The following is a 56,213-nucleotide window of genomic DNA, read 5'->3' as shown; positions in this document are numbered from 1 at the left end:
GGCCGAGGTACGCCGCGAGGATCTCGGGGCTGTTGCTGACCAGGGCGACGCGCGGCCGGCGGCCGGCGCTCGCGCGCAGCTCCTGCACCAGCGTCGGCAGGAGCCACTCGTTCTCGCGGCCGACGATGCTCGGCGGCACCTCGTCGATGACCGCGCGGGCGGTGCTGCGCCACAGCTCGTCGCGCAGGTCCCCGCCGTCCGGCTGGCGCAGCGCCCCCGGCTCGGCGACCGGCTCGGCGGCCAGCTCGGGCAGCTGGCGCAGCAGGGCGTCGAGCGACGCACGGGTGACGCCGAGGTAGTCCGGGGCGGCCGCGTCGGCGCACAGGGCGCGCACCCACGGCAGCTCGCTGGCCTGCAGGTCGCTCGGCCGCCCCTGCGCCGCGTCGCGGGTCGCGTCGACGAGGTGGGCGAACTCCCCCGCCCGCAGCGGCGCCGCAGCACCGACCGCACGGGTGACGCGCAGGGCGAGGTCCTTGAACGACGTGCCCGTGGGAGCGGCACGGCGTACGCGCCCGAGCCGGATCCCCGTGCCCATCGGCGCGCTGGCGGTGACGAACAGGCGGTCCACGAGCTCCTGGAGCGCGGTGCCACCGGCGCCGACGGCGATGACCATCGGGTCCCAGCCGGGGCAGGTCTCCCCGGTGAGGGCCGTGTGGCGGAGCGTTCGCTGGGCCTGCGCCATGCGGTCCTCGCGCTCCCGCTCGCCGCCGGGGGCGACGGTCGCGGGGAGCACGGACTCGACGACCACGACGTCGGGGCGCAGCTGCTCGAGCGAGGTGATGTCGCAGAGCTCGACGTCAGGGGCGTCGAGCAGCTCCGGGCAGCGGGTGACGAGGTCGCAGTCGCTGTCGAGGTACCACGTGCCCGTGCGCCCCTCCCCGGCCAGCACCGCGCGCAGGGGGAGCAGCACGTCGGGGCTGGAGCCCGACCAGGCGATGCTCGCGCCGGCCTCGAAGGCCGCGAACAGGCTGGTGGCGTGCGCGACCAGCAGCTCGACCGGGGCGTCGACCCACTGCTCAGTGCCGTACTCGGCGACCTGGTCGCTCGGCAGGCGGGCACCCTCGACGGAGACCGCGGCGCGGGCGGCGCTCTCGGTCAGGCGGGCGATGCGCCCGGCCCGGCTGCGCAGGCTGAAGTGCTCGAGCTCGACGTCGCCCAGGCCCCAGTGGGGCTGCTGGCCGTGGAGGTCGGCGGTCTGCACCCGGGTGAGGAACTGCTGCCAGCTGTTGTGCACCGCGGCGCCGGCGTGCATGGCGGTCGGCGCGAGGGTGTGGTCGCAGTGGTAGCCGCGGACGGGCAGCGGGAGCAGCCGGGTCTTCTCGCGGCGGTGGAGGTCCAGGCGCAGCTGGAGGTTCCCGTCGACGTGCCAGCCGTTGAGCATGGCCTCGTCGAAGCCGGCGATGGCGAACAGGTCCTCGCGCAGCGCGAGCTGGAAGTCACCCGGCCCGTCCACGACGCAGTCGGGGGAGAGCAGCACGCGGTCGAGCCCCAGCGGCCCCGCGAGCCGGGCGAGCTCGGCGTGGAAGCCCTGCGGGTCGCTGCGCTCCCACTCCGACCACAGCGACTCGGGCAGCTCGAACCGCGGCAGCTGGTAGAAGCCGTCCTCGAGCGTCTCGAGCCGGTCGGCCAGCCGGCCGCCCTCGACGAGGAAGACCATGTCGGTGTTGGTGGAGAGCACCCAGCGGTTGGCCGGGTTCGTGCGGCGGAGCGCGGCATTGCGGCCCTGCGGCTCGAGCGCGACGAGGTGAGTGCGCTCGGCCCAGCGGGCGTGGTGCCGGGGGCGTACGCGGACGACCTGCAGCAGCTCGCGCGTCACCGGGGTGAGCGTGTCGGCGATCGTCTCCGGGAACGTCGGCAGCTCGTCCGGGGTGTTGTAGTCGCAGAAGACGATCTCGTCCCCGCGGGCGGGGTCGAGCATCTCGCCCCACGAGTTCAGCGCCAGTGCGGCGCGCTTCTCCAGCCGGTAGCCGTAGCTGTCGTTCCGGCCGTACACGATCACCGAGAGCACGGGTCTACCCCTCCACGGCCGCGAGCGCGGCCTCAGCTGCGAGGTCTGCGGCGACCTGCTCGCGGACCCAGGCGTACGTCACGGCCATGCCCTCGCGCAGCGAGGTGCCCGGCTCCCAGCCGAGCAGCCGGCGGATCAGGCGGTTGTCGCTGTTGCGGCCCCGCACGCCCTTCGGCGCGCCGAGGTCGTGGCTGCGGCGCAGGCGGACGTACGCCATGTCCTCTAGCAGCGCGACGAGCTGGTTGATCGAGACGAGCTCGTCGGAGCCGAGGTTCAGCGGCTCGACGACGTCGCTCCACATGATGCGCTGGATGCCGTAGACGCAGTCGCTGATGAACATGAATGACCGCGTCTGCTCGCCGTCGCCCCAGATGTCGATGCGCGGGTCGGCGTTGAGCACGGCCTCCGCGACCTTCCGGCTCAGGGCCGCGGGAGCCTTCTCGCGGCCGCCCTTCCAGGTGCCGAGCGGGCCGTAGACGTTGTGGAAGCGCGCGACTCGGGTCTCGAGGCCGTAGTCCTCGCGGAAGTGGCGGCACATCCGCTCGCTGAAGAGCTTCTCCCAGCCGTAGCCGTCCTCCGGCATCGCGGGGTACGCGTCGGCCTCGACCAGCGCGGTGACGTCCGCGTCCTCCTGCTTGTCGGCGTTGTAGACGCAGGCCGAGGAGGAGTAGAAGAACCGCTGCACGCCGGCGTCCTTCGCGGCAACCAGCATGTGCGTGCTGATGAGCACCGAGAGCATGCACTCGGCCTTGTGCGTCTCGATGAAGCCCATGCCGCCCATGTCGGCGGCGAGGTTGTAGACGACGGCCATGCCCTCGGTCGCCCGCCGGCACGCGACGAGGTTGTTGAGGTCGAGCTGGAGGTTCTCGGCGTCGTCGAAGCGCTGCTGCCACTCGTCGAAGGGCTTGATGTCGACGGCGCGCACGGTCTTCACGCCCTGCCGCAGCAGGTCGCGCACGAGCCAGCCGCCGATGAAGCCACCGGCTCCCGTGACGACGACGGGGAGGTCGGGGTCCGTACCCTCGAAGCGGGGACCCGGCAGGCTGCCGAGGAAAGCGGGAGTGGGCATGCGTCTGGCCTCTCTGCTCAGGCGGCCGCGGAGGCGGGCTGGCGCACGGCGCGGGTCGCCGCGGCGCGGCCCAGGCGGACGTACGAGGTGTCCGCAGGAAGCGCTGCGGCGTCGGTGGTTCCCCAGCAGTCGAGGACCGTGTGCGCGCGCAGCCGGGAGAGCGTCGCGTACTCGGGGTGGGCGGTGGCGATGACGACGACGTCGGCGCGGGCGAGGACGTCCGCGAGATCGCTGCTGAGCGTCCCGCCCGGCTCCACGAGCGGTACCGGGCCGTCGAGGGCGAGCGGGTCGTGGCCGAGGACCTCGTGGCCCGCGGACACCAAGGTGCGCAGCAGGTCCAGGCCTGCGCTCTCCTCGGAGAACCACGTGCCGGGCTTGTAGGACAGCCCGAGGACGGCGACGACGTCGCCGGGGGAGGCGAGCATGCCGACGAGCTCGTGGAGCCGCTCGGTCTGCCGCTTGTTCACCACGTCGGTCGCCTTGGCGAGGGTCGCCTCGACGCCCAACTGCGACGCGAGGAGCGCGAAGGCCCTGTTGTCACGGGGAAAGCACGGACCGCCGTAGCCCGTCGCGGCGGAGAGGTACTTGCGCCCGATGCGGCTGTCGCAGCCGATCGCGGCGGTCACCACGTCGGCGTCGGCGCCGGGGAGGCGGTCGCAGATCTCGCCGAGCATGTTGGCGAAGGAGATCTTCGTGGTGACGTAGGTGTTGACGCTGATCTTCACGAGCTCGGCGTTGACGAGGCTCATGCGGCGCAGGGCGGGGTCGTTGCGGACCGAGCTCGTCGCGATCGCGCTGACGAGGTCGCCGGCCCGGGGGTCGGACTCGCCCAGCAGCAGCACGTCCGGGTAGAGCATGTCGTGCACGACGCTGCCGAGCGCGATGAACTCCGGGCTGTAGGTCAGGCCCAGGTCGACGCCCACGGTCCGGCCGGAGGCCTCCTCGAGGGCCGCGCGCAGCTCGCCGTCGCACGACCCCGGCATGACCGTGCTCGTGACGTTGACCGCGTGGTAGCCGGACTTCGTCGCGACGGCGGCGCCGATCCGGCGCAGCGCGTCGAGGAGGTACGCGTTGGTGAAGCCGCCCTCGGGGGCGCTCGGCGTGGGCACGATGACGAAGGTCGCGTCGCTCGCGTGCACGGCCTCGACCGGGTCGAGCGTCGCGCGCAGCCGCACACGGCCGGCGTCCATGAGGTCCTGCAGGCCCGGCTCGCTGACGGGCGCGGTCCCGGCGTTGACGAGGTCGACGACCGACGGGCTGACGTCGACGGCGACGACGTCGTGGCCGCTAGCGGCGAAGACCGCGGCCAGCGGCGCGCCGAGCTTGCCGAGACCGAACACCGACACGCGCATCGCGGTCGCCTCCTCGAGTGGCCGGCCCGTACGCGTCGTACGGACCCTTGACACACCCATTCGGCGCAACGCCGCGGAGGCTTGAGCGTCGGATCACGCGGGTCCGATGCGCCCTTCCTCCTCGTGATCATGCACGTCCTGGCGCCGCGGTGGCAGGCTGCGCGCGTGAGGGACATCGCGGACGAGGCGGAGAGCGGCGGCGACGAGGTGGGTGTCGGCCCGCACCCGCTGCCCTGGCCGGACGACCCGCGGCTCGACCCCGAGTTGCTGGCCCACGGCGACCGCCGCAACGTCGTCGACCGCTACCGGTACTGGACCGTGGACGCGGTCGTCGCGGACCTGGACGCGCGGCGGCACGACTTCCACGTGGCCATCGAGAACTGGAAGCACGACCTCAACATCGGGACGGTCGTGCGCACGGCGAACGCGTTCCTCGCCGCGGAGGTGCACATCGTCGGCAACCGGCGGTGGAACCGGCGCGGGGCGATGGTCACCGACCGCTACCAGCACCTGCGCCACCACGCGACGGTCGAGGACCTCGTGGCGTGGGCGCGCGCGGAGGGGCTGCCGCTGGTGGGGATCGACAACCTGCCGGGGTCGGTGCCGCTCGAGACGGCCGAGCTCCCACGGCGCTGCGTGCTGGTCTTCGGCCAGGAGGGGCCGGGCCTGTCGGCCGCGGTGCACGAGGCGTGCGACCTGGTCTGCTCGATCGCGATGTTCGGCTCGACGAGGTCGGTCAACGCCGGAGTGGCGGCGGGGATCGCCATGCACGCATGGGTGCGCCGGCACGCCCTCGGCCTGAGCTGAGGGCGTGCCGGCGCGGGTGGAGCTGGAGCGGCTCGACTACTTCGCGGCGACCGAGAAGTAGAGGAAGATGTTGCTCGGGATCGGGCCGACGACGGTCTTGTCCTTGGCCTTGATGAGCTTCTGGATGTACGCGAACGACTGGTGCGAGTGGATCGCGTCGTAGGTCTTCGAGCTGGTCACGCCGACGACCTGGACGTCCCACCACTCGGCCTTGCCGTGGTTGGTGTCGGTGATGAAGTGGTCGTGGCCGGGCGTCATGAAGTCCTTGAGCGCGTCGGTGAGCTGCGCGTCGGTGAGCTTCGGGTAGAGCGGCTTGAGGGCCGGCTCGAGGCGGGTGAGGTCGACCGTCATCGGGTGGTCGACGCAGGTGATGCCCGCGGGGCAGTCCTGCATGGGCTTCGGCGTGAAGCCGAGCGGGACCGTGATGTAGAGGACGTCGTGCTGGCGCGACGGGGCGTGGTTCCACGCGGCGCCGACCTCGCAGCCGGTCGTCGACGCGGCCTTGATGCCGGTGTCGCACTTGTAGCCCTTGCTGTAGGTGAAGCTCAGGGCCTTGCCGCCGTAGAACGCCTTGGTCATGCCGTAGGACGCTGCGCCGGAGCCCTTGGCCGACGAGGCCGCGTGGGCGGGAGCCGCACTGGTGGCTGCGAGCGCGAGGGCCGCGGTGGCGCCGAGGGCACCGAGCGTACGAGCTGTGCGCGAAGTCTTCACGGGAGCTCCTTCTGGGCATCTGCCCTGGTCCTGGAGGCGCGGGGGGCGCCTCGTCAGTGATCCCTTCGGAGCCGTCGTTCAAACGGACGGGTGCCGATCACCGACATCTCCACGTCGTGCCTACGATGCCGAGGTGAAGGCGACCCTGATCCACGCTGCCCGCGACATCCGGCTCGAGGAGGTGGCCGACCCCCGGGTCGTGCTGCCGGGCGACGCGCTGGTGCGCGTCGTCGCGTCCTGCATCTGCGGCTCGGACCTCTGGCCGTACCGCGGCATCGCCCCCACGGACGAGCCGCACCGCATCGGCCACGAGTTCGTCGGCGTGGTCGAGGAGGTCGGTGCCGACGTCGCGACCGTCGCCGCCGGGGACTTCGTCATCGCGCCGTTCGCCCGCAGCTGCGGCGTCTGCGCGATGTGCCAGCGCGGTGTCCAGACCTCCTGCCTCAACGGCGGCTGGTGGGGCGAGACCGACCGCGACGGGCAGTTCGTCGACGCCGGCCAGGGCGAGTACGTCCGCGTCCCCCTGGCCGACGGCACCCTGGTCGCGCTGTCCGAGCAGCCCGACCCCGCGCTCGTGCCCGACCTGCTCGCGCTCTCCGACGTCATGGGCACCGGCCACCACGCCGCCGTCGCCGCGCACGTGCAGACCGGGACCAGCGTCGTCGTCGTGGGCGACGGTGCCGTGGGCCTCTGCGCCGTGCTCGCCGCCCGCCGCCTCGGCGCCGACCGCGTCGTCATCATGTCGCGCAACCCGGCGCGCCAGGAGCTCGCCCGGGCCTTCGGCGCCACCGACGTCGTGACCGAGCGCGGCGACGAGGGCGTCGCCGCGGTGCGCGACCTGCTCGGCGGCATCGGCCCGGACGCGGTGCTCGAGTGCGTCGGCACCGAGGGCTCGTGGCAGCAGGCGATCGGCGCCGTCCGCGACGGCGGCCGCATCGGCTACGTCGGCGTGCCCGCCGAGAACCCCTCGCTGCCGGTCCGGCCGCTGTTCAGCCGCAACATCGCGGTCGGCGGCGGGGTCGCGCCGGTGCGGCACTACATCCCCGAGCTGCTGCGTGACGTCCTCGCCGGCCGCCTGCGCCCGGGCCGGGTCTTCGACCTCGAGCTGCCGCTGGACCAGGTCGCCGAGGGGTACGCCGCCATGGACGAGCGCCGTGCGGTGAAGGTGCTGCTGCGCCCGTAGCAGCGCGCGTTCAGCCCAGCTGCGGCACCGGCACGACGTCGCACTCCGGGCACGGGGCCTGGCGCTGGTCGTGCACGCAGTGCGGGCTGCTGTGCTCGGTGTCGCAGTGGTCGCAGGTCCGGACGTACCGCGTCAGCTCGGCCTCGGGCCGGCACGAGCAGCCGGCCAGCCGCACCTGCCGGGCGTAGAGGTCCCGGAGCAGCGCGGCCTCGGCCGCGTGGTGGACGAGCTCGTCGACGACGTGGAGCACGAAGGCGAGCCGCGTCGCCGAGGCGTACGCGCCGGCCGCCGGCCCGACGGGCAGCGCGAGGTCGTCGACCTCGGCGACGAGGTCGCGCCAGCGGGCGAAGGCCGCGCGCAGAGCGGCCCGTACGGACGCCACCGTGACCTGCTCGGGACCGCCCCGGGGCGCGGGCGGCTCGGCTCCGAGCCAGGTCCAGGCCCGCGGCTCGGTGAACAGCCGGGTGAGGTGCTGGAGCCGCCAGGCGATGCCGATGCGGTCGTCGTCGGTCGGGGTCCAGCGCAGCTCGTCGTCCGTCATCCCCTCGAGCCGCTGCTCGAGCCGGTCGTGGGCGTGGTCCAGCAGCGCCACGAGCTCGCCGCGCACGAGGTCCATGACGGCAGTCTGCCGCTCCGGTCACCGCCGGCGCAGCCGTGCCACCTCCGCCTCGAGCTCGGCGACGCGCGCACGGAGTCCCAGCACGTGGCGGACCCCGGGGAGGGTCACCCCCTCGTCGACGAGCGCGCAGACCTGCTGCAGCTGCTCGACCTGGTGCCGGCTGTAGCGCCGCTGGCCGCCGTCGGAGCGCGCCGGGCTGACGACCGCGTGCGTGTCGAGCCGGCGCAGGAAGGCCGGCTGGACGGCGAGCATCCCCGCCACCTGGCCCACGGAGTAGAGCGGCGCTGCGGGGTCGTCGAAGGGCAGGGGGCTCACGGCTCCCTCCTCTCCAGGCTGGAGAGGAGCAAACCTGCGCCTGGTGTTTGAGGTTACCGCCGACTCGGGTAGGAGGCGGCTGCACCAGTCAGCTGCACCACGACAAGGAGGCACGCACCATGCAGCTGTTCGACACCCGTGGGCTCGACCCCTTCCTCGCCGACTTCGACCGGCTCGCCCAGCGGGTCCTCGGCGCGTCGGCGACGCCCCGAGCCGCGGCTCCCGTGAGCGGCATCCCCTTCGACGTCGTCCGCCGGGGCGACGCCCTCGTCCTCGAGTTCGACATGCCGGGCGCCGATTGGTCGGACCTCGACGTCCGCGTCGAGGGCCGCGCCGTGACGGTGAGCGCGAAGCGCCAGCCGGTCGAGCCGGAGGGCAGCGTCGTCTACGCCCGCGGCCGCTTCACCGGCGAGTTCCGCCAGCAGATCACCTTCCCCGACGGGCTCGACCTCGAGGCGCTCGAGGCCAGCTGGGAGCACGGCGTGCTCGCGCTCCGCGTGCCGGTGCTCGCCTCCGCCCAGCCCCGCCGCGTGGAGGTACGCGGAGTCCCGCAGCCCCCGGCGGACCAGCGCTCCATCGCCGGCTGAGCGCCTACGGCTCCACCACGAGGTCAGCCCGGTCCCGCGTGGCAGCGACGAGCGCGGCGTTGCGCTCGTCGCTGCCGAGCACCCACGACCGGGCCTCCTCGGGGTCCTTGCCGAAGGCGACATGGCGGGCGACGAGCCGCTCGACCCGGAGGTCGTCAGGGGGAGCGACGTACCAGACCTCGTCGAGCAGGTCCCGGACCTGCGCCCACGGACCCTCGTCCAGCAGCAGGTAGTTGCCCTCGACGACGACCAGCGGCACGTCGCGCGGCACCCCGATCGCGCCGGCGACGGCGTCCTCGACCTCCCGGCGGAACTCCGGCGCCCACACGCACTCCTCGTCGGCCGCCCGCAGCCGCCGCAGCAGGGCGACCCAGCCGGACGCGTCGAAGGTGTCGGGCGCGCCCTTGCGGCCGCGCCGCCCGAGGCGCACCAGCACGTCGTCGGCGAGGTGGAAGCCGTCCATGGGCACGAGCGCCGCGGCGTCACCGAGCGCGGTGACGAGCTCGCCGGCGAGCGTGGACTTCCCGGCGCCGGGCGGACCGGTGAGCCCGAGCAGCCGGCGGCCCCCGGCGGTGCTGAGCGCACGCGCCCGGGCGAGCAGGTCCTCCTTCACCGCAACCACTCCTCGACCGCTCGCGCGAGTGACGGGTCCGCCAGCCAGGCGCGCGCGCCAGCCACACCGACGCGTACGCCGGCGACCGCCGCCGCGAAGCCGAGCCGCTCCGGCAGTGCGCGCCCCGGCCGCGTGGCGGTGGCCCAGGCGAAGGCGCCGTGGAAGGCGTCGCCCGCGCCGAGCGTGTCGACCACGGGGACGGCGGCGACGGGGACCTCACCTGCAGATCTCCCGTCGTGCCAGCGGACCGGGCCTCCGCCAGCCGTCACGGCCACCGACGAAGCCCCTGCTGCCAGCACGTCCTCGAGGTCGCCCGACGAGCCCGGCACGCGGAACCCGGCGCTGCACACCGCCACGTCGACCAGGGGGAGCAGGTCGGCCAGCACGGGCTTCCAGGACCCCGCGTCGAGCACGACCGGGACGCCGGAAGCCCTGGCAGCACGCGCGACCTCGAGCGCGACCAGCGGGTGGTGCCCGTCGAGGAGCACCACGGAGGCGTCCTCGAGGTCGACGGAGGCGAGCGTGACCGCGCTGGCGGCTGCCCCGACCGAGACGACGGTCCGCGCGCCGTGCTCGTCGACCGCGCACGCCGCGACCGGAGGCGGCTCGGGGGAGCCGGCGGCGAGGTCGACGACCTCCACCCCGTGCGTCCGCAGGTCCTCGTGCGCGACGGCGGCGAGCGCGCTGCTCCCCAGCGCGGTCAGCAGCCGGGCGCGGCCGCCCAGCGCGGCGTACGCGACGGCGGCGTTGGCCGCGGGCCCGCCGGCGGCGAGCTCCTGCGACTCGGCGCGCACCTTCTCGTCCGGGGCGGGGAAGCGTCTCACCACGTGGACGAGGTCGACCGTGGCCAGACCGGCGAGCAGCGCGGTCGGAGGCAGGTCCACGGCACCCATCCTGCCGTGGGAGACTACGACGGAGTACGACGCCCACCCGAGCCCCCGAGGATCGCCCATGCCCATCGCATCTCCCGAGGTCTACGCCCAGATGCTGGACAAGGCCAAGGCCGGCGCCTTCGCCTTCCCCGCCATCAACGTCACGTCCTCCTCGACGCTGAACGCCGCGCTCCGCGGCTTCGCCGAGGCCGAGTCGGACGGCATCATCCAGGTCTCCACGGGCGGTGCGGAGTACGCCTCCGGCTCGACCATCAAGGACATGGTCACCGGCGCGGTGGCGCTCGCGGAGTACGCCCACGTCGTGGCCGAGAAGTACTCCATCAACATCGCGCTGCACACCGACCACTGCCAGAAGGAGAAGCTGGACAGCTACGTCCGGCCGCTCCTCGCGATCTCGCAGGAGCGCGTGGACAAGGGCCTCGACCCGCTGTTCCAGTCGCACATGTGGGACGGCTCCGCGGTCGAGCTGCACGAGAACGTCGACATCGCCGAGGACCTGCTCGCCGCGTGCGCCAAGGCGAAGGTCATCCTCGAGATGGAGATCGGCGTCGTCGGCGGCGAGGAGGACGGCGTCGTCGGGGAGATCAACGAGAAGCTCTACTCCACCCCCGAGGACGCGCTGCTCGTGGCCGAGCGCCTCGGTACCGGCGAGAAGGGCAAGTACCTCCTCGCGGCGACCTTCGGCAACGTGCACGGCGTCTACAAGCCGGGCCACGTCAAGCTGCGCCCCGCGGTCCTCAAGGACCTGCAGGACGCGGTCGGCGCCAAGATCGGCAAGGACTCGCCGTTCGAGTTCGTCTTCCACGGCGGCTCCGGCTCCCTGCTCGAGGAGATCCGCGAGACCCTCGACTACGGCGTGGTGAAGATGAACATCGACACCGACACGCAGTACGCGTACACCCGGCCCATCGCCGACCACTTCTTCAAGAACTACGACGGCGTCCTCAAGGTCGACGGCGACGTGGGCAACAAGAAGGCGTACGACCCGCGCACCTTCCTCAAGGCGGCCGAGGGCGGCATGGCCCAGCGCATCGTCGAGGCGTGCGAGGCCCTGCGCTCGACGGGCACCTCGCTCGGCAAGTAGCGCTCGGCGCTCCCCGCTCGAGTGAACGGGGGCACCCAGTGGCTCTCCGGAGCCCACTGGGTGCCCCCGTTCGCATCTGGCGGGGGGAGCGCAACGCGACCTCAGCCCAGGGCGACCTCAGCCCAGGGCGACCTCAGCCCAGCGCGACCTCAGCCCCGCGCGATCTCGGCCCAGACCCGCTTGCCCTCACCCAGCGCCTGGACGCCCCAGCGCCGGGACACCGCCTCGATGATCGCGACGCCGCGGCCGCCCTCGCTCTCGCCGTCGGAGCCGCGCGCCTCCGGCAGCACGGCGGAGCCGTCCACGACGGCCACCTCCAGGCAGCCGGCCTCCGTCGCGAGCTCGAGGCGCACGGCGTCCCCGCCGTGCCGGACGCCGTTGCTCACCAGTTCGGTGACCACCAGCGTCGCGTCGTACGCCAGGCCCTCCCCGCCCACGCCCCAGGCGGAGAGCGCGTCGCGGACGGTGCGCCGGGCGACCGCGCAGGCCTCCGGGCCGAGCGGGAGGTCGAGCGCGAGCGTGAGGCGCTGGCCTGCGGTCATGGAGCGGGTTCGTCCTCTTCTCGGGCTGGGCGGGGTGCGACCCGTACGATGTCGTCGCCGCAACGGTGGTTGCGGCACCACGTTGCGCAACGGTCGTTGCGTAGCGCGACCTGAGCCTCTGGGAGGTTCCTGTGGACCGCGCCGCCCCTCCCCGCCCCGAACTCGAGCACGACGCCGCGCTCGACGCGCTGCGCGACCTGGCCGAGGTGCTCGAGCAGGCGGCCGGCGACTACCGCTCGCTCGCGCAGCGCTGCCGCGAGCTCGCCGTCGAGAAGGAGCGGGTCCCCGCGTGGCGCGACGTCGTCGAGGCGGAGGACCGCCCGCTGATCGTCGAGGCCGTGACGACGCTGCGCGACCGGGTCACCGACGCCAGTGCGCGCTTCCGCCGCTCGCAGGCCCGGGCGCTGGCCGACGAGGGGCTGAGCCACCAGCGCATCGCGACGATGTACGGCGTGACCCGCCAGCGCGTCGCCGCCCTGCTCGGCGACCGCCCCGGAGACGACCAGCAGCAGGCGGAGCAGCAGTAGGCCGGCGGGTCACGGGGTAGGGTCCCCCCGCTCGACGCACCACCACGCGCGAGCGCCACTCCGCGCCAGAGGACCCCTGCATGCCCACCACCGCCAAGGCCTACGCCGCCCCCAGCGCCGACCAGCCCCCGCAGCCGACCACGATCGAGCGGCGCGACGTCGGCCCCCACGAGGTCCGCATCGCCATCGCGTACGCCGGCATCTGCCACTCGGACATCCACACCGCGCGCGGCGAGTGGGGCCCCGTCACGTACCCGATCGTCGTCGGCCACGAGATCGCCGGCGTCGTCGAGGAGGTCGGCTCCGCCGTCACCAAGCACGCCGTGGGCGACCGCGTCGGGGTCGGCTGCATGGTCGACTCGTGCCGCGAGTGCGCGAACTGCCAGCAGGGCCTCGAGCAGTACTGCCTGAACGGCAACATCGGCACGTACGCGAGCACCGGCCGCGACGGCAAGCCCACCGCTGGCGGCTACTCCGCCTCGATCGTGGTCACCGAGGACTTCGCCCTCAAGATCCCGGATGCGCTCTCCCTCGACGTGGCCGCGCCGCTGCTGTGCGCCGGCATCACGCTCTACTCCCCGCTGCACCACTGGGGCGCGGGCCCGGGCAAGGAGGTCGCGATCGTCGGCCTCGGCGGGCTCGGCCACATGGGCGTGCAGATCGCTGCCGCCCTGGGCGCGCGCGTCACCGTCTTGAGCCAGTCGCTCAAGAAGCAGGAGGACGGGCTGCGGCTCGGCGCCTCCGCGTACTACGCGACGAGCGACCCCGACACGTTCGAGGCGCTCAAGGGCAGCTTCGACCTCATCGTCAACACCGTCTCCGCGCCGCTGCCGATGGACGACTACCTCGGCCTGCTGCGCACCAACGGCGTGATGGTGCAGGTCGGCGCGCCGCCGGAGCCGGTCTCGGTCTCGCTCGGCTCGCTCATGGGCGGGCGCCGCTCGCTCGCCGGCTCGGGCATCGGCGGCATCCCCGAGACCCAGGAGATGCTCGACTTCTGCGCCGAGCACGGCCTCGGTGCTCAGGTCGAGGTCATCCCCGCCGACCGGATCCCCGAGGCGTGGGACCGGGTCGTCGCGAGCGACGTGCGCTACCGGTTCGTCATCGACGCGAAGACCCTCTAGCGAGAGCGCCCTTCGAAGGGACCGCGGGAGCGGCCGCCCGGCACTACGCCGGGCGCCGCTCCCGCGAGACCTGCTCGAGCACGCGCAGCAGCGTCGCCGGCTCCTGGGCGCCCTGCACCGCGTAGCGCCGGTCGATGACGAAGGTCGGCACCGCGGTGATCCCGAGGTCGCGGGCGGTCGCCAGCTCCTCCTCGACCTCCTCCGCGCCGTGGTCGCCGGCCAGCCACTCCCGGACGCGGGCGCCGTCGAGTCCGGCCTCGACCCCGATCTCGGCGAGGACGAACAGGTCCCCGAGGTCGCGGCCCTCGGTGAAGTACGCCCGGAAGAGCCGCTCCTGCACCTCGGGCTGGACGCCCTCGTGGCGGCCGAGCGCCAGCAGGCGGTGCGCGTCCCGGGTGCTCACCGCGAGCGCCCGGTCCAGGTGGAGCTCCAGCCCCTCCGCTGCGGCGATGCCGGTGACGTGGGCCTGCATGCCCGGCACCCGGTCGGCGCCGAACCGCTCGGCCAGGTGCTCGTCGAGCGGGCGCGCCTCGGCGGGCGCGGAGGGGTCGAGCAGGAAGGCGTGCGAGACCACCTCCACCTCCCCGTCGTACGCCGCCAGGGCACGCTCGAGGCGGTGCTTCCCGATGTAGCACCAGGGGCACGCCACGTCGGACCAGACGTCGATGCGGAGGGTGTCGCTCATGCTCTCGGCAACGGCGCGAGCCCGCTCCGGATTCCGCCAGATGCCCTGACGGGCCTCCACGCCGGGCCCCGCTCGTGGTACCACGTCTCCAGCAGACCGCCGGGGGACGGAGGCACATGGACGACGGGGCGGCCGAGCGCGACCCGCGCGTGGAGGCCGCCGTGCTCGCCGCGGTCGCGGACAACGAGGTGGACGGCCTGCTCGTCGCCGACCCGCTGCGGGACGCGGACGGCGTCGTCGTCGACTTCCGCTACGTCTACGAGAACGCGGGTGTCGTCTCCCTGCTCGGGGCGGGCTCGCTGCTCGGCCGGACGATGCGCGAGGTCTTCCCCTGGGCGGTCGGCTCGGTGTCGTGGGACGCCTGCGTCGCCGTCGCCGACGGCGGTGGCCCGCGGCTCCACGAGTCCGAGCCGAGCGTCGCCGCCGACCACCTGGCCGGGCGCGTCTTCCAGATCCACACCTGCGCGGAGGAGGGGCTCGTCGTCATGCTCTTCCGCGACGTCACCGCCGTGCGCAACGCGCACCGGGGTGCCGCCGCCCGTGAGCGCGCCTTCCGCGCGCTGGTCGAGCAGGCGACCGATGTCATCCACGTGTTCGACGGCGAGGGCCGGACGACGTACGTCAGCCCGGCCATCGAGCGCATCCTCGGGCACCCCGCCGACGAGGTCGCGGAGCTCTCCTACACGGCGCTGGTCGCCGAGGAGGACCGGCCGCGCGCCGTGGCGGCGTTCGAGCAGCTCCTGGTCGACGGCCCGGGCGCCCGGGTGCGGCTCGACCTCGGGGTGCGCCACGCGAGCGGGAGCACCCGCTGGGCGCAGGTGAGCGCGACGAACCGGCTGGACGACCCCGCGGTGGCCGGCATCGTCGTCAACTGGCGCGACGTCACCGAGCGCCGCGAGCTCGAGGTCAGGCTGGCGCACGAGGCCTCGCACGACCCGCTGACGGGACTGCCCAACCGCCGGCTGCTCGGCGAGCTGCTCGAGCGCGCCGTCTCCGGCGCGAGCCGGCGGGGGGCGACCGCGGCTGTGCTCTTCTGCGACGTCGACGACTTCAAGCTCGTCAACGACACGCGCGGCCACGCCGCCGGGGACGAGCTGCTCGCCGAGGTCGCCCGCCGGCTCCGCCAGGTGCTGCGCCCGGGCGACGTCGTCGCGCGCTTCGGCGGCGACGAGTTCGTCGTCGTCTGCGAGTCGCTGGGCGACGCCCGGGAGGCGCTCGGCGTCGCCGAGCGGGTGCAGGACGCGCTGTGCGGGCAGTACGCGCTGGCGGGCGCGGTCACGCACGCGACGGTGAGCATCGGGCTGACGACGCTGCGGCCCGGCGCCGGCAGCGGACCGACCGCGCTGAGCGAGGCCGACGCCGCGCTGTACGCCGCGAAGCGCAAGGGCCGCGGGCGCATCGAGGTGTTCGACCGCGGTCTCCGCGACGAGCTGGACCAGCGGCTGCGCTCCGAGGCGGGGCTGCGCCGCGCTCTCGGCCAGGACGAGCTCGAGCTGCACTTCCAGCCGATCGTCGAGCTGGCGACCGGCCGTACCGCCCGGGTGGAGGCCCTGCTGCGCTGGCGCCAGCCGGACGGGGGCCTCGCGCTGCCGGGCGAGTTCCTCTCGGTCGCGGAGCACACCGGGCTGGTCGTCGACCTCGGCCGCCGCGTCCTGCAGCTCGGGGTGGGCCAGGCCCGCAGCTGGGTCGAGCGGTGGGGCGGCCGCGCGCCGGTGCTCTGCCTCAACGTCGCCCACCGCCAGCTCAACGCGCCGGGCTTCCTCGACGAGCTGGACGAGCTGCTGGAGACCGCGGGCCTGCCGGCGCACGCGCTGGAGCTCGAGGTGAGCGAGCGGCTGCTCGTCTCCGACCCCGCCCCGGTGGCGGGGCTGCTCGCCGAGGTGCGCTCGCGCGGGGTCGGGATCGCGCTCGACGACTTCGGCGCCGGCAGCACCTCCATCTCCTGGCTGCAGACGCTGCCGATCGACGTGCTCAAGCTCGACCGGTGCCTGGTGGCGGGGCTCCCCGGGCGCAACGAGGCCGCCATCGTCGGCGCGCTCGCCATGCTCGCGGCCGAGCTCGACATCGCGACCGTCGCCGAGGGGATCGAGACCCACGACCAGCTCACGGCCGTGACCGAGCTCGGCTGCGGCTTCGCGCAGGGCTACCTGCTCGCCGTGCCCGCCCCCGAGGCCGCGCTGGAGGTGGTGCTCCCGCCCGCGGAGGAGCTGCCCGTCAGGCGGTGAGCGCCGCGGGGTGGACGCCGGCCCCGGTGGCGACCTCCTGCGCCACCTGGAGGAACGCGCGGACGGCGCCGTCGTCGGCGATCGCCCGCCGGGTCACGGCGAACACGCGGCGGACGGGCTCCCGCCCGCGTACGGGCCGGACGACGACGCCCTCGCGGACCGCGCGCAGGGCGAGCAGCGGGACCAGCGCGACCCCGAGCCCGACCTCGACGTAGCCCTGCAGCGCGAAGTAGTCCTCGGCAGAGACCGCGACCCGCGGCTTGAACCCCGCTCCCGCGCAGGCCTCGAGCATCGGCGCCTCGCAGGTGCCGGGGCACGAGGAGGTCATCACCCAGGGGTCGTCGGCCAGGTCCTCGAGGGCGACAGCGCGCCGGCCCGCGAGCCGGTGCGTGCGCGGCAGCACGACGCGGTACGCGTCGTCGAGCAGGTGCCGGCGCACCAGCACCGCGTCCTCGGCGGAGGGCAGGTCGTAGCCGGGCTCGACGGCGAGGGCGATGTCGGCGGTGCCGGCGCGTACGGCGTCGATCGACTCCGGCGGGTCGGCGACCGTGACGTCGAGCCGCACGTCGGGGCTGCGCCGCTGGAAGGCCCCGACCACGGCGGGGACGAGCCCGACCCCGGCGGTCTGGAAGGCGACGACCCGCAGCGACCCGGCGCGCCCCTCGCGCAGGGCGGCGAGCGCGGCCTCCGCCTCCGCGACGCGCTCGAGCAGGGCCGCGGCGTGCTCGGCCAGCAGCAGCCCCGCCGCCGTCGGGCGCAGCCCGCGCCCCACGCGCTCGAGCAGCGGGGTGCCCGCCTCGCGCTCCAGCACGGCGAGCTGCTGGCTGACGGCCGAGGGCGTGTAGCTCAGCACCCCCGCGGCGGCCGTGACCGAACCGGTGTCCACCACGGTCTTCAGCACGCGCAGGCGGCGGATGTCGAGCACCCCTCCATCGTGAAGCAGCGCTTCACGGAGGTCCAGCACTATTCGCTGGTCCTGCGCCCCTCGTGCCATGACAGTAGGAGGTGGCCGGCCAGCCGCACGTCCCAGTCCCACCTCCCCCACGGACTCCCGAGGAGCTCCCGATGCTCGTCATGCTGGCCCTGATCGTCCTCGTTGCCCTGCTCGCCGCGCGCTTCGGCGCCGACTCCCGTGAACCGCGCCAGTGGCGGGACGGGACCGACTGGAGCGCGCGCCCCCGCCGCTAGCAGCTCAGGCCGGGAGCACGACGTCGAGCGCGGGGACGCCGCCCTGCGTGTGCCGCAGCGCCGTCCCCCAGCCGAGCCCGCGGGCGACGTCCGCCACGTCGTCCGCGGAGCGCGCGCCGGTCGCCTGCTCGAGCAGCGCGCGCGCCAGGACGCCCTTGCCGTGCTTGGAGAAGTGGCTGATGACGCGCGGCTCGCCCTTGGGCCGCGGCGAGAGCACGCGGACGGGCAGCACCTGGTGGCGCAGCGGGCCCGTCGGCGGCCACATCCCGGCGTAGTCCGTGGAGCGCAGGTCGACGCAGAACGACCGCCCCAGCAGCGCGGGCACGGTGTCGCGCAGCGCCGCCCGCCACAGCGGCGTCAGCCCTCCGAGGTCCGGCAGGACCGCGGAGACGGGGACGCGGTAGTCCGGCACCCGGTCGCTGCCCCGGACGATGCCGAGCAGGCCGGAGAGCACGAGGCAGCCCTGCTCCGCCCGGCGGCGGACGGCGGGCGTCATCGAGGCGACGTCGAGGCCCTGGTAGACCACCCCGGCGTACCGGTCGAGGGCGGGGAGCGTCGCGCTCGTCGCGGCGGCGGCGTCGGCCGCGAGCGCCGCCTCCCGCGCCGCGGGCGGGAGCTTGAGCACCTCGGCGGCCCGCTCCGGCTGGTCCTGCGCGAGCCCGGCCACCGCGTCGACCACCCGCCGGCGCGTCCCGGCCAGGCGAGGGGCGGCGAGCCCCTCGAGGTCGACCGCGGGCCCGTCGCCGCCGGGGGTCTTCGCCTCGCTCGGCGGCAGCAGGATGAGCACCGGAGGAGTATCCGCCCTGCGCTCCCCGGACGCCCGGCCGCGCCCGCCCCGGCTAGGGTCGGGAGCAGGAGCCCGGGACGCAGAGGAGCGGTCGATGGCAGAGGCGGAGCGCGTACGCGGCGTGGTGGCGCGCGCGAAGGGTGCGCCCGTGGCGCTCGAGACGATCGTCGTGCCGGCGCCCGGACCGGGCGAGGCGCGCGTGCGCGTCAAGGCGTGCGGCGTGTGCCACACCGACCTGCACTACAAGCTCGGCGCGATCGGCGACGGCTTCCCGTTCCTGCTCGGGCACGAGGCGGCCGGCGTCGTCGAGTCCGTCGGCCCCGACGTGACCGAGGTCGCTCCCGGCGACACCGTCGTGCTCAACTGGCGGGCGGTCTGCGGCCAGTGCCGGGCCTGCCGCCGCGGCCGGCCGTGGTACTGCTTCGACACGCACAACGCCACGCAGCGGATGACCCTCGAGGACGGCACCGAGCTCTCGCCGGCGCTCGGCATCGGCGCGTTCGCCGAGCTGACGCTCGTCGCGGCGGGCCAGTGCACCAAGGTCGACCCGTCCGTACCCCCTGCGGTGGCGGGACTCCTCGGCTGCGGCGTCATGGCCGGCATCGGTGCGGCGATCAACACCGGCGGCGTCGGTCGCGGCGACACGGTCGCCGTCATCGGCTGCGGCGGGGTGGGCGACGCAGCCGTCCTCGGCTCGTCTCTGGCCGGTGCGCGCACGATCATCGCCGTCGACGTGGACGAGCAGAAGCTGCAGTGGGCACGCGACTTCGGGGCCACCCACACCGTCGACGCCAAGCAGCACGACGTCGTCGAGGCCGTCCGCTCGCTGACCGACGGCTTCGGCGCCGACGTCGTCATCGACGCGGTCGGGCGTCCGGAGACGTGGAAGCAGGCGTTCTACGCGCGCGACCTCGCCGGGACGGTCGTGCTCGTCGGCGTCCCGTCGCCGGAGATGACCCTGGAGCTGCCGCTCCTCGACGTCTTCGGCCGCGGCGGCGCCCTCAAGTCCAGCTGGTACGGCGACTGCCTGCCCTCGCGCGACTTCCCGATGCTGCTCGACCTCTTCCAGCAGGGCCGGCTCCCGCTCGACCGCTTCGTCTCCGAGGAGATCGGCGTGGGCGACGTCGAGGAGGCGTTCGACAAGATGCACCGTGGCGAGGTCCTGCGCTCCGTGGTGGTGTTCCCGTGACCGCCTACGCGGAGTTCCCGCAGGGGCTGCGCATCGAGCGCGTCGTCACCGCGGGCACCTTCGAGCTCGACGGCGGCTCGTGGGAGGTCGAGAACAACGTCTGGCTCATCGGCAACGACGCCGAGGTCGTCGTCATCGACCCGGCGCACGACCCCGAGGCGATCCTCGCCGCGGTGGGGGAGCGCGAGCTGCTCCTCGTCGTGTGCACCCACGGCCACAACGACCACATCAACGCCGCTGTCGAGGTCGCCGCCGAGAAGGACGCGGAGATCGCCCTGCATCCCAAGGACGGGATGCTCTGGCAGGAGGAGTACGGCGCCGACCTCCGCTGGGACGTCGACCTCGCCGACCAGGGCGGCATCACCGTGGCGGACCTCGAGCTCACCGTGCTGCACACCCCGGGGCACTCGCCCGGCGCGGTCTGCCTGCACGCCAGCGACATCGACGTCGTCTTCACGGGCGACACGCTGTTCAACGGCGGGCCCGGGGCGACGGGCCGGAAGTACTCCGACCGCGACCTCATCGTCCGCTCGATCCGCCGCAAGCTGCTCGACCTCAGCGACGACACGCGCGTGCTCACCGGGCACGGCGAGGAGACGACGATCGAGGCCGAGCGGGCCGGCTCGCGCGGGTGGGACGAGGACGAGACGGCGGAGTAGTGCCCGACGTCCCGCAGCTCGACGGCGTCCGCCACAGCTGGGTACGCGCCGGTGACGACCTCATGCTGCACGTCGCCGCCGCCGGCCCGGAGGACGCGCCCCCGGTCGTGCTGCTGCACGGCTGGCCGCAGCACTGGTGGTGCTGGCGGCACGTCATCCCCCCGCTCGCGCGCGACCACCGGGTGCTCGCCGTGGACCTGCGCGGCTGCGGGTGGAGCGACGTCCCCGCCTCGGGCTACGACAAGGAGCAGCTCGCCGCGGACGTCGTGGGCGTCCTGGACACGCTCGGCGTCGAGCGCACCCGGCTGGTGGGCCACGATTGGGGCGGCTGGGTCGCGGGGCTGCTCGCGCAGCGGCACCCGGAGCGGGTCACCGACCTGCTGCTGGTCTCGATCCTGCCGCCGTTCCTGCCGGTGCACGTGCCGCCCCGGCAGGCGTGGCGCTTCGGCTACCAGCCCCTCGTCGCCGCTCCCGTGCTCGGCCCGCTGCTCGTCCGCGGCGTCGCGGCCCGGCGCGACGGCAGCTTCGCCGAGGTCCTGCGGCAGCGCCGCTACGCCCGCGCGTCCTCCCTGCTCTACCGCACCTTCCTCGTCCGGGAGCTCGCACAGAGCCGCGCGGGCGCGCACCGCGGCGGGCCTGCCGTGCCGTGGAGGCTGCTGCTGGGCGGCGCGGACCCGGTCATCCGGCCCGAGTTCCTGCTGCGCGGCCGGCAGGCCACCACCGTGCTCCCGGGTGCCGGCCACTTCCTGCCCGAGGAGGCGCCGGAGGCGGTGCTCGCGGCGCTCGCGGCGCCGCGCTGAGCCGGTGTACGGGCCCACCGCTGCGCAGGGAGCGCTCCCTTGGCAGGATGTCGCCCATGCCGCAGAACCTCATCGCCGGGCCGCCGCCCACCCACCTGCCCGAGGACGAGGCCGCGCGCGACCAGCTCGCGGGCCTGCTCGCCTCCGGGAGCGACGTGCGGCCGGCCGCGGCGGAGCACCCGGCGTACAGCCTGGCCTGGGCCGTGCTCGCCGAGCAGGCGCTCGACGGCGGCGACGCGGTGACGGCGTACGCGTTCGCGCGGACCGGCTACCACCGTGGTCTCGACGCCCTGCGCCGCTCCGGCTGGCGCGGCACGGGCCCGGTGCCGTGGGAGCACGAGCCGAACCGCGGCTTCCTGCGCGCGCTGGCGGCCCTCGGCCGTGCCGCCGCCGCGATCGGGGAGGCGCCGGAGGCCGACCGCTGCCGCGAGTTCCTCCATGACAGCAGCGAGTCCGCAGCAGCCGCTCTGCCGACCTGGTGACGAGCCGCGCCATGTCCGTCGTGGTCGTCGGGGGCGGGATCAGCGGGAGCGCCTGCGCCGCCGCGCTCCAGGCCGCCGGCGCCCGGGTCCAGCTGCTGGACCGCGCCCACCGGCCGGGCGGGCGCATGGCGGGCTACGACCGGGGCGGCCGGATCGTCGACCTCGGCGCGTCGTACCTCACGGTCTCCGGTGACGCGCTCGTCGCGCAGGTCGAGCGCTGGGAGTCGGCGGGCCTCGCCCGCCGGTGGACCGACACCTTCGCGGTGAGCGACGGCGAGACGCTGACGGGCACCCGGAGCGGGCCGCTGCGCTGGGCCGCCACCGGCGGCCTGCACACCCTCGTGGCCGACCTGCAGCGCGGGGTGGCGGTGCGCCAGGAGTGCGAGGTCGAGGCCGTCGGCCCCGGCCCGCTGGTGCAGGCCCGCGACGGCCGCGAGGAGCTGGCCGACGCCGTCGTGCTCGCGATGCCCGACCCGCAGGCAGCGGACCTGCTGGCCGACTCGCTCGACGCCGAGCTCGAGCAGGTGGCCGAGCGCGAGTGGGCGCCGGCGCTGAGCGTCGCGCTGCGCTTCCCGGAGCGCAGCTGGGACGCCGACCTGCACGGCGTGTTCGTCAACGGCTCGGCGGAGCTCGCCTGGATCGCCGACGACGGCGACCGGCGCGGCGACGGGGCGCCCGTCCTCGTGCTGCACTCCACGGCCGAGCTCGCCGAGGAGCACCTCGACGACGTCTCCGCAGCGCTCCCGCAGCTCGTCGGCGCGGTGCGCCGCATCCTGCAGCTGCCGGACGACCCGGTCGAGGTCCACACCAAGCGCTGGTCGCTCGCCCGCCCGGTCGAGCCGCGCGAGGAGCCGTTCTTCCTCGGTGACGCGATGGTCGGGCTGTGCGGCGACGGCTGGCACGCGCCGGCGCGGGTCGAGTCGGCGTACGCCTCGGGCCGCGCGCTCGCCGACGAGCTGCTGCGCCGGCTGGGATGAGCGAGGAGGGCGTCGCCTACGCCTCACCGGCCGGCCGCGGCGTCCTCGCCGCGACCGTCCTCGGCTCGGGGATGGTCTTCCTCGACAGCACCGTCGCCAACGTCGCGCTGCGCCCCATCGGCAAGGCCCTCGACGCCGACCTCGCGGTGCTCCAGTGGGTGGTCAACGGCTACACGCTCGCGCTCGCCGCCCTGATCCTCCTCGGCGGGTCGCTCGGGGACAGGTTCGGCCGGCGCCGGGTGTTCGTCGTCGGCACGGTGTGGTTCGCGGTCGGCTCGCTGCTCTGCGGGCTGGCCCCCACCGGTGCCGTGCTCGTCGCGGCGCGCGTCCTCCAGGGGGTGGGCGGGGCGCTGCTCACGCCCGGGAGCCTGGCGATCCTGCAGACCTCGCTGCGGCACGAGGACCGGGCGCGGGCGATCGGCGCCTGGTCCGGGCTGGCCGGGCTGTCCTCCGCCGCGGGGCCGCTCGTCGGCGGGTGGCTGGTCTCGGCGCTGTCGTGGCGCTGGGCCTTCCTGCTCAACCTGCCGCTGGCGGTCGTCGTCGTCACGATCGCCCTGCGCTGCGTCCCGGAGAGCCGCTCCACCGCCGTGCCCAGGCTCGACCCGCTGGGGGCCCTGCTCGCGGCCCTCGCGCTCGGCGGCTCGACGTACGCGCTGGTGTCGTGGGGCTCGCCCGCTGCCTGGGCCGCCCTCGTCGTCGGCGTCGCCAGCGCCGTCGCGTTCCTCGGCTGGCAGCGGGTGGCGCTCGCGCCGATGCTGCCCCTCGGGATCTTCCGCTCGCGGGCGTTCAGCGCCGCCAACGTCGCGACCTTCGTGGTCTACGGGGGACTCGCCGGCGTCACCTTCCTGCTCGTGCTCGACCTGCAGGTGGCGTCCGGGTTCTCGCCGCTGGTGTCCGGCAGCCTGCTGCTGCCGATCACCGCCATGATGCTGCTGCTGTCGTCGCACTCCGGGGCGCTGGCCACGCGCACCGGCGCGCGGCTGCCCATGACCGTGGGCCCGGTCATCGTCGCGGTCTCGGTGCTGGTGCTCGCCACGCTCCCCGAGGGCGGGCTCTCCTGGCTCGTCGCCCTCGTCGGCGCGGCCCTGCTCGGGCTCGGCATGGCGGTGCTCGTCGCGCCGCTCACCGCGACCGTGCTCGCGAGCGTGGGCGACGAGCACGCCGGCCTGGCGTCGGGCGTCAACAACGCGGTCGCGCGCACCGCCTCGCTCGTCGCGGTCGCGGCGCTGCCGGTGGTCGTCGGCCTCGGGGGCGACGACTACGCCGACCCGCGCGTCCTGCACCCGGCGTACCGGACGGCGATGCTGCTCTGCGCCGGGCTCGTGGCCCTCGGGGCGGTGGTCAGCTGGGTGGGCGTGCCCGGCCGCGCGGACGCCGAGGGCTAGGGCCGCTCGAGCGCGAAGAGCACGTGCCGCGAGAGCCTGTGCCCGGCGGGTACGCGGGGGTGGTCGAAGTCGCGTGCGGGCCGGTGCGTCATCCCGAGCCGGCGCATGACGTCCTGCGAGCGCAGGTTGGGCACCGCGGTGAAGGCGACGACCTCGGGCAGCGCGAGCTCGGTGAACGCGTGCTGCAGGCACGCGCGGCCGGCCTCCGTCGCGTACCCGCGTCCCCAGGCCCAGGCGGCGAGCCGCCAGCCGATCTCGGTGCCCGGGGCGGGCGGGAGGTCGGGCGTCAGCGGCTGGATCCCGACGAAGCCCGCGAACCGCCCGACGTCCGGGCCCTCGACGACCTCGACGGCGAACATCCCCCAGCCGCGCTCCGCGATGCCGGCGGCGAGCCGGTCGACCATCGCGTCGCTCTGCTCGGCGGTCAGCGGCGCGGGGAAGTGCTCCATGACGAGCGGGTCGGCGTTGAGCGCGGCGAACGGCGCGCGGTCGTCGTCGCGCCACTGCCGCAGCGAGAGCCTCTCGGTCAGCAGCACGCCCCGACCGTAGCGCTCCGGTACGATCTGTCCGCAAGGGGCGCTCTGCGGTGGCCTCCTGCGGCTCCCGATCTCCGATCCGAAGGTGGACCCGCGTGCCCGCGATCGTCGTCGTCGGTGCCCAGTGGGGCGACGAGGGGAAGGGCAAGGCGACCGACACGATCGCCGGGTCCCTCGACTACGTCGTCCGCTACAACGGCGGCAACAACGCCGGGCACACCATTGTGGTCGCGGGCGAGAAGTACGCGCTGCACCTGCTGCCCACCGGCATCCTCACGCCCACCGTGGTCCCGGTCATCGGCAACGGCGTCGTCATCGACCTCGGCGTGATGTTCGAGGAGATCGACCTGCTCGAGGCGCGCGGCGTCGACACCTCGCGGCTCGTCGTCAGCGCGGGCGCGCACGTCATCGCGCCCTACCACCGCACGGTCGACAAGGTCACCGAGCGCTTCCTCGGCAAGCGACGCATCGGCACGACGGGGCGCGGCATCGGCCCGGCGTACGCCGACAAGATGTCCCGCGTCGGCGTGCGGATCCAGGACCTCTTCGACGAGAAGATCCTGCGGCAGAAGGTCGAAGGCGCGCTCGAGCAGAAGAACAACCTGCTGGTCAAGGTCTACAACCGCCGCGCGATCTCCGTCGACGAGGTGGTCGAGGAGCTGCTGGTCCACGTGGACCGGCTGCGCCCGCTGGTGAAGGACACCTCGCTGCTGCTGTCGCACGCGCTCGACGAGGGCAAGAACGTCCTTCTCGAGGGCGGTCAGGCCACGCTGCTCGACGTCGACCACGGCACCTATCCGTTCGTCACGTCGTCGAACCCGACCTCCGGTGGCGCCAGCACCGGCTCGGGCATCCCCCCCACGCGCATCGACTCCGTCGTCGCCGTCGTCAAGGCGTACACGACGCGCGTCGGTGAGGGGCCGTTCCCGACCGAGCTGCTCGACGCGGACGGGGAGCGGCTGCGCCGCGACGGCGGGGAGTTCGGCACGACGACCGGGCGTCCGCGCCGCTGCGGCTGGTACGACGCGGTGGTCGCCCGCTACGCCGCGCGCATCAACGGGGTCACCGACTTCGTGCTCACCAAGCTCGACGTCCTCACCGGCTGGGAGCAGATCCCGGTGTGTGTCGCGTACGAGATCGACGGCGTCCGGCACGACGAGATGCCCATGACGCAGACGGACTTCCACCACGCCGTGCCGGTCTACGAGTGGTTCCCCGGCTGGACCGAGGACATCTCCGCGGCGCGGACGCTCGCCGACCTCCCCGCCAACGCCCGCGCCTACGTCGAGGCGCTCGAGGGCATGTCGGGCGCGCAGATCAGCGCGATCGGCGTGGGTCCGGGCCGCGACCAGACCATCGAGGTGCGCCCGCTGCTGCGCTAGGCGCAGGTGGGCTCGCCCGCGCGGCGACGTTGATCAGGCAGCCCGATCGAGTTCCCGGCGCCGCCTGTCGAGCTGCCGCTCCTCGAACGACCGGCCGCACGGAGTGCACGCCGTACGGACGAGATCTCGTCCTGGTGGCGACCACTCCGTGCGGTCGGGCTCGTCCTTGATCGGGCAGCCTGATCAACTTCCAGGCCGGCCGCGGCGGGCTGGCTCGCCCGCAGCGCGGGTCAGTCCGTGACCGCACCCGACGACGGCGCCGCGGCCGAGCCGAACTGCTTGAGCCCGCCCAGGGCCAGGTCGACGAGCTGGTCGAGCTGGACCACGTCGTCCGCCGAGGGCGCCGTGACGGCCGCGGGGGAGTCGTCGATGTCGACGACGAGCTTCGACGTCTTCACGTGGGCGATGGACTCGGGGTCCTTGCTCAGCGCGACGACGCTGGAGAGGTCCAGCGTGGCCTGGGTCAGGTGCTTGTCCTTCACCGTGAGCGTGCCGGTGACGGGAGTGCCGGGCAGCTGGTCGATCGTGCTCTTCTGCGCGGTGATCGAGCTCGACGCGGCGCCGAACAGCTTGGCGTACTCCGGCTTCTGCAGGATCTCCAGCCACGCGTCCAGCGTCTTGCGGACGTCGGCGCTCCAGTCCACCTTCGTCGTGCCGCCGTCCTTCGACACCGTGGTCGCGACCGACGCGGCACCGAGCAGCTCGGAGGCGAGGCGGCGGGCGACCGCGGGGTCGGGCTGCGTCGTGCCGAGCGGGGAGGACTTGTTCAGCCCGGCGGCCTGCAGCTTGGAGTAGACGCTCGTCAGGTCGAGGCGCAGCCACTTGCCGGCCTTGATCCCCTCGACGACCGAGGAGAACATCGCTGCCGACTCGGCGTCCAGCGGCAGCGCGGTGCCCGTCGCCTCCTGGTACGCCGCGGGGTCGAGCTTCGCGTAGAGCACGCCCTCGATCGAGCGCAGCGTCGCCACGTCCTTGCCGCCGTGCTTCCACACCATCGCGAAGGTCCCGCTGTGCGCGAGGGACTTCGCCGGGTCGGTGCTGGCGCTCGGCGCGCTCGTCGCCGTGCCCGCCTGACCGAGCGTCTGGTCGCCCTCGGGGTCGACCGTGACGACGAGGCTGCTGTCGGCGACGATCTGCGCGTCGCGCTTGTCGCTCGCCGACGTCGAGCTCTTCTGCAGCTCGCCGTCGGGGTCGGCGATGTGCAGCGTGAACGACGCCGCCTTGGCCTTCTTGAGGTTCTCGACCGCGTCGTGCGCGGAGAGCTTCGCACTGGTCTGGGCGCAGCCGCCCAGGAGCCCCGCCACCGCGAGGCTCGCCACCGCTCCGGCGCCGGCCACCTTGACCCGTCGGTCCGTCGTCCTCATGTCCCGCTTCCCCCGTCTCCGTCCGCTCCGGTCTGGAGCGCCGCGCCATGCTAGAGGTGGCGGCTCCGCCCCCGCCACGCCCGTACGCGCGCCTGTGGACGTGCTCTCCCCCGCTCTGCAGCACCAAACCCCGCGCCGTCGTCGAGTGCGCGTACCCGCGCCCGCCAGGGGGAACAGCCCCGGCGAGGAGCAGGCGGGGCTGCTCCCGTGCCTCGAGGAGGAGGTCCCGTGGACGCACGAGCGCAGGGAAGCCAGGGCGGAGGGCTCGCGGCGCCCTCCCGCTCGCGGGACCGCACGCACTACCTCTACCTCGCCGTGCTCGCCGCCGTGGGCCTCGGCATCGTCGTGGGCCTCGTGGCGCCGTCGCAGGCGCAGCAGCTCAAGCCGCTGGGCACGGCCTTCGTCAACCTCATCAAGATGATGATCAGCCCCGTCATCTTCTGCACCATCGTGCTGGGCATCGGCTCCGTCCGCCGGGCAGCCCAGGTGGGGCGGGCCGGCGGGCTCGCCCTCTCGTACTTCCTCGTGATGTCCACCGTCGCCCTCGCGGTCGGGCTCGTCATCGGCAACCTGCTGCACCCCGGCGCGGGCCTGCACCTCACCGAGGAGCTCCGTGGTGCGGGGGCGAAGCAGGCGGGCACCGGCGCGGAGGGTACGCAGGAGTTCCTCCTCGGGATCATCCCGACGACGCTGGTCTCCGCCCTCACCGCCGGGCAGGTGCTGCAGACGCTGCTCGTCGCCCTGCTGGTGGGCTTCGCCATCCAGCCGCTCGGCACGGCCGGCGAACCCGCCCTGCGCGCGGTGGCAGTGCTGCAGAAGGTCGTGTTCAAGGTGCTGGCCATGGTCATGTGGCTGGCTCCGGTCGGCGCCTTCGGCGCCATGGCCGCGGTCGTGGGGAGCGCTGGTGGGCAGGCACTCCGCAGCCTGGCGGTCATCATGGTCGGCTTCTACCTCACCTGCGCGGTCTTCGTGTTCGGCGTGCTCGGTCTGGTCCTGTGGCTGACGGCACGCATCTCCGTCCTCCGCCTGCTGGCCTACCTCGGGCGCGAGTTCCTCCTCATCCTCAGCACCTCCTCGTCCGAGACGGCGCTGCCGCGGCTGATCGCCAAGATGGAGCACGCGGGCGTCTCCCGGCCCGTCGTGGGCGTCGTCGTGCCGACCGGCTACTCGTTCAACCTCGACGGCACGGCGATCTACCTCACGATGGCCTCCATCTTCATCTCGCAGGCGCTCGACAAGCCGCTGTCCATCGGCGAGCAGATCGGGCTGCTGCTGTTCATGGTCGTGGCCTCCAAGGGCGCGGCAGGCGTGACGGGCGCGGGACTCGCGACCCTCGCCGGTGGCCTGCAGTCGCACCGGCCCGAGCTGCTCGACGGCGTCGGGCTCATCGTCGGCATCGACCGCTTCATGTCCGAGGCGCGCGCGCTCACCAACTTCGCGGGCAACGCCATCGCGACGGTCGTGGTGGGGTCGTGGACGCACGAGGTCGACACCGCGCGCATGCACGAGGTCCTGCACGGGCGGCTGCCGTTCGACGAGCGGCTCCTCGACGACACGCACGACAGCGTCGACCTGCGCGAGTCGTCGGCGCGTGCGACCGAGCCGACGGGGGTAGGCCCGCGGCCATGAGCGATCAGGCCTACGACACCGCGGTCTTCGACGTCGACGGGACGCTGGTCGACAGCAACTACCACCACGTGCTCGCGTGGTACCGCGCCTTCCGCCGCTTCGGCCTCACCATCCCGTGCTGGCGGATCCACCGGGCGACGGGGCAGGGCGGGGACCAGATCGTCGGCTACCTCGCCGGTGACGACGTGGAGCGGCAGCACGGGGACGACCTGCGCGACGCGTACGCGGAGGAGTTCTCGCCGGTGCGCGACGAGATCCAGCCCTTCGGACCCGCGCAGGACCTGCTGCAGCGGGTCAAGGAGCGCGGGCTGGAGGTGGTCCTCGCCAGCTCCGGCAAGGAGGACGACGTCGAGCACTTCGTCGACATCCTCGGCGTGCGTGGCATCGCCACGCTCTGGACCTCCTCCAAGGACGCCGAGCAGAGCAAGCCCGCTCCGGACATCGTCGAGGTGGCGGTGGGGCGCGCCGGCGCCGCCAAGCCGGTGATGGTCGGGGACTCGGTGTGGGACGTGAAGGCCGCGCAGCAGCTCGGCATCCCCACGGTGTGCGTGCGCAACGGCGGCTTCGGCGTCGACGAGCTGCGGGAGGCGGGCGCGGTCGAGGTCTGGGAGTCGCTCGACGAGCTCCTCGACGGGCTCGACCGCAGCATCCTCGGCGGCTGAGCCCGGCCCTCACGGGCCTGGCCGTCCCGCGTAGGGTGCGAGCGCCCGCTGCCGGAGGAAGGACCCCCCGATGTACCTCGCCGCCGAGGACCGCTACGACACGATGCCCTACCGCCGCGTCGGGCGGAGCGGGCTGCGGCTGCCCGCGATCTCGCTCGGGCTGTGGCACAACTTCGGCGACGAGCGGGGGCTCGAGACGCAGCGCGCGATCCTGCGCCGCGCGTTCGACCTCGGCGTGACGCACTTCGACCTGGCCAACAACTACGGCCCGCCGCCCGGGGCGGCCGAGGCCAACTTCGGCGAGCTCTTCGAGCGCGACCTCCGCCCCCACCGCGACGAGATCATCGTCTCGACGAAGGCGGGCTACCTCATGTGGCCGGGCCCGTACGGCGAGTGGGGCTCGCGCAAGTACCTCCTGTCGAGCCTCGACCAGTCGCTCTCCCGGCTGCGCCTCGACTACGTCGACATCTTCTACTCCCACCGCCCCGACCCCGAGACCCCGCTCGAGGAGACCATGGGGGCGCTGCACTCCGCGGTGCAGCAGGGCAAGGCTCTCTACGTCGGGATCAGCAACTACTCCGCGGAGCAGACCGCGGAGGCGGCGCGGATCCTCGCCGGGCTCGGGACGCCGCTGCTCATCCACCAGCCGCGCTACTCGATGCTCGACCGCTGGGTCGAGGGCGGCCTGCTCGACACCCTCGAGGAGGTCGGCGCCGGGTCGATCGCGTTCTCGCCGCTGGAGCAGGGCCTGCTGACCGACCGCTACCTCCACGGCATCCCCGAGGGCTCGCGGGCCGCGGGCAGCAGCCCGTTCCTCACCGCGGAGAAGATCACCGAGGACAAGCTCGCCGTGATCCGGGCGCTCGACGACGTCGCGCGGCGCCGTGGCCAGAGCCTGGCGCAGATGGCCGTGGCGTGGATCCTGCGCGGGGGCCGGGTCACCTCGGCGCTCGTCGGCGCGAGCAGCGTGCGCCAGCTCGAGGACAACGTCGCTGCCGCGCGCACGCTGGACTTCAGCGACGACGAGCTGGCGGAGATCGAGCGCATCCTCGGCGGCGCGGGCGGCTGAGCGGCGTCCACCGGTAGTCTGCCCGCGCCATGAAGGTCCTCCTCATCGGGTCCGGCGCCCGCGAGCACGCGCTCGCCCGCGCCCTGGCCGCCGACTCCGCCGTCACCGGCATCGTCACCGCACCGGGCAACCCCGGCACGGCCGAGCTCGGGCGCACCGTCCCCGTCGACGCCGCCTCCGGGGAGGCCGTCGCGGCGCTGGCCCTGGCCGAGGGCGCCGACCTCGTCGTGGTCGGCCCGGAGGCGCCGCTCGTCGCGGGCGTCGCCGACGCGGTCCGCGCCGCCGGCGTCCCCTGCTTCGGCCCGTCCGCGGAGGCGGCGCGCCTCGAGGGGTCCAAGGCCTTCGCCAAGGAGGTCATGGCCGCCGCGCAGGTGCCGACGGCGATGGCCCATGTCTGCACGACGCCGGAGGAGGTCGCCGCCGCGCTCGACGCGTTCGGTCCGCCGTACGTCGTCAAGGACGACGGGCTCGCCGCCGGCAAGGGCGTCGTCGTCACCACGTCGCGGGACGAGGCGCTCGCCCACGCCGCCGCGTGCTCCGGGGCGGTCGTCATCGAGGAGTACCTCGACGGGCCCGAGGTCTCGCTGTTCGCGCTCAGCGACGGCACCACGGTCGTCCCGCTCCAGCCCGCGCAGGACTTCAAGCGCGTGGGCGACGGCGACGCCGGTCCCAACACCGGCGGCATGGGGGCGTACTCGCCGCTGCCGTGGGCGCCCGCCGACCTGGTCGACGAGGTCGTCGAGCGGGTGGTCCAGCCGACCGTCGACGAGCTCCGCCGGCGCGGCACGCCCTTCGTCGGCGTCGTCTACGCCGGGCTCGCGCTCACCTCCCGCGGGTTGCGCGTCATCGAGTTCAACGCCCGCTTCGGCGACCCGGAGACGCAGGCCGTGCTCGCCCGGCTGCGCACCCCGCTCGGCGGCCTGCTCCTCGCCGCCGCGACCGGGCGCCTGCACGACGTGGAGCCGCTCGTGTGGGACGCCGGCGCCGCGGTCGTCGTCGTCGTCGCCGCCGAGGGCTACCCCGCCGCGGTCACGAACGGCGACGAGCTGAGCGGCCTCGACGAGGTGCCCGCCCCCGCGTACGTCCTGCACGCCGGGACCGCGCTCGACCCCTCGGGCGCGCTCGTGTCCGCGGGCGGCCGGGTGCTCTCCGTCGTCGCGACCGGCGAGGACCTCGGCCGCGCCCGCGAGGCCGCGTACGCCGGGGTGCGCGCCGTCCGGCTGCGCGGCTCGCACACCCGCAGCGACATCGCCCGTGCCGCCGCCCAGGGAGAGGTCGTCGTCCCGCCGCAGCCGGAGTAGCCGGCCCGTCAGCACGGACCGGCGCTCAGCCCTCCCGGCCGAGCACCAGCACGGTCACGTCGTCGTCGTGGCCGGCGGGCTCCGCGCAGGCCGCGAGCAGGTCGGCGAGCAGGGCGCCGGGGAGGCGGCCGCCCGGGCCGGGTACGGCGCCGAGCGCGCGCCCGATGCCGCGGTCGATGTCCTCGCCGCGGCGCTCGACGAGCCCGTCGGTGACGAGGACCAGGGCGCTGCCCGGCGGGAGCTCGAGCGCCGAGCTGGCCCGCTCCGGGTCGTCCACGCCGAAGGGTGTGCCCCGCCTGGTGTCGACCAGGTGGCTGCCGCTGTCGTCGACGAGGACCGGTGGCAGGTGACCGGCGTTGCCGACCTCCACGCGGCCGGTGCCGGGGTCGACCAGCAGGTAGAGCACGGTGACCAGCTGGGAGAGGTCGGCGACGGCGAAGAAGTGGTCCACCTTGTCGAACACCGCGACCGGGTCGGGGTCGGCGATGGCGTACGCCCGCAGGACCGTGCGGACCTGCGCCATCGCGGCGGCCGCCTCGACCCCGCGGCCCATCACGTCGCCGACGAGCGCGACCACGCGGCCGTCGACGAGGGTGAGCACGTCGTAGAAGTCCCCGCCGGCCCCCTCGCCCCCGGCCGGGCTGTAGTGCGAGACGACGCTCCACCCCTTGACGTCCGGGATGCGCTCGGGGAGCAGCGCGCGCTGCAGGTCGAGGGCGGCGGCGCGCTCTGCGGCGTACAGCTCGGTGCGCAGCAGCGTCGCGGCGGTCAGCGAGGCCAGCGCCAGCACGAAGGCTCGCTCCTGCTCGCCGAACAGCCGGCGTGACGCGAAGCTGAAGCGCAGCGCGCCGAGGACGCGGTCGCCGACGATGAGCGGGACCGCGCACATCGACACCGTGCCGGCCTCGAACCCCTGCAGGGCGGGGAAGCGGTCGTCACGCTCCCGGCGGGACTCGAGCCACACGGGGTGGCCCGTCCGCAGCGCCGTGGCGGCCGGCAGCGGTGCGTCGACGCGCTCCTCGCGCAGCGTGTCCACCAGCTCCGCGCCGTAGCCGACCGTGCCGGGGACGGCGAGGTGCTCCCCGTCTGCGGCCCGGACGAGCAGGCCGCCGCCGGAGGCCCCGAGCGCGGCGACGCCCTCGGAGACGACGACGTCCGCGACGTCCTCCGGCGTCCGCGCCCGGGCGAGCGCGGCAGTGACCCTTTGCAGCCGCGCGGCGTCGCCGGTCACCCGCTGCAGCCCGGCGAGCCGCTCGACCTCGTCGACGAGCACGCTCTCGAACGGCGTGACCGGCTCGGGCCGCAGGCCGTGCGCGAGCTCCTGCAGCTGGTGCACGACGGCCTCGACGTACCAGCGCCGGAACAGCCGGTGCGAGGGCGGCGTCTCCAGCGTGAGCAGCCGGGCGGCGCGGGAGTACGTGTCGGCCTCGTCCAGCGCGGCGAGGTAGGCCTCGCCCGCAGCAGCCGCCGAGACCGGGAGGTCCAGCGCCAGGCGCGTACGCGGCTCCCCCCGCCGCGCGGCCGCCAGCGCCTGGCGCTTGATGGCGTCCCGCGCCTCGGCGAACCCGTGCACCACGGTCTCGATGAGCCGGGCGAGGTCCTCGGGGACGGCGTCGCCCTGCCGCGCCCGGGCGGCGAGGCTGAACTCGCGGACGAGGTTGTCGATGTGCGCCTTCGCGGCGATGAGCAGGTCGGTCGGGACGTCGCCGAGCACGACGGTGCTGCGCTGGCCGGCGGCGGCCTGGTCGTCCTGCCAGGAGGCGAGCAGCGCGTCGACGTCGAGCGCGTCCTCGTGCGCGGCGGCCCCGCTGCGCAGCTCGGCCCACACGACCTTGCCGCCCTCGCCGCCGCGCTCGACGCCCCACCGGGCCGACACGGCCTCGACCAGCGCGAGGCCGCGCCCCGTCATGTTGCTCGTGCTCGGCGCCGGCCGGACGGGCGAGCGCGGGTCGGCGTCGCGCACCTCGACGCGGATGCAGTCGGCGTCGCCCGCGACCCGGACGTAGACCGGGGGGAGGCCGTGCTGGATGGCGTTGGCGAGCAGCTCGGCGGCGACGAGGGCGGCGTCGTCGGCGACGGCCTGCGCGCCCCGCGCCATGACCTCGCGCTCGACGTACTGCCGGCCGGCCCGTACGCCCGCCGGGAGGGTCGGTACGGCGAGCTCCCCGCTGGCGGCCACCGGCGCATCGTAGTCCCTAGGCGGGGACGGCCAGTGCCCTCAGCGTGCCCGCGGCGGCGGCCGCGGCAGCAGCCCGCGCCGCGGCGAGATACCGACGCGGGTCGACGCCCGACGGGTCGGCCGCGAGCTGCTCCCGCACCGCGGAGGTGAAGGCGACGTTGAGCAGCGTGCCTACGTTGATCTTGACGATGCCGTTGGCGGCAGCGTCGCGCAGCGTCGGCTCGTCCACGCCCGAGGACCCGTGCAGCACCAGGGGGACCGGGACGGCGGCGGCCAGCCGGTGGATGAGCTCCTGGTCCAGCGAGCTCGTCCGCTGTGTCCGCGCGTGCTCGCTGCCGACCGCCACCGCGAGGGCGTCGACCCCTGTGGCGGCGACGAAGGCCGCGGCCTCGTCCGGGTCCGTGCGCACGCCCGGCGTGTGCGCGCCGCCCTTCCCGCCGACGGCTCCGAGCTCGGCCTCGACGAGCAGGCCGTGCTCGTGGCCCCACTCCGCCGCCTTCCGCGTCACCGCGGTGTTCTCGTCGTCGGGCAGCCGGCTGGCGTCGACCATGAACGAGCTGGCGCCCAGGTCGACCGCCGAGTGCAGCAGCTCCAGGTCCTCGACGTGGTCGAGGTGCAGCGAGAGCCGCGCCTCGTGCGTCTCGGCGGTGGCGAGCACCGCAGCGGTCAGCGGTCGCGCGCCGCGGTGGTAGCGCACGGCGTTCTCGCTCACCTGCACGATGACGCCCACGCCGACCTCTGCCGCCGCGTCGGCGACGGCCTCGACGTGCTCGAGGGTGATGACGTTGAAGGCCAGGACCGGTGCGCGGGACTCGCGCGCCGCGGAGATCAGGTCGGCGGTGGTGGTGAGCATCGTCAGGTCCTCAGCGGGGGTTCGGGGCGGGGAGCGCCGCTCGCACCATGGTGCCTGCGGCGATGTCGTCGAGCGCCTCCACGGCGAGGGTCCCGGCGCTCGGGTGCAGGACGGCGGCGGCGGACCAGGCGACGGCGCGGCGCAGGACGTCCGGCCACGGCTCGGCCGAGACCAGCCCGAGCGCCAGTCCCGCCGCCAGGGCGTCTCCCGCACCCGTCGGGTTCACCGGGACGAGCGTCGGCGGCACGACCGTGAGCGGACCGTCCGCGTCGACCGCGAGCAGCCCCTCGGCGCCGCGGGACACGACGACCCGGGGGACGCCCGCCGCGAACATCCCTGACGCAGCAGCCAGGACGTCGGGTGCGCCCGTCGCGTGCAGCACCTCCTCCTCGTTGGGCTTCACGAGGTCGGGACGGGCAGGCAGCGCCGCGACGAGCGGCGGGCCGCTCGTGTCCAGGACGACGAGCGCCCCGGCCGCGTGCGCGTGCGCGGTCAGCTCGGCGTACGCGCGGGCGGGTGCCCAGGGCGGCAGGCTTCCGGAGAGCACGACGACGGCCGCGTCTCCCACCAGCCGGTCGTAGTGCCGCAGCCACCGCGTCCACAGCGCGGGCTCTCCCGCCGCCCCCGCCTCGTTGAGCACCGTGGCGGAACCGTCGGCCTCCATCACGGTGACGGTGCGCCGCGTCTCCGGCGCCTCCTCGAGCATCGCGTGCGGCACCGACGACGCGGAAAGCTCGGCGAGCAGCAGGCTGCCGGTGGCACCACCGACGACGCCGGAGACGAGCACCTCGGCGCCCATCTGCTGCAGCACCCGGCCGACGTTGACGCCCTTCCCCCCGGCGCGGCCGCTCGCCGAGGTCACCCGGTTGGTGCCCCCCGGCAGCAGCCGGTCGACGACGTACGTCACGTCCCACGCGGGGTTGAGGGTGACGGTCAGGATCATCGGCACGTCAGCGGAACCTCGAGTGCCGGTCCTGGCCCGTGGCGCTGCGGTACGCGTCGAACCCCGTCCACGTGCGGTCCAGCCACCCGAACACGGCCTCGGCCGCGGTCGCTCCCGTCGCCGAGAAGACGTTGTGGTCGCTGCGGTTGTCGTGGCTGTCGGAGTCCGGGACCGTGCCGTAGACGACGTGGTCGCTGTTGCTCGCCACGATGTCATTGCGGGTGAACGTGTCGTGCGACGCGTGGTACTGCACCAGCACCTCAGGGGACCCGTCGTCGAGCTGGTTGTCGCCGCGGAGCACGTTGCGGGTGAAGGTGTTGTCGTGGGAAGTCCCGGTCTCGACGCCCCCGCAGGCCTCGGCCCCGTTGCAGTAGCCGCCCGTGGCGATGCCGACGTAGCGGCTGCCGCTGATGGAGTTCCGGGTCACCAGGACGTGGTCCGCGGAGCCACGGGCGTTCTCCGCCGCGACCTCGATGCCGATGTCGTTGTCCTGCACCGTGTTGCCGCGGATGACGATGCGGGTGCCGCCGTCGACGTAGATCCCGTCCGCGCAGTTGCACCACGCGCCGTCGGACCAGTAGGACGGGTTCCCCTCGGAGCGGATGCGCGCCACGGTGTTGTCGGCGATGACGCCGTCGCGGGCGCGGTTGGTGTCGGTGTAGCGGTAGGGCTCCGGGAGCGTCGGCTCGAAGCCGATGGCGTCGATGCCGATGTTGTCGTTGTCGTAGATGTGGTTCCGCACGACGGACCAGTGGGTGACGTTGCCGTTGACCACGACGGACTCGCTGGCTCCGAGCTTCAGGTGGTCGACCGTGTTGCCCGCGATGACCAGGCCGGTGATCGGCTGCGCCGGGTCGTCGCCGTACGCCGCGATGCCGTGCGCGCCGAAGTCGAAGCTGCCGAGGACGCCGGCCTCGTTGCCCAGGTCGTGCACGTGGTTGCCGCGCAGGACGACGCGGCTGTCGTGCCCGTGGACGTAGATGCCGGCCGGGGTCACGCCGAGCGACCTGCTGCGGTACGCCGTGATGTCGAGACCGCTGACGGTCACCTTGCTGCTGCGGGTGATCTCGAGCAGGCCGGTGATCCCGGGGGAGGGGGAGAGCCCCGCACCGGAGAGGACCGGGTGCTCGCCCGGGTAGGCGCGCAGGGTCAGGCCGTGGGCGCCGTCGACGACGACACGTCCGGTGAAGGTGCCACCCCGCAGCACCACCGTCCCGTGCCCGTGGAGCTGGTCGACCGCGGCCTGGACCGAGCCGCCGGCGGGGACGACGACGACCCGCGGGCCGGCCGCGCTGGCGGCGGGTGCGGCGCCGAGGACCAGGGCCACCGCCGCACCGGCGGCGAGCCGCTTCACAGCGCCACCGGGACGCGCAGCGGCTCGGGGAGCAGGTCCCCGTGCGCTGCCACCAGCGCGTCGCACAGCGCCCAGATGCGGTCCACGGTCAGCGAGGCACTGGTGTTGGCGTCGACCATCGCGGCCTGACGGACCTTGCGCGGGTCACCGGTGACGGCGGCCTCGACGGTGAGCATCCCCGTGCTGCAGTACGCCGCGTTCACCGCCGCGCACTGCGTGGGCAGCGCACCTGCGGGCCGTGGTCGCACACCTGTCGCGTCGACGTCCGCGGGCACCTCGATGGTGAAGCCGGCGGGCAGGTTGTCGATGAGGCCGAGGTTGGGCACGTTCGCCACGATCTCGCGGTGCTGCCCGGTGACGATGCTGTGGACCACCTGCGGCGCGTACTCCGTCGCGGTGCGCTCCTCGCCGGGCAGCGCCTCCCCTGCGGCGAGCGCGCGGCGGGTGGCGGCGTACTCCTCGAGGTTCTCGCGCGAGATGCCGACGTAGGCGCCCACCGGGATGCGCAGCCGCTCGACCTCGTCGTCGTCGTGCAGGTACCACGGCAGGTACTCCGCCGAGTGCTCGCTGGTCTCGGTCGGGTAGAACCCGATGCGCCGGTACATGTCGACGCGGACGCGGCGGCGGAGCTCGGCGTCGCGGGCGATGAGCTCGTCGAGGCGCGGGTAGAGGCTCTCGCCCTGGTGCGTCCACTCGAGCAGCCAGGCCTGGTGGTTGACACCGGCGCTGCGGAACGACGTCTCGGCCATGGGCACGCCGACGAGCTCGCAGAGCCCGTGCACGGTCCAGTGGACCGAGTGGCACAGCCCGAGGACCTTCAGCTGCGGGGCCACGGCGTGCAGGTAGGCGACGTTCATCGCCATGGGGTTGGTGTAGTTGAGCAGCCAGGCGTCCGGGCAGACCTCGAGCATGTCGCGCGCGATCCCCTCGAGGACCGGGAACGTGCGCAGGCCGCGGAAGATCCCGCCGATGCCGACGGTGTCGGCGATGGTCTGCCGCAGCCCGAAGCGCTCGGGGACCTCGAAGTCGCGCAGCGTCGCGTCGAACATCCCCACCTGGATGGAGTTCACGACGAAGTCCGCGCCCTGCAGGGCGCTGCGGCGGTCGGCCTCGGCCACCACCTTCGTCCCGGGGCGGTCGGCGGACACGCGCTGGGCGAGGGCCTCGGCCGTCGCGAGCCGCTCGGGGTCGATGTCGTGGAGCACCACGCGCAGGTCGCCGAGGTCGTCGTAGGCGAACAGGTCGCTCAGCAGGTCGCGGGTGAACACGACGCTGCCGGCACCGAGGAAGCAGATGGTCGTCACGCGCACACTGTGGAACGCCTCGACGAAGCGCGCAACAAACGCGCAGAAGTGCGCACGACTAGACGGTCACGACCTGGACGCCGGCCTCCTTGAGCCGCCGCAGCTGCTCGGGGTCGGCCGCGCGGTCGGTGACGACGTCGTGGACGCCCGACAGCGGGCTGATCCGGGCGAAGGTCACCCGGCCGATCTTCGAGCTGTCGGCGATGACGACGGTCCGGTGCGCGCGGTGCACGAAGGCGCGGTCGGTCTGCGCCTCCATCTCGTCGTGCGTCGTGCAGCCCTCCTCCGGGCTCAGCCCGTCGACGCCGATGAAGGCGATGTCGAGGTGGTAGTTGGCGAGCATCGCCTCGGCGGCCGGCCCCACCATCTCGAAGCTCTGCCGCACGATGCCACCGACGACGACCAGCCGCAGGCCGGGACGTCCCGCGAGCTCGGCAGCGATGTTGATGGCGTTGGTGACGACGGTGATCCCCCGGCGCTCACCCAGTGAGCGCGCGAGCTCCATGGACGTGCTGCCCCCGCTCAGGCCGATGACCGCACCGTCCTCGACGAGCGCCGCTGCGGCCTGGCCGATGCGGCGCTTCTCGGGCTGGCGCTGGGCGGCCTTGACCCGGACGGGGAGCTCCTCGCCGACCTCGTTGGCCAGCGCGCCGCCGTGCGTGCGCACGAGCAGGCGCGAGGCGCTGAGGGACTGCAGGTCGCGGCGGATCGTCGCGCCGGAGACGCCCATCGCGTCGGCGAGCGCGACGACGTCCACGCTCCCGGACGCGCTGACCTGGTCGAGGATGGCACTGAGGCGTTCGGCGCGGCGCACGGGCTGACGTTACATCTGCGCAACAGGGACGAGCAATCGCGCAACACCGCTGTGCGGGTCGGGCCATTTCCGGGCGCAGCCCTTGACCAGCGCTACGGCCGGGTCTACCGTCGCGCAACATCGCGCAGGATCGCTCAGCACCTCGCGCCGCAGCTCTGCACACGTGCCGGCTCCCAGGAAGGACGATCGAGATGGCCCAGAGGCGCAGTCCGAGGTACGCCGGCGCGGCGGGAGCCGCCCTCCTCCTGACCGTGGCGGCCTGCGGAGGGGGAGGCGGCAGCTCCTCGGCCTCGACCGCCACCAAGGACGTGACGATCACGGTCGTCCTCGCCGTCGACCCGCCGCCCAAGGCGACCCTCGACGCGTTCACGGCGCAGACCGGCATCAAGGTCAAGTGGGCCAACATCGACTGGGACAGCCTGCAGACGAAGATCTCGGCCGCCGCGACAGCCCACACGTACTTCGCGGACGCGACAGACGTCGACTGGTCGCGCGTCGGGCAGCTGGGCAAGCTCGGCTGGTTCCTCCCGATGGAGAAGTACCTCGACACCAAGGGGATGGCCGCGGACGTCCCGCAGCTCGCGTCGTTCACCGAGGGCGGGCACGTCGTCGGCATCCCGTACGACGCGTCCTTCATGGTGACGACGGTGAACACCGAGCTGCTGAAGAAGGCCGGGGTCACGAGCACGCCGACCACGATCGGCCAGTTCACCGCCGCGATGGAGCAGGCGAAGGCGAAGGGCGTCGTGCAGTACCCGCTCAACATCCCCTTCGCCGCGGCCGAGGGACTGTCGACGTACTGGTACCAGACCACCGGCGCCTTCGGCGGCGCGATCCTCGACGCGCAGGGCAAGCCGCAGTTCACCGACCCCTCGTCCGCCGGCTACAAGGCCGCCCAGTGGATGGTCGACGCGCTGAAGAAGGGGCTGGTGCCGCCCGGGAACATCAACGTCCTCGACAGCCAGAGCCAGCAGACGCTCATGGCCAAGGGCCAGGTGGTGAGCACCTTCTCCGACTACTCCGGCAACGTCGGCAGCCTCTACGACCTCCCGGCGTCCTCGTCCGTGGTCAAGAAGGTGACCTACATCCCCACGCCCGGCGCGACCGGCGTCGGCCCGAACCTCAGCAACCCCGACGGCATCGGCATCCCCAAGCAGGCGAAGTACCCCGCGGCCGCGGCGAAGTTCATCTCGTGGTTCACCGACCCCGCGAACCAGGTCGACTTCTCCGGCGCCAACGGGCCGGACAAGGCGCTCTCCGGCTACGCGATGCCCTCCCACCTGAGCGCGGTGCAGCGGATCACCGCGAAGGGCACGCTCATCGGCGGCGACGTGCTCAGCACCCTGCTGAAGGACTCGAAGCCGGTCTTCCCGGGCGGCGCCCCCGCGTGGTACCCGGAGTTCTCCAACGCGGTCTACACCAACCTCCATGACGCGGCGACCGGGTCGAAGTCCGTGGCCGAGGCGATCAAGGCGATCGCCGCCCTCGCCACGGCGCGGGCAGGCGGCTCGTGACGTCGTCGGCCGGGGCGGAGACGCCGGTGGCGACCGCGACCGAGGAGCCCCCACCACCGGCGCGGCGACGCCGCCGGCGCGGCCCGGACCTGCTGCCGTACGTGCTGGTGGCGCCGGTCGCCGCCTTCATCGTCTGCCTCGCGATCGTCCCCGCGGTGTTCACGGTGGTGAAGTCCTTCTACCGCGTCGACGAGCTCGACCCGCCGGAGCGCTTCGTCGGCTTCGGGAACTTCACCTCGCTCTTCCACGACAGCGCCGTCGTGAGCAGCACCGAGAACACCCTGCTGTACGTCCTGGTCGGCGTCGCGCTCTCGACCGTGCTGGGGATCGCGATGGCGGTGACGCTGCAGCGGCCGTTCCGCGGCCGCAGCATGGTGATCGCCGTCCTGATCCTGCCGTGGGCGCTGCCGGGCATCGTCGAGGGGATCCTCTGGACGGGGATCTTCGACCCGAACGCGGGCCTGCTCAACAGCGTGCTCACCTCGCTGCACCTCACGAGCGACTACCACGTGCTGCTGGGGCAGGACCGCCTGCTCACCATCGCCCTCATCGAGCTCGTGCAGGTCTGGCAGATCACGCCGCTCTCGGCCCTGCTGGTCCTCGCGGCGCTGCAGCTCATCCCCGGCGAGCTCTACGAGGCCGCCGAGATCGACGGGGCGTCGCCCTGGAAGTCCTTCCTCCGCATCACCCTGCCGCTCGCCCGGCCCGGGGTCGCGGTGGCGATGGTGCAGGCGGTGATCGCGACGCTCAACGTCTTCGACCAGCCGTACGTGCTCAACGGCGCCGCCTCGACGGGCGCGTCGCTGACCATGCAGACCTACTTCATCAGCTTCGAGAACCTCGACTTCGGCACGGGCTACGCCCTCAGCCTGCTCATCACGCTGGTGACGCTGCTGTTCTCCGTCCTCGTCGTGCGGTTCGTCTACCGGAGGGTCGAGCTGTGAAGCGGTCCCAGCTGCTCCGCCGCGTCTCGGTCGGGCTCATCCTCGTCTGGTCGCTCATCCCGATCTACTGGGCGATCAACATCTCCCTGCAGAAGGAGTCCCAGGCCCGCTCGAAGCCCAGCCACTACCTCCCCCCGACCCCGACCCTCGGCAACTACCGGGCGCTGCTGACGGGCAGTGGGGACGTCGCCCAGCAGATCCGCCGATCCTCGGTGAACATCGTCGTCGAGTGCGGTGCGGCGACGATCGTCACGGTGCTGCTCGCGACGCTCGCGGCGTACGCCTTCGCCCGCATGCCGTTCCGCGGGCGGAACCTGCTGTTCTACAGCGTGCTCGCGACGATGGCGTTCCCGTCCTACACGACGCTGATCCCGCTCTACCGGATCATGACCGACCTCGGGCTGGTCAACACGTACACCGGGATCGTCCTCGTCTACGTCTCCGGCTTCCTCCCGCTGGCGACCTGGGTGCTGCACAACTACTTCGCGAGCCTGCCGGTGAGCATCGAGGAGGCCGGGCTGGTCGACGGGGCCAACCGGCTGCAGGTGCTGTGGCACGTGCTGCTGCCGCTCGCCCGGCCCGGGATCATCTCCACCGCGCTCATCACGTTCCTCTTCGCGTGGGCGCAGTTCCTCTTCCCGCTCGTGCTGTCCACCGACATCAGCACCCAGCCGCTGACGGTGACGATCGCCTCGCTGCAGGGCCGGCACGTCGTGCCGAGCACGCTGCTCAACGCGGCGGGCGTCCTCGCGATCGCCGTACCCGCGGCCCTGGCGCTCGCCTTCAACCGCTACATCGTGAGCGGCCTCCTGGCGGGTAGTACCAAGTGACCTCTCCCTCTCGACCGCCCAGGAGCTCCTCGTGACCACCGTCGACTGGACTGCCCGCGGGGCCGCCGCCACCGCCCGCGAGATCGCGCAGCAGCCCCGGTTGTGGCGCGAGGTGGCGCAGGACGCGGAGCGCGACCGTGCGCGGACCGACGCCTTCCTCCAGCCCCTGCTCGCGCAGCCCGACCTGCGGATCGTGCTCACCGGCGCCGGGACCTCCGCCTTCGCCGGCGGCCTCATCGCCCCGGCCCTCGCCCGCACCCTGCGCCGGCGGGTCGAGGCGGTGCCCACGACGGACGTCGTGTCGAACCCGGCCGAGGTGTTCGCCGAGGACGTGCCGACGCTGCTGGTCTCGTTCGCGCGCTCGGGCGACAGCCCGGAGAGCGTCGCGGCGACGGCGCTCGCCGAGCAGTGCCTCAGCTCGGTCCACCACCTGGTGGTGACGTGCAACCCGGAGGGCCGGCTCGCCAAGGAGATGGCCGGCGCGGAGCGCTCCCTCGTCCTGCAGATGCCGGAGGCGGCGCACGACGAGGGCTTCGCGATGACGAGCAGCTTCACCTGCATGGTGCTGGCGACGTGGCTGCGGCTGGCGGGCGGCGACCCGGGAGTCGGGAGTGCGGCCGCGGCGGCCGAGCGCCTCCTCGCCGAGCACGAGGACGACCTCGCCGCCCTCGCGGCGCGCGGCTACACCCGCGTCGTCTACCTCGGCTCGGGCCCGCTCACGGCGCTCGCCCAGGAGTCGGCGCTGAAGATGCTCGAGCTCACGGCCGGCTCGGTCGTCGCGTGGTTCGACTCGGCCCTCGGCTTCCGCCACGGGCCGAAGTCGGTGCTCGACGACGAGACGCTCACCGTCGTGCTGGTCTCCACCGACGCGTACACCCGGCAGTACGACGAGGACATCGCCGCGGAGCTGCTGCGCGCGCTCGACCCGAAGGACGTCCTCGTCATCAGCGCCGGCAGCCCGTCGCGGCTCCAGGCGCCGCAGACGTGGGAGCTGCCGGAGCTCGCCGGTGCGAGCGACGTCGTCGCCGGGCTCGCGTACGTCGTGGTGGCCCAGCTGCTCGCGCTGCACACGTCGCTGGCGCTCGGGCTGACCCCGGACAACCCGTTCCCGTCGGGCGAGGTCAACCGGGTCGTGCAGGGCGTCACCGTGCACCCGCTCGGCGGGGCGGGAGCTTGAGCGCGTACCTCGGGATCGACGGGGGCGGCACCAAGACCGCGCTGTGCGTGCTGAGCGACGAGGGTGAGGTGCTCGCGAGCACGGTGGCGCCCAGCTGCTACTACCTGTTCTCCCCGGAGGGCCCCGCACTGGTCGAGCGGGTGCTCGGGGTGGCGGTGCCCGAGGTGTGCGCTGCCGCCGGCATGGCGGTCGACGCCGTCGCGTACGTGTTCGCCGGGCTCCCCGCCCACGGCGAGGTGAGCAGGGACGTGCCCGCGGTCGACGCGGCGGTCGGCGCCGCGCTCGGGCATGCGCGGTACGCCGTCGCCAACGACACCGTCTGCGCGTGGGCCGGCTCCCTCGCCGGCGCGGACGGCATCAACGTCGTCAGCGGCACCGGGTCCATCACGTACGGCGAGCGCGCGGGGCGCGGCGTGCGCGTCGGAGGGTGGGGCGAGGCGTTCGGGGACGAGGGCTCGGGGCACTGGGTGGCGGTCCGGGGCCTGCAGGCGTTCACGAAGATGGCGGACGGGCGCCTGCCGCCCGGTCCGCTGCTGGACGTGCTGCGCGCGCGGCTGGGCCTGGGCACGGACCTCGACCTCGTCGACGTGGTGCTCAACCGCTGGCAGCGCGACCGGCGCGAGGTCGCTGCGCTCTCCCGCGAGGTGGTGGCCGCGGCGGAGGAGGGGGACGCCGCGGCCGCCGCGATCCTGTCCGACGCAGCGGACGAGCTGGTCGAGCTCGTCGAGGCCACGCGCCGCCGGCTGGGCTTCGCGCAGGGCGAGGCCGTCCCCGTCTCCTGGTCCGGGGGGATGCTGTCCGCGGCGCTGGTGCGCGAGCCGTTCCTCTCGCGGCTCCGCGCGCGCTACCCCGGCTACGACGCGCGGACCCCGCTGCACCCGCCGGTGGTCGGCGCCGCCCTGCACGCCGCGCAGCTCGCCGGCGCGCCGCTCTCAGCCGAGGCGCTGCAGCGGCTCGCCGGGCAGTAGCCGCCGGACGAACGCCCCGACCCGGGCGAGCGCCTCGTCCGCCGTGCCGCCGCTGCCGTCTGCGCCGTGCTGGAAGACGTGGGTCGCCCCTGGGTAGACCTCCAGCTGCACCGGGACGTCGGCCTCCGCAGCGCGGGCGGCCAGCTGCGTGGCGTCGTCGAGCAGGATCTCGGCCGAGCCGACCTGGACGAGCAGCGGCGGCAGGCCGCGCAGGTCCGCGAGCAGCGGGCTGACCAGCGGGTCGGCGCGACGGTCCGCGGCGTACGCGATGGCGTCCCGGGCGATCGAGGCCGTGCGCAGGACGGGGTCCAGCCCCTGCCGGGCGACGTAGCTCGCGCCCGAGAGCGTGAGGTCCGTCCACGGCGAGAGGACGACGGCGGCCGCGGGGACGGGCAGACCGGCGCGGACGGCGGCGACGAGCGTCGCGAGCACGAGCCCGCCACCCGCCGACTCGCCGGTGAGCACGAGGCGCTCGGCGGCGACGCCCGAGTCCAGCAGCGCGCGGTAGCCCGCCAGGGCGTCCTCGAGCGCTGCGGGGTGCGGGTGCTCGGGAGCCAGGCGGTAGTCGAGGGCGACGGCCCGCGCCCCCGCTTGCCGGGCCAGCAGCGCGGCGGTCCGGACGGCGGCCCGCGCGGACCCCATGACGTAGGCCCCGCCGTGCAGGTGCAGGACGGTCGCGTCGCCCGAGCCCGCGAGCACCACGTCGTACGCCGGGACGCCGCCCAGCGTCGTCGGCGTCGCGGTGACGTCGTCGGGGACGGGCAGACCGGTCATCAGCGCCTCGAAGGCCGGTCGGCGCTGCGGGAGCGGCAGCTCGTCGAGCCTCGGTGCGCCCGTGCTGGTGCTGGTCGTGCTGGTGCTGGTCGTGCTGGTGCTGGTCGGGGCGTCCATCGGGTCCTCCTGGTGGCGTGGCCTACGCTGTCCCCAACACCATTCCTCGGAAGTCGATTCCCTGGAATCGATCTGAGGAGGACCGTGGACGCGACGGCTGCCTTCCGGCTGCTCGTCCGGGTGGAGACCGAGCTCTGGAACGCCGTCGACGGCGTCCTCCTCGACGAGGTCGGCCTCTCGCTCGGACGCGTGGAGTCCCTCTCCGTCATCAGCAGCACGCCGGGCTGCCGCGTGCAGGACCTCGCCACGGCCTTCTCGGTCACGGTCGGCGGGGTCAGCAAGAGCGTCGACCGGCTGGAGGAGGCGGGGCTCGTCGAGCGGCAGCCGCACCCGGTCGACCGCCGCTCGTCGGTCCTCACGCTCACGCCCGCGGGGGAGGAGGCGCTCGCCCGCGGCCGCTCCGTGCTCGAGCGCGAGCTGGCCGCGCGGATGGGCGCGCTCGGCGCCGGTGAGGTGGAGCAGCTGGCCGGGCTGCTCGCGCGCCTCAGGCCGTGACGGGGTCCGGCACGCGCTCGGACCGGCGCCGGAGCAGCGGGGCGAGCAGCAGGCCAGCGGTCCCGGCGGCGGCGGCCGCGAGCAGCACGAGGGCGAGCGGGAGCGAGCTGCCCAGCAGGTCGGCGCGGTCGAGCGTCGCGAGGTCGTGCCGCGCCCGTGCGGCGGCGGCGTCGCGCTCGGCGGCGGGGGCGGAGAGGGAGCGGTCGAGCACGGTCCCGAGCGCGCTCGTGCCGCTCGAGGCGGTGACGCGCACGGTCTGCGCCACGTCGACGACGTCGCCGGTCCGCGGCTCGACCCAGTACGTCACGGTGCTCGCCGCGGCGTACGTCACGGGGACGGCCTGCCCGGCGCGCACGCTCAGGCCGAGGGGGAGCCGGCCACCGCCGACGGCCTGCAGGTCGGTCAGGGTGAGCGTGCGCGGCAGCCCGTCCGCGGCGGCGGACGGGACCGTGCCCGTCCAGACGTCGGTCGTCACGCCGGCGCGCTCAGCGGTGCCGGTGCGGCGCAGCCCCTCGGGGCGCGGGGGGACGGGGAGCGCCGGGGCGGCGACGTCGTGGCGCAGGGTCCCCGAGCTCCAGACGGTCGCGTCGGTGCCGGCCAGCGTGGTGGGGCCCGGCTGCGCCGAGGGGGAGGCGGGGGCGGCGAGCCGGGCGGCGCCGGCGCCGGCCAGCGCGAGGACGGCGAGGGCGGCGGCGGCCAGGCCGAGCGCGCGCCGAGGGACCGGGCGGCGCTGCGGCGTCGGGGGCCGAGTGATGACGAGCAGCACCGGGACGAGGTACGCGACCCAGCCGACCACCTCGACGACCGTCGGCCGCGGCTGCAGGCCGAGGACGCCGGTGAGCAGGGAGGACAGCACGGTGCCGGGTCGGACGAGCCAGCTGAGGTCGAGCGCCTGCGCCTGGCCGGCCAGCAGCCAGCCGGCCTCGTGCGCGGTGTGGAGGGCGGTGACGACGAGTCCGGCGGCCACGACCGCGAGCACGACCCCGGTCACCCGGAAGACGCGGCCGACGTCGATGCGGACGCCGCCGCGGTAGATGCCCCACCCGAGGGCGGTGGCCGCGGCCAGGCCGAGCAGGGCGCCGGTGCCGGCCGTCGCCGGGCTGCCGCTCGCGTTGAAGGCCGCCAGCAGGAAGACCGCGGTCTCGAGGCCCTCGCGGAGCACGGCGAGGAAGGCCATGCCGACCAGCGCGCGGACCGAGCCGCTCGCGAGCGCGGCGCCGGCGGCGCTCTCGAGGTCGCCCTTGAGGCCGCGCGCGTGCGTGCGCATCCACAGCAGCATCCAGGTGACCGCGACGACGGCCACGACGCCGATGACGGTCTCGAGCCCCTCCTGCGCCCGCTGCGGCAGCTCGGCCGAGACGACCTGCAGTGCGACGGCGACGGCGACGCACAGCGCGGCGGCCGCACCGACCCCGGCCCACACCCAGCGCAGGGCGTCGAGCCGGCCGTTGCGCCGGAGGAACGCGGCGACGAGCCCCACGATCAGCGCGGCCTCGAGCCCCTCGCGCAGGCCGATGACGAACGTGGCGAGCATCGACGTCCTTCGGGTAGGTGAGCCTTGCCTTGCTTGGAGCGTAGCGGCACCGGCGGGTGCTTGTGTAGGTTAGCCTCGCCTTAGTCCCGACGCACTGGCGCGTCCCGTCCCCTCGAGGAAGACCTCCCCGTGAAGATCCGCGCTGTGCACGCCCGCGCCGCCGCCCTCGTCGCTCCCCTCGCCCTGCTCGCCGCCTGCGGCGGGTCCGGCTCCGGCAGCGACGCCGCCTCCGCCAGTGCCGGTCCGGCGGCGGCGTCGGGGTCGGCGTCCGGGTCGGCGTCCGGCTCAGGGTCCGCGTCCGGTGACGTGCAGCTCGTGCTCACCGCCGACGGGTGCGCGCCCACGCCGTCCCCGGTGCGCTCCGGGCCCGTGACCTTCCACGTGACCAACAAGGACGCGACCGCGGTCAGCGAGATCGAGCTGCGCTCGGGCGCGCGGATCCTCGGGGAGAAGGAGAACCTCGCCCCCGGCTTCTCCGGCTCGTTCTCGCTCGACCTCGGCGCGGGCGACTACGTCGTCCACTGCCCTGGAGCGACGCACGACACGGCGCCGTTCCAGGTGACGGGGGCGCGCGCCTCGACCGGCGCGACCGACGCGACGTCCCTGCTGGCGCAGGGCACGAAGGACTACGCCGCGTACGTCAAGACCCAGGTCGACGGGCTGGTCACCGCGACCGCGCCGTTCGCGGCGGCCGTCCAGCGCGGGGACCTCGCCGCCGCGCGGACGCAGTACGCGAAGGCCCGCGTGTTCTACGAGCGCATCGAGCCGGTGGCCGAGAGCTTCGTCAGCGGCAGCAGCAACCTCGACGCCGACATCGACGCGCGGGCCGGCGACGTCCCGGCGGCGCAGTGGCGCGGGTTCCACGTGCTGGAGAAGGCCATCTTCAAGGACCGGTCGCTGAAGGGCATGGCCCCGGTGGCGGCCACCCTGGTGTCGAACGTCACGAAGCTGAAGACCCTCGTCGCCGGTGTCCAGTACCAGCCGGCCGAGCTGGCCAACGGCGCGGTCGGGCTGCTCGACGAGGTGTCGAAGAACAAGGTGACCGGCGAGGAGGAGCGGTACTCGCACGTGGACCTCGTCGACTTCTCCGGCAACGTGGAGGGCGCGGAGCAGGCGTTCGCGTCGCTGCAGCCGGCGCTCGCGACGATCTCGCCCGATGTCGCGAAGACCGTCGCCGCGCGCTTCGCCGCGATCGACGCGCTGCTCGACCAGCACCGCGACGCGCGGCAGCCGGGCGGCTTCGTGCTCTACACCTCGCTGACGCCGGCGCAGGTACGCGCGCTGGCGCAGGCCGTGCACGCCGTCGCCGAGCCGCTCTCGACGGTGGCCGCCAAGGTCGTCGGGGCGTAGCGGTCGTGGGTCTCAGCGAGGACCAGCAGGGTCAGGCCCCCGCCGGGCGGGGTGTGTCGCGGCGGCGGCTGCTCGGCGGTGCGGTCGGCGGTGGCGCCGGCCTGCTCGTGGGCGCGGCCGGGGGGTACGGCACGGCGCGGGCCACGACGTCGTCGCCGGTGTCGGCTGCTCCTGACGTCGTGCCGTTCTACGGCGAGCACCAGGCCGGCGTCGTCACGCCGACGCAGGGCCGGCTCGCGTTCGCGGCCTTCGACGTCGTCACCGAGGACGTCCAGCAGCTCGCCGCGATGCTCGGCCGGTGGTCGGCCGCGGCCGCGCTGATGACGGCCGGGCAGAGCGTCGGGCCCGTCGAGACCGCGCCGCAGGCGCCGCCCGTCGACACGGGCGAGGCGGTCGGGCTCGCGCCCGGGCGGCTCACGGTCACCGTGGGGTTCGGGCCGTCGCTCTTCGACGACCGCTTCGGGCTCGCCGACCGGCGGCCCGCGGCGCTCGCGCCGCTGCCCGCGCTGCCCGGCGACGCGCTGGAGGAGGCGCGCAGCGGCGGGGACCTCTGCGTCCAGGCCTGCTCGGACGACCCGCAGGTCGCCTTCCACGTCATCCGCAACTTCGCGCGCATCGGCCGGGGCACCGTCGTGCTGCGCTGGTCGCAGCTGGGCTTCGGCAGCACGGCGTCGACCAGCACTGCGCAGGAGACGCCGCGCAACCTGTTCGGGTTCAAGGACGGGACCAACAACCTCAAGCTCGAGGACCGGGCCGCGATCGACGACGCGGTGTGGGTCGGCGAGGAGAGCGACCAGGCGTGGATGCGGGGCGGGACGTACGCCGTCACCCGCCGCATCCGCATGCACATCGAGTCGTGGGACGCGGACTTCCTCGCCGACCAGGAGTCCGTCATCGGTCGGCACAAGCTGAGCGGCGCTCCGCTCGGGGGCTCGAAGGAGACCGACGTGGTCGACCTCGCGGCCACCAAGGGCGGCGAGCCGGTCATCCCGGCGGCCGCGCACGTGCGGCTCGCCAGCCCGCACACGAACGGCGGGATCCGCATCCTGCGCCGCGGCTACTCCTACACCGACGGCATCGACGCGAAGACCGGCGAGCTCGACGCGGGGTTGTTCTTCATCGCGTTCCAGAAGGACGCGCACGCGCAGTTCGTCCCGCTGCAGCGCCGGCTCGGCCAGCACGACGCGCTGAACGAGTACATCACCCACACCAGCAGTGCCCTGTTCGCCTGCCCTCCCGGGCTCCGCGCGGTCGGCGACTGGTTCGGCAAGGGACTGCTCGGCGACCTCGTGTCCTGACCCGGTCGTCTCCCGCTCTCCTGGCGCTCTCCTCCCGGTCGGCCTCTCGTCGTCCGCGCGTCGTCCCCGTGTGGGACCACGTTCCGGTGACCGTGGTGTCGGCGTGGGTGGCGAGCGTGGGGTGGCGGTACGCCGGCGGTGAGGTCCGCGAGCCCGCGGGGCGCCAGCACGGCGTGCTGCCCGGCGGGGTGCTCACGCTGTGCGGGCTGCCGCGCGAGGGGTTGCAGGACTTCCCCGCGGTGGCGTTCCCCGCCGTGCTGTCCGAGACGTGCCCCACGTGCTTGTACGCGCTGGCCGGGCTGGGCGGTTAGCGCTCGCTGGCTGAAGGGCGTCCAGTGGGACGCCGCCTCGTAGGGGGCATGGTCGAGGTCGTCGAGCGCACGGTGGCGATCCTTGACTCCGTGCTGGTGCGGGCGCGCCGCGGGCCCCGTCCGGCTGGTGCCGGCGAGGCTGGGCGGTCGTGCTGGTCCTGCTGCTGCTCGCGGTTCTCTCCACTGCCGGTGGCTGGGTCAGGCGGCGCAGGGTTGGGGTTCTGGTCGTGCTTCGTAGATCCGGCCGAGTGGGGTGCGGTGGGCGATGGTGCCGTCCTCCATTGGTGTGGTGGTCCAACCCCACCAGGTCTTGAGGTTGTGGTGGAGCCGGCAGCGGGGGCAGAGGTTGCGGCAGGTGGTGTGCCCGCCGCCCGGATCGTCCGGTTGGTCGTGGTTGAACGGGACGGTGTGGTCGACGTCGCATCGCGTGGCGGGCACGGAGCAGGTGGGGTGCCCGCAGTGCAGCCACAGCGCGGCTACCCGTGCGCGCTGGGCGGCTGTTGGTTGGTAGCGAAGCCTGTGGAGGTCGAGGAGCCGTCCGTCGGGGTCGGTGATGGCGAGCTGCCAGGTCCCGTCGGAGGCGAGGAGGCGGCCGAGGTCGGCGGGGATCGGGCCGTGGCCCATCAAGTGGGCGGGGTCCTCGTTGAGGCCGAGGAGGGTGGCGGCGGAGATCTGCACCTGCACCGCGACCGGCGCCGCCGTCCTTCTCAGGGCTGGCAGGAAGTCGCCGTCGGCGGTCGGGTCGAGCAGGACCGAGCAGACCGCGACCAGGGCATCGGCGCGGCACCCGGCCATTGCCCCGAACCCGCGGTCGACGGTGGGCAGGTCGCGGGCGATCCGGTCGAGCGCGCCGCTCACGACCTGCGCCTCGTCGGCGGTGAGCAGGGCACGGATCTCCGCCATCCCGTCGGGCAGCGAGGTGATCCGGACGGCGCGCTGCTGCACGGCGTCGGCGTGCCGCTCCGCCGCGCCGCGGGGGTCGAGCTTGGCGACCGCGCGGCGCAGGTCGCGGCGCAGCTCGCTGACGGTCCGCTCCGGGGCGCGGCGCAGCACCACCGCCTCGAGCGCTGGGATGGACTCGTCGGCCAGCACGGACGCCTCGTCGACCACCACCCGGGCGTGGGCGGGGGAGAGGTGGCCCTCGGTGAGCAGCCACCGCGTACCCGGGTGGCGGCTCGTCAGCAGCAGCGCGCCGTCCACCATCGCGGCGGTACCGCGCTCGGTCATCCGCAGCGCGAGCGCCATCTCCGCCCGCGCGGACGCCTCTGCGCCACCACCACGACCAGCGCCTGGCACCGTCTCTGCTGTCGCGGCGGTGATCTGCCCGTAGGCCGCTGCGACCGCGGTCGCCTTGAGCGCGGCGACCGCGCTCTCCAGCCGCGCGCAGGCCTGCACGATCGCGAGCCGCGCGTCGCCGAGGACCACGGACTCGGCCCTGGCCGAGGTGAGCCCCTCACCCTCCGTCGACGTCGAGGGCAGAGCCGGTTCGCCGGCCAGGGCCCATGACCGCAGCAGCCCCTCGTCCGCGCTCAACTGCCGCACGAGCGACAGCAGCACCGGCCCCACGGCGACCTGCTCGAGCGCCCGCGCGAACGGCAGCCCCGGACCGGGCAGCGCGACGACCCCGGGCACCGGACGGACTGGCAACCCGTCCCCTCGCTCAGGACCATCGCTCGAACGCATGTTCGAATCCTACTCGACGGCGGGACGGCGGGCAAGGGCCCTCGTACTCCTCCTGGCCCTGCCGTCTCGCCCCCGGAGGGGTCCGTTCTTCCAGCTGCGGCCTGTCCCTCTCCCGTGATGTGCATGATCACGGGAGGCGGGGGGCCGTGTCTGGACGCGCTGGCGTGGAGGGCCGCGCGGCTCGGGGCATCCGGCGCGCCTGCATCGAGGATCTGCTGGATCACGGGGCATCCGTGCCCGACGCCCAAGATCTGCATGATCACGGGGATGCGCCCTGCGTGTGGGCGCGCCCGACGAGAGCGCGCGAGAGCGCGCGTCACGCAGGACCCGGGCCCGCCCCCACGATCTGCATGATCACGATCGGTCGGGCCCCTCGAGCAACCGCCGTCACCGCCCAGGAGCCGTCAACCGCCAGCCGTCAGCCCCGGACGAGGTCCTGCTCGTCGGGGTGGCGCTCGAGCCACGACCGGACGAACGGGCAGCTCGGCACCACGCTGCCGCCCTGCTCGCGGACCGCGGTCAGCGCTGCCCGCACCAGTGCGCTCCCCACGCCGTGCCCCTCGTGCTCCGGGGAGACCTCCGTGTGCCGCAGGTCCCAGGTCGTGCCGTCGACGCGGTACGCGAGCAGCCCCGCGTCCGCGCCGTCGACGCGCGCGACGAACCGCGCCCCTGCCTCGTCCTGCTCGACCTCGACCGCCATGCCCGCGCCCCTCCCGCTCAGCTCCTGTGACGTGCGCAACCGTCGACCCCTCCGGACGCTTCCCGGCGTGCGGCACGCCCGCTCCTGGGAGGATGCCCGGCATGACGACGACAGCGATCCTCGGCGCCGGGCTCATGGGCGCGGCCATGGCCGCCCGCCTCGCGGAGCAGGGCCACGACGTACGCCTCTGGAACCGCACCGCGGACAAGGCCCGCGCGGCAGCGGGGGACGGGGTGACGGCGGTGGAGTCCCTCGCCGACGCGCTCGCGGGGGCGCAGGTCGCCATCACGATGCTGCGCGACGGCGACGCCGTCGAGGAGGTCGTCCGCGCGGCGCTCCCGCAGCTGCGCGACGGCCGCGTCGTGTGGGTCCAGGCCAGCACCGTCGGGGTGGAGGCGGCGGACCGGCTGCGCGGCCTGGCGGACGACGCCGGCGTCGCCGTGCTCGACGCGCCCGTCTCCGGCTCCACGTCACCGGCGCGGCAGGGCTCGCTCACCTGGCTCGTGGGCGGCCCGGCAGCCGCGGTCGAGCAGGCGCGCCCCGTGCTCGACGACCTCGGCACCGTCGTGCACGTCGGGGTGGGGCAGGAGGGCTCGCGCCTCAAGCTGCTGCTGAACCTCTGGATGGCCTCGGCGACGGTCGCCATGGCGGACGCGCTCTCCGGTGCCGACGCGCTCGGCGTCCCGCGCGACGCGCTCCTCGGCGTGCTCGACGGCGGGCCCCTCGGCATGCCGTACGCGCTGCTGAAGGCCGGGATGATGGGCGAGCACGCGTACCCCGCGGGCTTCCCGGTCGACCTCGCGCTCAAGGACGTGCGGCTGGCGCTCGACGCGCTCGGCTCGGCGCCGCTCGCCCGGGTCGTGGAGGAGCGGCTCGCCGCCGCCTCCGAGCAGGGCCACGGGCGCGACGACCTCGCTGCGGTGGCAGAGGTCTGACGCCCTCGCTACCAAGATCTGCATGATCACGGGGGAGTTCAGGGCGCAGCGCCGAAGAGCCGCCGCGAGAACTCCTGCGCGTGGACCTCGACCGCGCGCACGAGGGCTGCGCGCCCGTCCTCCCCGACCCCAGCCGGGTACGTGACGGCGAGGGCCGCGGCCGGCCACCCCGACCGGTCGCGGACCGCGACCGCCACGCTGGCGAGGCCCTCGGTGACCTCGCCGTCCTCGACCGCGTACCCGCGGGCGCGCACGGCGGTGAGCTCGCGGCGCAGCGCGGCGTACGTGCCGAGGCCCTTCGCTCCCCGCAGCGGCAGCGTGCGCACGTCGCCGAAGAGCGCGCGGACCTGCGCCGCCGGCAGGGCGGCGAGCATCGCCCGGCCGGTGGCGGTGAGGTGCGCCGGCAGCCGGACGCCGACGTCGGTCACCAGTGGCGGGCGCCGCGGCGCGCGCTCCTCGACGAGGTAGACGACGTCGCGGCCCTCGAGGACCGCGAGGTGCGCGGACTCGCGGGCGCGGTCGACGAGGGCGGCGAGGACCGGCCGGCCCGTACGCGCCAGGGGCGCCTGGCGCAGGTAGCCCTGGGACAGCTCGAAGGCCGCGACGCCGAGGCCGTAGGCCCGGGTCTCGGGGAAGCGGATGACCCAGCCGTCCTCCTCGAGCACGGCGAGCAGCCGGTAGACCGACGAGCGGGGCATGCCGAGCGCGCGGGCGAGCGATGCGGCCGGCACCGGCGCGGCCTGCCGGGCGAGGTGGCCGAGGATGCGCAGGACGGCCGTCGCCGCAGGGGCGGGGGCTGCGCGGACCGGCACACCTGCCTCCAGAGCCGCCGGGAGTGTCTAGCGGGCTGGACACTACTCGTCCGCAGGCTCTGGCGGGCGGTGGTCGCGCAGGGCTCCACTAGTGCCATGGCAGCGGTCGTGGCAGCAGGAGTGGTCCGGGTCGGCGAGCAGCCGCTGACGGTCGGGGACGTCGTCGCGGTCGCCCGCCACGGCGTACGCGTCGAGCTCGACGAGTCCGCATTGCAAGCCATGGCGTCCTCGCGCACCGTGATCGACGCCGCGGCCGACGACGGGGTCGCGCACTACGGCATCTCCACCGGCTTCGGGGCGCTCGCCACGACGTACATCCCGCGCGAGCGGCGCGTGCAGCTCCAGCAGAGCCTCGTCCGCTCGCACGCCGCCGGCACGGGGGCCGAGGTGGAGCGCGAGGTCGTGCGCGCGCTCATGCTGCTGCGCCTCCAGACGCTGGCGACGGGCCGTACCGGCGTGCGTCCCGCGACTGCCGCGGCGTACGCCGCCCTCCTCGACGCCGGCATCACGCCGGTCGTCCGTGAGTACGGCAGCCTCGGCTGCTCCGGCGACCTAGCCCCGCTGGCCCACTGCGCGCTGGCGCTGATGGGCGAGGGGGACGTGCGGGACGCGGACGGGCGGCTCACCTCCGCGGCCGAGGCGCTCGCAGCGGCCGGGCTCGAGCCCGTCACCCTGCTGGAGAAGGAGGGCCTCGCCCTCATCAACGGCACGGACGGCATGCTCGGGCAGCTCGCGCTCGCGCTGCACGACCTCGAGGACCTGCTGCAGGTGGCCGACATCGCGGCGGCGATGAGCGTGGAAGCCCTGCTGGGCACGGACGCGGCGTTCGCCGACGACCTCATGCGACTGCGGCCGCACCCCGGCCAGCAGGCCTCCGCCGCGAACCTGCGGGCGCTGCTGGCGGACTCCGGCGTCATGGCGAGCCACCGCGGACCGGAGTGCACGCGGGTGCAGGACGCGTACTCCCTGCGCTGCTCGCCGCAGGTGCACGGCGCCGCCCGCGACACCGTCGACCACGCCCGGGCGGTCGCGTCGCGCGAGCTGTCCTCCGCGGTCGACAACCCGGTCGTCACCGCGGACGGCCGGGTCGAGTCGAACGGCAACTTCCACGGCGCCCCCGTCGCCTACGTCCTCGACTTCCTCGCCATCGCGGTCGCCGACCTCGCGAGCATCTCCGAGCGGCGTACGGACCGGTCCCTCGACCGCACGCGCAACCAGGGCCTGCCGGGCTTCCTCGCCCACGAGGCGGGCGTCGACTCCGGCCTGATGATCGCGCAGTACGCCGCGGCCGGCATCGTCTCGGAGTTGAAGCGCCTGGCAGCACCGGCTTCCGTGGACTCCATCCCGTCCTCCGCCATGCAGGAGGACCACGTCTCCATGGGCTGGGCCGCGGCGCGCAAGCTGCGCCGCGCGGTCGACGGCCTCGCGCGGGTGCTGGCGGTCGAGGTCCTCGCCGCGAGCCGCGCCCTCGACCTGCGCGCACCGCTGCAGCCCTCGCCCGCCACGGGCGCCGTCGCCGCGGCGGTGCGCGAGGTGGCCGGAGGCCCTGGCCCTGACCGCTTCCTCTCAC

Annotated in this window: 55 protein-coding genes (2 of these 55 running past the window's edge); 30 read left to right on the top strand and 25 right to left on the bottom strand. The window is 74.3% G+C overall.

The annotated features are described in order from the left end of the window. The 3 genes in view from EV189_RS00835 to EV189_RS00825 are tightly spaced (at most 17 nt apart) and all read right to left on the bottom strand, a layout consistent with a single transcriptional unit that may run on beyond the window. Window positions 1-2,008 carry the 5' portion of a hypothetical protein gene (locus EV189_RS00835; protein ID WP_130491062.1) on the bottom strand. It extends 449 nt beyond the left edge of the window, so only the first 2,008 of its 2,457 coding nucleotides appear in the window; the start codon lies at window positions 2,006-2,008; its stop codon lies off the left edge, out of view. Window positions 2,009-2,012: 4 nt separating this feature from the next. Further along, on the bottom strand, window positions 2,013-3,077 hold the full coding sequence (locus EV189_RS00830) for an NAD-dependent epimerase/dehydratase family protein (protein ID WP_130491061.1): 1,065 nt from the start codon (window positions 3,075-3,077) through the stop codon (window positions 2,013-2,015). Between the two features lie 17 nt (window positions 3,078-3,094). After that, window positions 3,095-4,429 (bottom strand): nucleotide sugar dehydrogenase, encoded by a 1,335-nt coding sequence (locus EV189_RS00825; RefSeq protein WP_165400062.1) that lies wholly within the window; start codon window positions 4,427-4,429, stop codon window positions 3,095-3,097. A gap of 165 nt (window positions 4,430-4,594) precedes the next feature. Between EV189_RS00825 and EV189_RS00820 the strand changes: the two genes are divergently transcribed. After that, window positions 4,595-5,236: a TrmH family RNA methyltransferase gene (locus EV189_RS00820; RefSeq protein WP_231115952.1), complete on the top strand. Its 642-nt coding sequence runs from the start codon at window positions 4,595-4,597 to the stop codon at window positions 5,234-5,236. A gap of 36 nt (window positions 5,237-5,272) precedes the next feature. Here the strand turns inward: EV189_RS00820 and EV189_RS00815 are convergent, their stop codons facing one another. Continuing rightward, window positions 5,273-5,947 (bottom strand): hypothetical protein, encoded by a 675-nt coding sequence (locus EV189_RS00815; RefSeq protein WP_130491059.1) that lies wholly within the window; start codon window positions 5,945-5,947, stop codon window positions 5,273-5,275. A gap of 133 nt (window positions 5,948-6,080) precedes the next feature. Here EV189_RS00815 and EV189_RS00810 point away from each other — a divergent pair, with 133 nt between their 5' ends. Continuing rightward, window positions 6,081-7,130, top strand: coding sequence for a zinc-dependent alcohol dehydrogenase family protein (locus EV189_RS00810; RefSeq protein WP_130491058.1), 1,050 nt, complete (start codon window positions 6,081-6,083; stop codon window positions 7,128-7,130). 10 nt (window positions 7,131-7,140) lie between these two features. Here the strand turns inward: EV189_RS00810 and EV189_RS00805 are convergent, their stop codons facing one another. Then, complete coding sequence (locus EV189_RS00805; RefSeq protein ID WP_130491057.1) at window positions 7,141-7,746, bottom strand: DinB family protein; 606 nt, start codon at window positions 7,744-7,746, stop codon at window positions 7,141-7,143. Window positions 7,747-7,767: 21 nt separating this feature from the next. Next, window positions 7,768-8,064, bottom strand: a complete 297-nt coding sequence (locus tag EV189_RS00800; RefSeq protein WP_231115951.1) for a MerR family transcriptional regulator — start codon at window positions 8,062-8,064, stop codon at window positions 7,768-7,770. A 119-nt stretch (window positions 8,065-8,183) separates the two neighbouring features. Here EV189_RS00800 and EV189_RS00795 point away from each other — a divergent pair, with 119 nt between their 5' ends. Beyond that, entirely contained in the window at window positions 8,184-8,651 is a 468-nt protein-coding gene (locus EV189_RS00795) for an Hsp20/alpha crystallin family protein (RefSeq protein WP_130491056.1), read from the top strand. Window positions 8,652-8,655: 4 nt separating this feature from the next. Here EV189_RS00795 and EV189_RS00790 read toward each other — a convergent pair whose 3' ends face one another. Together EV189_RS00790 and EV189_RS00785 are read right to left on the bottom strand one after the other, a co-directional pair. Further along, complete coding sequence (locus EV189_RS00790) at window positions 8,656-9,264, bottom strand: nucleoside/nucleotide kinase family protein (RefSeq protein ID WP_231115950.1); 609 nt, start codon at window positions 9,262-9,264, stop codon at window positions 8,656-8,658. Continuing rightward, window positions 9,261-10,148, bottom strand: coding sequence for a PfkB family carbohydrate kinase (locus EV189_RS00785; RefSeq protein WP_231115949.1), 888 nt, complete (start codon window positions 10,146-10,148; stop codon window positions 9,261-9,263). Before EV189_RS00785 ends, EV189_RS00790 begins: the two co-directional genes overlap by 4 nt. Window positions 10,149-10,215: 67 nt before the next feature. Between EV189_RS00785 and fbaA the strand changes: the two genes are divergently transcribed. After that, complete coding sequence (fbaA, locus tag EV189_RS00780) at window positions 10,216-11,241, top strand: class II fructose-bisphosphate aldolase (protein ID WP_130491054.1); 1,026 nt, start codon at window positions 10,216-10,218, stop codon at window positions 11,239-11,241. A gap of 149 nt (window positions 11,242-11,390) precedes the next feature. Here fbaA and EV189_RS00775 read toward each other — a convergent pair whose 3' ends face one another. Beyond that, window positions 11,391-11,783: an ATP-binding protein gene (locus EV189_RS00775; RefSeq protein WP_130491053.1), complete on the bottom strand. Its 393-nt coding sequence runs from the start codon at window positions 11,781-11,783 to the stop codon at window positions 11,391-11,393. Window positions 11,784-11,914: 131 nt separating this feature from the next. On the opposite strand from EV189_RS00775, the gene EV189_RS00770 reads away from it, so the two are divergent. Beyond that, window positions 11,915-12,310 (top strand): hypothetical protein, encoded by a 396-nt coding sequence (locus EV189_RS00770; RefSeq protein WP_130491052.1) that lies wholly within the window; start codon window positions 11,915-11,917, stop codon window positions 12,308-12,310. A gap of 80 nt (window positions 12,311-12,390) precedes the next feature. Beyond that, window positions 12,391-13,434, top strand: coding sequence for an NAD(P)-dependent alcohol dehydrogenase (locus EV189_RS00765; RefSeq protein ID WP_130491051.1), 1,044 nt, complete (start codon window positions 12,391-12,393; stop codon window positions 13,432-13,434). Between the two features lie 43 nt (window positions 13,435-13,477). Here EV189_RS00765 and EV189_RS00760 read toward each other — a convergent pair whose 3' ends face one another. Then, window positions 13,478-14,119: a DsbA family oxidoreductase gene (locus EV189_RS00760; RefSeq protein ID WP_130491050.1), complete on the bottom strand. Its 642-nt coding sequence runs from the start codon at window positions 14,117-14,119 to the stop codon at window positions 13,478-13,480. A 116-nt stretch (window positions 14,120-14,235) separates the two neighbouring features. Between EV189_RS00760 and EV189_RS00755 the strand changes: the two genes are divergently transcribed. Then, on the top strand, window positions 14,236-16,344 hold the full coding sequence (locus EV189_RS00755) for a putative bifunctional diguanylate cyclase/phosphodiesterase (protein ID WP_130491049.1): 2,109 nt from the start codon (window positions 14,236-14,238) through the stop codon (window positions 16,342-16,344). Here the strand turns inward: EV189_RS00755 and EV189_RS00750 are convergent. Continuing rightward, entirely contained in the window at window positions 16,334-17,269 is a 936-nt protein-coding gene (locus EV189_RS00750; protein ID WP_165400061.1) for a LysR family transcriptional regulator, read from the bottom strand. The two genes, EV189_RS00755 and EV189_RS00750, sit on opposite strands and share 11 nt — an antisense overlap. Before the next feature lie 140 nt (window positions 17,270-17,409). Between EV189_RS00750 and EV189_RS20885 the strand changes: the two genes are divergently transcribed. Then, window positions 17,410-17,532: a hypothetical protein gene (locus EV189_RS20885; RefSeq protein WP_269204155.1), complete on the top strand. Its 123-nt coding sequence runs from the start codon at window positions 17,410-17,412 to the stop codon at window positions 17,530-17,532. 4 nt (window positions 17,533-17,536) lie between these two features. Here EV189_RS20885 and EV189_RS00745 read toward each other — a convergent pair whose 3' ends face one another. Then, complete coding sequence (locus EV189_RS00745; RefSeq protein WP_165400060.1) at window positions 17,537-18,319, bottom strand: YaaA family protein; 783 nt, start codon at window positions 18,317-18,319, stop codon at window positions 17,537-17,539. A gap of 94 nt (window positions 18,320-18,413) precedes the next feature. On the opposite strand from EV189_RS00745, the gene EV189_RS00740 reads away from it, so the two are divergent. From EV189_RS00740 to EV189_RS00715, 6 genes are read left to right on the top strand one after another with little or no spacing between them, the layout of a single operon-like run. Next, window positions 18,414-19,508: an S-(hydroxymethyl)mycothiol dehydrogenase gene (locus EV189_RS00740; RefSeq protein WP_130491046.1), complete on the top strand. Its 1,095-nt coding sequence runs from the start codon at window positions 18,414-18,416 to the stop codon at window positions 19,506-19,508. Further along, window positions 19,505-20,167 carry an MBL fold metallo-hydrolase gene (locus EV189_RS00735; RefSeq protein ID WP_231115948.1) on the top strand — a complete coding sequence of 221 codons (663 nt, stop codon included), beginning with the start codon at window positions 19,505-19,507 and terminating at the stop codon, window positions 20,165-20,167. The genes EV189_RS00740 and EV189_RS00735 overlap by 4 nt, the downstream gene beginning before the upstream one ends. Next, window positions 20,167-20,967, top strand: coding sequence for an alpha/beta fold hydrolase (locus EV189_RS00730; RefSeq protein WP_130491045.1), 801 nt, complete (start codon window positions 20,167-20,169; stop codon window positions 20,965-20,967). The genes EV189_RS00735 and EV189_RS00730 overlap by 1 nt, the downstream gene beginning before the upstream one ends. Window positions 20,968-21,014: 47 nt before the next feature. Further along, window positions 21,015-21,449 carry a DUF3151 domain-containing protein gene (locus EV189_RS00725; protein WP_130491044.1) on the top strand — a complete coding sequence of 145 codons (435 nt, stop codon included), beginning with the start codon at window positions 21,015-21,017 and terminating at the stop codon, window positions 21,447-21,449. 11 nt (window positions 21,450-21,460) lie between these two features. After that, the gene (locus tag EV189_RS00720; RefSeq protein ID WP_130491043.1) at window positions 21,461-22,426 is read left to right on the top strand and encodes an NAD(P)/FAD-dependent oxidoreductase; all 966 of its coding nucleotides are present in this window, start codon (window positions 21,461-21,463) and stop codon (window positions 22,424-22,426) included. After that, window positions 22,423-23,811, top strand: a complete 1,389-nt coding sequence (locus EV189_RS00715; protein WP_130491042.1) for an MFS transporter — start codon at window positions 22,423-22,425, stop codon at window positions 23,809-23,811. Before EV189_RS00720 ends, EV189_RS00715 begins: the two co-directional genes overlap by 4 nt. Here the strand turns inward: EV189_RS00715 and EV189_RS00710 are convergent. Then, window positions 23,808-24,344: a GNAT family N-acetyltransferase gene (locus EV189_RS00710; protein ID WP_130491886.1), complete on the bottom strand. Its 537-nt coding sequence runs from the start codon at window positions 24,342-24,344 to the stop codon at window positions 23,808-23,810. The two genes, EV189_RS00715 and EV189_RS00710, sit on opposite strands and share 4 nt — an antisense overlap. A gap of 98 nt (window positions 24,345-24,442) precedes the next feature. Between EV189_RS00710 and EV189_RS00705 the strand changes: the two genes are divergently transcribed. Beyond that, the gene (locus EV189_RS00705) at window positions 24,443-25,729 is read left to right on the top strand and encodes an adenylosuccinate synthase (protein WP_130491041.1); all 1,287 of its coding nucleotides are present in this window, start codon (window positions 24,443-24,445) and stop codon (window positions 25,727-25,729) included. 230 nt (window positions 25,730-25,959) lie between these two features. Here EV189_RS00705 and EV189_RS00700 read toward each other — a convergent pair whose 3' ends face one another. Beyond that, window positions 25,960-27,093, bottom strand: a complete 1,134-nt coding sequence (locus EV189_RS00700; protein WP_130491040.1) for a hypothetical protein — start codon at window positions 27,091-27,093, stop codon at window positions 25,960-25,962. Between the two features lie 228 nt (window positions 27,094-27,321). On the opposite strand from EV189_RS00700, the gene EV189_RS00695 reads away from it, so the two are divergent. The 4 genes from EV189_RS00695 (at window position 27,322) to purD (ending at window position 31,754) form a co-directional block, all read left to right on the top strand. After that, window positions 27,322-28,722, top strand: coding sequence for a cation:dicarboxylate symporter family transporter (locus tag EV189_RS00695; protein ID WP_130491039.1), 1,401 nt, complete (start codon window positions 27,322-27,324; stop codon window positions 28,720-28,722). Beyond that, entirely contained in the window at window positions 28,719-29,384 is a 666-nt protein-coding gene (locus EV189_RS00690) for an HAD family hydrolase (RefSeq protein ID WP_130491038.1), read from the top strand. Before EV189_RS00695 ends, EV189_RS00690 begins: the two co-directional genes overlap by 4 nt. 70 nt (window positions 29,385-29,454) lie before the next feature. Next, entirely contained in the window at window positions 29,455-30,453 is a 999-nt protein-coding gene (gene mgrA, locus EV189_RS00685; RefSeq protein ID WP_130491037.1) for an L-glyceraldehyde 3-phosphate reductase, read from the top strand. A 29-nt stretch (window positions 30,454-30,482) separates the two neighbouring features. Beyond that, a complete protein-coding gene (gene purD / locus EV189_RS00680; protein ID WP_130491036.1) occupies window positions 30,483-31,754 on the top strand; it encodes a phosphoribosylamine--glycine ligase in 1,272 nt (423 codons plus the stop codon). 25 nt (window positions 31,755-31,779) lie between these two features. Here purD and EV189_RS00675 read toward each other — a convergent pair whose 3' ends face one another. Genes EV189_RS00675 through EV189_RS00650 form a run of 6 tightly spaced genes read right to left on the bottom strand, consistent with a single transcriptional unit; the run spans window position 31,780 to window position 39,201 of the window. Further along, window positions 31,780-33,933, bottom strand: coding sequence for a SpoIIE family protein phosphatase (locus tag EV189_RS00675; RefSeq protein WP_130491035.1), 2,154 nt, complete (start codon window positions 33,931-33,933; stop codon window positions 31,780-31,782). A gap of 16 nt (window positions 33,934-33,949) precedes the next feature. Further along, window positions 33,950-34,786 (bottom strand): class II fructose-bisphosphate aldolase, encoded by an 837-nt coding sequence (locus EV189_RS00670; RefSeq protein WP_130491034.1) that lies wholly within the window; start codon window positions 34,784-34,786, stop codon window positions 33,950-33,952. A 10-nt stretch (window positions 34,787-34,796) separates the two neighbouring features. Beyond that, entirely contained in the window at window positions 34,797-35,729 is a 933-nt protein-coding gene (locus tag EV189_RS00665) for a 1-phosphofructokinase family hexose kinase (RefSeq protein ID WP_231116082.1), read from the bottom strand. Window positions 35,730-35,736: 7 nt separating this feature from the next. Next, window positions 35,737-37,083: a right-handed parallel beta-helix repeat-containing protein gene (locus tag EV189_RS00660; RefSeq protein WP_130491032.1), complete on the bottom strand. Its 1,347-nt coding sequence runs from the start codon at window positions 37,081-37,083 to the stop codon at window positions 35,737-35,739. After that, the gene (gene melA, locus EV189_RS00655) at window positions 37,080-38,387 is read right to left on the bottom strand and encodes an alpha-galactosidase (RefSeq protein WP_130491031.1); all 1,308 of its coding nucleotides are present in this window, start codon (window positions 38,385-38,387) and stop codon (window positions 37,080-37,082) included. The genes EV189_RS00660 and melA overlap by 4 nt, the downstream gene beginning before the upstream one ends. A 58-nt stretch (window positions 38,388-38,445) precedes the next feature. Next, window positions 38,446-39,201, bottom strand: coding sequence for a DeoR/GlpR family DNA-binding transcription regulator (locus EV189_RS00650; protein ID WP_130491030.1), 756 nt, complete (start codon window positions 39,199-39,201; stop codon window positions 38,446-38,448). A gap of 191 nt (window positions 39,202-39,392) precedes the next feature. On the opposite strand from EV189_RS00650, the gene EV189_RS00645 reads away from it, so the two are divergent. From EV189_RS00645 to EV189_RS00625, 5 genes are read left to right on the top strand one after another with little or no spacing between them, the layout of a single operon-like run. Then, a complete protein-coding gene (locus EV189_RS00645; protein WP_130491029.1) occupies window positions 39,393-40,715 on the top strand; it encodes an extracellular solute-binding protein in 1,323 nt (440 codons plus the stop codon). Window positions 40,716-40,741: 26 nt separating this feature from the next. Then, window positions 40,742-41,659, top strand: a complete 918-nt coding sequence (locus EV189_RS00640; RefSeq protein ID WP_130491028.1) for a carbohydrate ABC transporter permease — start codon at window positions 40,742-40,744, stop codon at window positions 41,657-41,659. Further along, window positions 41,656-42,489 carry a carbohydrate ABC transporter permease gene (locus tag EV189_RS00635; protein ID WP_130491027.1) on the top strand — a complete coding sequence of 278 codons (834 nt, stop codon included), beginning with the start codon at window positions 41,656-41,658 and terminating at the stop codon, window positions 42,487-42,489. Before EV189_RS00640 ends, EV189_RS00635 begins: the two co-directional genes overlap by 4 nt. 31 nt (window positions 42,490-42,520) lie before the next feature. Next, window positions 42,521-43,666 carry an SIS domain-containing protein gene (locus EV189_RS00630; RefSeq protein WP_130491026.1) on the top strand — a complete coding sequence of 382 codons (1,146 nt, stop codon included), beginning with the start codon at window positions 42,521-42,523 and terminating at the stop codon, window positions 43,664-43,666. After that, window positions 43,663-44,634 (top strand): N-acetylglucosamine kinase, encoded by a 972-nt coding sequence (locus EV189_RS00625; protein WP_130491025.1) that lies wholly within the window; start codon window positions 43,663-43,665, stop codon window positions 44,632-44,634. Before EV189_RS00630 ends, EV189_RS00625 begins: the two co-directional genes overlap by 4 nt. Here the strand turns inward: EV189_RS00625 and EV189_RS00620 are convergent. After that, the gene (locus EV189_RS00620; RefSeq protein ID WP_231115945.1) at window positions 44,599-45,525 is read right to left on the bottom strand and encodes an alpha/beta hydrolase; all 927 of its coding nucleotides are present in this window, start codon (window positions 45,523-45,525) and stop codon (window positions 44,599-44,601) included. The genes EV189_RS00625 and EV189_RS00620 overlap by 36 nt on opposite strands. An 84-nt stretch (window positions 45,526-45,609) precedes the next feature. Between EV189_RS00620 and EV189_RS00615 the strand changes: the two genes are divergently transcribed. Beyond that, entirely contained in the window at window positions 45,610-46,020 is a 411-nt protein-coding gene (locus tag EV189_RS00615; RefSeq protein WP_130491024.1) for a MarR family winged helix-turn-helix transcriptional regulator, read from the top strand. Here the strand turns inward: EV189_RS00615 and efeU are convergent. Beyond that, a complete protein-coding gene (efeU, locus tag EV189_RS19935) occupies window positions 46,010-47,554 on the bottom strand; it encodes an iron uptake transporter permease EfeU (RefSeq protein WP_165400058.1) in 1,545 nt (514 codons plus the stop codon). The two genes, EV189_RS00615 and efeU, sit on opposite strands and share 11 nt — an antisense overlap. Before the next feature lie 129 nt (window positions 47,555-47,683). On the opposite strand from efeU, the gene efeO reads away from it, so the two are divergent. The 3 genes from efeO (at window position 47,684) to EV189_RS00595 (ending at window position 50,513) form a co-directional block, all read left to right on the top strand. Then, window positions 47,684-48,904 carry an iron uptake system protein EfeO gene (efeO, locus tag EV189_RS00605; RefSeq protein ID WP_231115944.1) on the top strand — a complete coding sequence of 407 codons (1,221 nt, stop codon included), beginning with the start codon at window positions 47,684-47,686 and terminating at the stop codon, window positions 48,902-48,904. 5 nt (window positions 48,905-48,909) lie between these two features. Next, window positions 48,910-50,202, top strand: a complete 1,293-nt coding sequence (efeB, locus tag EV189_RS00600) for an iron uptake transporter deferrochelatase/peroxidase subunit (protein WP_231115943.1) — start codon at window positions 48,910-48,912, stop codon at window positions 50,200-50,202. An 86-nt stretch (window positions 50,203-50,288) separates the two neighbouring features. Next, the gene (locus EV189_RS00595; RefSeq protein ID WP_130491023.1) at window positions 50,289-50,513 is read left to right on the top strand and encodes a hypothetical protein; all 225 of its coding nucleotides are present in this window, start codon (window positions 50,289-50,291) and stop codon (window positions 50,511-50,513) included. Between the two features lie 198 nt (window positions 50,514-50,711). Here EV189_RS00595 and EV189_RS00590 read toward each other — a convergent pair whose 3' ends face one another. Both EV189_RS00590 and EV189_RS00585 read right to left on the bottom strand, forming a co-directional pair. Next, the gene (locus EV189_RS00590) at window positions 50,712-52,160 is read right to left on the bottom strand and encodes an HNH endonuclease signature motif containing protein (RefSeq protein ID WP_165400057.1); all 1,449 of its coding nucleotides are present in this window, start codon (window positions 52,158-52,160) and stop codon (window positions 50,712-50,714) included. Between the two features lie 454 nt (window positions 52,161-52,614). After that, a complete protein-coding gene (locus tag EV189_RS00585; RefSeq protein WP_130491021.1) occupies window positions 52,615-52,896 on the bottom strand; it encodes a GNAT family N-acetyltransferase in 282 nt (93 codons plus the stop codon). 101 nt (window positions 52,897-52,997) lie between these two features. On the opposite strand from EV189_RS00585, the gene EV189_RS00580 reads away from it, so the two are divergent. Further along, the gene (locus tag EV189_RS00580; protein ID WP_165400056.1) at window positions 52,998-53,831 is read left to right on the top strand and encodes an NAD(P)-dependent oxidoreductase; all 834 of its coding nucleotides are present in this window, start codon (window positions 52,998-53,000) and stop codon (window positions 53,829-53,831) included. A gap of 38 nt (window positions 53,832-53,869) precedes the next feature. Here EV189_RS00580 and EV189_RS00575 read toward each other — a convergent pair whose 3' ends face one another. Further along, window positions 53,870-54,643 carry an IclR family transcriptional regulator gene (locus EV189_RS00575; RefSeq protein ID WP_231115942.1) on the bottom strand — a complete coding sequence of 258 codons (774 nt, stop codon included), beginning with the start codon at window positions 54,641-54,643 and terminating at the stop codon, window positions 53,870-53,872. Between the two features lie 96 nt (window positions 54,644-54,739). On the opposite strand from EV189_RS00575, the gene hutH reads away from it, so the two are divergent. Further along, window positions 54,740-56,213 carry the 5' portion of a histidine ammonia-lyase gene (gene hutH, locus EV189_RS00570; RefSeq protein WP_130491018.1) on the top strand. The gene runs 83 nt beyond the window's last position, so 1,474 of the gene's 1,557 nt are visible here — the first part of the coding sequence; the start codon lies at window positions 54,740-54,742; its stop codon lies beyond the right edge, outside the window.

The organism is Motilibacter rhizosphaerae (assembly GCF_004216915.1).
GTDB lineage: Bacteria > Actinomycetota > Actinomycetes > Motilibacterales > Motilibacteraceae > Motilibacter > Motilibacter rhizosphaerae.
The sequence above is the reverse complement of the archived record's forward strand: the minus strand, read 5'-3'. Positions and strand labels throughout refer to the sequence as shown.

Bases quoted from the DNA above. Each gene is read 5' to 3' on its own strand.
- EV189_RS00830 (WP_130491061.1), bottom strand. From the start codon at position 3,077: ATGCCCACTCCCGCTTTCCTCGGCAGCCTGCCGGGTCCCCGCTTCGAG.
- EV189_RS00825 (WP_165400062.1), bottom strand. From the start codon at position 4,429: ATGCGCGTGTCGGTGTTCGGTCTCGGCAAGCTCGGCGCGCCGCTGGCC.
- EV189_RS00805 (WP_130491057.1), bottom strand. From the start codon at position 7,746: ATGGACCTCGTGCGCGGCGAGCTCGTGGCGCTGCTGGACCACGCCCAC.
- EV189_RS00795 (WP_130491056.1), top strand. From the start codon at position 8,184: ATGCAGCTGTTCGACACCCGTGGGCTCGACCCCTTCCTCGCCGACTTC.
- fbaA (WP_130491054.1), top strand. From the start codon at position 10,216: ATGCCCATCGCATCTCCCGAGGTCTACGCCCAGATGCTGGACAAGGCC.
- EV189_RS00775 (WP_130491053.1), bottom strand. From the start codon at position 11,783: ATGACCGCAGGCCAGCGCCTCACGCTCGCGCTCGACCTCCCGCTCGGC.
- EV189_RS00765 (WP_130491051.1), top strand. From the start codon at position 12,391: ATGCCCACCACCGCCAAGGCCTACGCCGCCCCCAGCGCCGACCAGCCC.
- EV189_RS00760 (WP_130491050.1), bottom strand. From the start codon at position 14,119: ATGAGCGACACCCTCCGCATCGACGTCTGGTCCGACGTGGCGTGCCCC.
- EV189_RS00755 (WP_130491049.1), top strand. From the start codon at position 14,236: ATGGACGACGGGGCGGCCGAGCGCGACCCGCGCGTGGAGGCCGCCGTG.
- EV189_RS20885 (WP_269204155.1), top strand. From the start codon at position 17,410: ATGCTCGTCATGCTGGCCCTGATCGTCCTCGTTGCCCTGCTCGCCGCG.
- EV189_RS00740 (WP_130491046.1), top strand. From the start codon at position 18,414: ATGGCAGAGGCGGAGCGCGTACGCGGCGTGGTGGCGCGCGCGAAGGGT.
- EV189_RS00725 (WP_130491044.1), top strand. From the start codon at position 21,015: ATGTCGCCCATGCCGCAGAACCTCATCGCCGGGCCGCCGCCCACCCAC.
- EV189_RS00720 (WP_130491043.1), top strand. From the start codon at position 21,461: ATGTCCGTCGTGGTCGTCGGGGGCGGGATCAGCGGGAGCGCCTGCGCC.
- EV189_RS00715 (WP_130491042.1), top strand. From the start codon at position 22,423: ATGAGCGAGGAGGGCGTCGCCTACGCCTCACCGGCCGGCCGCGGCGTC.
- EV189_RS00700 (WP_130491040.1), bottom strand. From the start codon at position 27,093: ATGAGGACGACGGACCGACGGGTCAAGGTGGCCGGCGCCGGAGCGGTG.
- EV189_RS00690 (WP_130491038.1), top strand. From the start codon at position 28,719: ATGAGCGATCAGGCCTACGACACCGCGGTCTTCGACGTCGACGGGACG.
- mgrA (WP_130491037.1), top strand. From the start codon at position 29,455: ATGTACCTCGCCGCCGAGGACCGCTACGACACGATGCCCTACCGCCGC.
- purD (WP_130491036.1), top strand. From the start codon at position 30,483: ATGAAGGTCCTCCTCATCGGGTCCGGCGCCCGCGAGCACGCGCTCGCC.
- EV189_RS00670 (WP_130491034.1), bottom strand. From the start codon at position 34,786: ATGCTCACCACCACCGCCGACCTGATCTCCGCGGCGCGCGAGTCCCGC.
- EV189_RS00665 (WP_231116082.1), bottom strand. From the start codon at position 35,729: ATGATCCTGACCGTCACCCTCAACCCCGCGTGGGACGTGACGTACGTC.
- EV189_RS00645 (WP_130491029.1), top strand. From the start codon at position 39,393: ATGGCCCAGAGGCGCAGTCCGAGGTACGCCGGCGCGGCGGGAGCCGCC.
- EV189_RS00620 (WP_231115945.1), bottom strand. From the start codon at position 45,525: ATGGACGCCCCGACCAGCACCAGCACGACCAGCACCAGCACGACCAGC.
- efeU (WP_165400058.1), bottom strand. From the start codon at position 47,554: ATGCTCGCCACGTTCGTCATCGGCCTGCGCGAGGGGCTCGAGGCCGCG.
- EV189_RS00585 (WP_130491021.1), bottom strand. From the start codon at position 52,896: ATGGCGGTCGAGGTCGAGCAGGACGAGGCAGGGGCGCGGTTCGTCGCG.
- EV189_RS00580 (WP_165400056.1), top strand. From the start codon at position 52,998: ATGACGACGACAGCGATCCTCGGCGCCGGGCTCATGGGCGCGGCCATG.